47 protein-coding genes and 2 pseudogenes (2 of these 49 only partly in view) are annotated in these 57,300 nt (G+C 72.0%); 29 read left to right on the forward strand and 20 right to left on the reverse strand.

Annotated features, from left to right (window positions below):
• The 3 genes from fxsBH to fxsT all read left to right on the forward strand — a co-directional run.
• Window positions 1-1,244 carry the 3' portion of a radical SAM/SPASM protein FxsBH, inactivated beta-hydroxylase extension form gene (fxsBH, locus tag IE107_RS10870; protein WP_189543515.1) on the forward strand. 991 nt of this gene lie to the left of the window's left edge, so the window shows 1,244 of its 2,235 coding nt (coding positions 992-2,235); the start codon falls outside the window, past its left edge; the stop codon is at window positions 1,242-1,244.
• A gap of 210 nt (window positions 1,245-1,454) precedes the next feature.
• A complete protein-coding gene (gene fsxC, locus IE107_RS10875) occupies window positions 1,455-2,810 on the forward strand; it encodes an FxsC protein (RefSeq protein ID WP_373302429.1) in 1,356 nt (451 codons plus the stop codon).
• The gene (gene fxsT / locus IE107_RS10880; protein ID WP_189543517.1) at window positions 2,794-6,732 is read left to right on the forward strand and encodes an FxSxx-COOH system tetratricopeptide repeat protein; all 3,939 of its coding nucleotides are present in this window, start codon (window positions 2,794-2,796) and stop codon (window positions 6,730-6,732) included. Before fsxC ends, fxsT begins: the two co-directional genes overlap by 17 nt.
• A gap of 54 nt (window positions 6,733-6,786) precedes the next feature.
• Here the strand turns inward: fxsT and IE107_RS10885 are convergent, their stop codons facing one another.
• From IE107_RS10885 to IE107_RS10900, 4 genes and pseudogenes are all read right to left on the reverse strand, one after another.
• The gene (locus IE107_RS10885) at window positions 6,787-7,698 is read right to left on the reverse strand and encodes an alpha/beta fold hydrolase (RefSeq protein WP_189543518.1); all 912 of its coding nucleotides are present in this window, start codon (window positions 7,696-7,698) and stop codon (window positions 6,787-6,789) included.
• A 157-nt stretch (window positions 7,699-7,855) separates the two neighbouring features.
• Window positions 7,856-8,281 (reverse strand): annotated as a pseudogene (locus IE107_RS10890) (VWA-like domain-containing protein); the annotation flags it as partial.
• 56 nt (window positions 8,282-8,337) lie between these two features.
• Window positions 8,338-8,481 (reverse strand): hypothetical protein, encoded by a 144-nt coding sequence (locus tag IE107_RS10895; protein ID WP_373302423.1) that lies wholly within the window; start codon window positions 8,479-8,481, stop codon window positions 8,338-8,340.
• A gap of 62 nt (window positions 8,482-8,543) precedes the next feature.
• Entirely contained in the window at window positions 8,544-9,581 is a 1,038-nt protein-coding gene (locus IE107_RS10900; RefSeq protein WP_189543520.1) for a DUF3533 domain-containing protein, read from the reverse strand.
• Window positions 9,582-9,722: 141 nt separating this feature from the next.
• On the opposite strand from IE107_RS10900, the gene IE107_RS10905 reads away from it, so the two are divergent.
• The 4 genes and pseudogenes from IE107_RS10905 (at window position 9,723) to IE107_RS10915 (ending at window position 16,013) form a co-directional block, all read left to right on the forward strand.
• The gene (locus IE107_RS10905) at window positions 9,723-13,259 is read left to right on the forward strand and encodes a DNA polymerase III subunit alpha (protein ID WP_189543521.1); all 3,537 of its coding nucleotides are present in this window, start codon (window positions 9,723-9,725) and stop codon (window positions 13,257-13,259) included.
• Complete coding sequence (locus IE107_RS10910) at window positions 13,256-14,263, forward strand: DNA polymerase Y family protein (RefSeq protein WP_189543522.1); 1,008 nt, start codon at window positions 13,256-13,258, stop codon at window positions 14,261-14,263. The genes IE107_RS10905 and IE107_RS10910 overlap by 4 nt, the downstream gene beginning before the upstream one ends.
• A 9-nt stretch (window positions 14,264-14,272) precedes the next feature.
• A pseudogene (locus IE107_RS34800) lies at window positions 14,273-14,407 on the forward strand (GNAT family N-acetyltransferase); the annotation flags it as partial.
• Between the two features lie 58 nt (window positions 14,408-14,465).
• Complete coding sequence (locus tag IE107_RS10915; protein WP_189543523.1) at window positions 14,466-16,013, forward strand: trifunctional class I SAM-dependent methyltransferase/NUDIX hydrolase/VOC family protein; 1,548 nt, start codon at window positions 14,466-14,468, stop codon at window positions 16,011-16,013.
• Window positions 16,014-16,045: 32 nt separating this feature from the next.
• Here IE107_RS10915 and IE107_RS10920 read toward each other — a convergent pair whose 3' ends face one another.
• From IE107_RS10920 to IE107_RS10930, 3 genes are all read right to left on the reverse strand, one after another.
• Window positions 16,046-17,473 carry an amidase gene (locus IE107_RS10920; RefSeq protein ID WP_189543524.1) on the reverse strand — a complete coding sequence of 476 codons (1,428 nt, stop codon included), beginning with the start codon at window positions 17,471-17,473 and terminating at the stop codon, window positions 16,046-16,048.
• A gap of 76 nt (window positions 17,474-17,549) precedes the next feature.
• Window positions 17,550-19,187 carry an amidohydrolase gene (locus IE107_RS10925; RefSeq protein WP_189543525.1) on the reverse strand — a complete coding sequence of 546 codons (1,638 nt, stop codon included), beginning with the start codon at window positions 19,185-19,187 and terminating at the stop codon, window positions 17,550-17,552.
• Between the two features lie 92 nt (window positions 19,188-19,279).
• Window positions 19,280-20,731 carry an APC family permease gene (locus IE107_RS10930; RefSeq protein ID WP_189543773.1) on the reverse strand — a complete coding sequence of 484 codons (1,452 nt, stop codon included), beginning with the start codon at window positions 20,729-20,731 and terminating at the stop codon, window positions 19,280-19,282.
• Window positions 20,732-20,904: 173 nt separating this feature from the next.
• On the opposite strand from IE107_RS10930, the gene IE107_RS10935 reads away from it, so the two are divergent.
• The gene (locus tag IE107_RS10935) at window positions 20,905-21,621 is read left to right on the forward strand and encodes a TetR/AcrR family transcriptional regulator (RefSeq protein ID WP_189543526.1); all 717 of its coding nucleotides are present in this window, start codon (window positions 20,905-20,907) and stop codon (window positions 21,619-21,621) included.
• Between the two features lie 114 nt (window positions 21,622-21,735).
• Here the strand turns inward: IE107_RS10935 and IE107_RS10940 are convergent, their stop codons facing one another.
• Window positions 21,736-22,230: a ribonuclease FAU-1 family protein gene (locus tag IE107_RS10940; RefSeq protein ID WP_189543527.1), complete on the reverse strand. Its 495-nt coding sequence runs from the start codon at window positions 22,228-22,230 to the stop codon at window positions 21,736-21,738.
• Complete coding sequence (locus tag IE107_RS10945) at window positions 22,211-23,131, reverse strand: GNAT family N-acetyltransferase (protein ID WP_189543528.1); 921 nt, start codon at window positions 23,129-23,131, stop codon at window positions 22,211-22,213. Before IE107_RS10945 ends, IE107_RS10940 begins: the two co-directional genes overlap by 20 nt.
• A gap of 80 nt (window positions 23,132-23,211) precedes the next feature.
• On the opposite strand from IE107_RS10945, the gene IE107_RS10950 reads away from it, so the two are divergent.
• Window positions 23,212-23,589 (forward strand): GntR family transcriptional regulator, encoded by a 378-nt coding sequence (locus IE107_RS10950; RefSeq protein ID WP_189543529.1) that lies wholly within the window; start codon window positions 23,212-23,214, stop codon window positions 23,587-23,589.
• A 26-nt stretch (window positions 23,590-23,615) separates the two neighbouring features.
• Here the strand turns inward: IE107_RS10950 and IE107_RS10955 are convergent, their stop codons facing one another.
• Entirely contained in the window at window positions 23,616-24,710 is a 1,095-nt protein-coding gene (locus tag IE107_RS10955) for a DUF5925 domain-containing protein (protein WP_373302424.1), read from the reverse strand.
• Window positions 24,711-24,938: 228 nt separating this feature from the next.
• Between IE107_RS10955 and IE107_RS10960 the strand changes: the two genes are divergently transcribed.
• The 3 genes from IE107_RS10960 to IE107_RS10970 all read left to right on the forward strand — a co-directional run bounded on the left by IE107_RS10960 (window position 24,939) and on the right by IE107_RS10970 (window position 27,136).
• The gene (locus IE107_RS10960; RefSeq protein WP_189543531.1) at window positions 24,939-25,748 is read left to right on the forward strand and encodes an SGNH/GDSL hydrolase family protein; all 810 of its coding nucleotides are present in this window, start codon (window positions 24,939-24,941) and stop codon (window positions 25,746-25,748) included.
• A 248-nt stretch (window positions 25,749-25,996) separates the two neighbouring features.
• Window positions 25,997-26,260 (forward strand): hypothetical protein, encoded by a 264-nt coding sequence (locus IE107_RS10965; RefSeq protein ID WP_189543532.1) that lies wholly within the window; start codon window positions 25,997-25,999, stop codon window positions 26,258-26,260.
• A gap of 267 nt (window positions 26,261-26,527) precedes the next feature.
• The gene (locus IE107_RS10970) at window positions 26,528-27,136 is read left to right on the forward strand and encodes a TetR/AcrR family transcriptional regulator (protein WP_189543533.1); all 609 of its coding nucleotides are present in this window, start codon (window positions 26,528-26,530) and stop codon (window positions 27,134-27,136) included.
• A 15-nt stretch (window positions 27,137-27,151) separates the two neighbouring features.
• Here the strand turns inward: IE107_RS10970 and IE107_RS10975 are convergent, their stop codons facing one another.
• Entirely contained in the window at window positions 27,152-27,979 is an 828-nt protein-coding gene (locus IE107_RS10975) for an ABC transporter permease (RefSeq protein ID WP_189543534.1), read from the reverse strand.
• Complete coding sequence (locus tag IE107_RS10980; RefSeq protein WP_189543535.1) at window positions 27,976-28,953, reverse strand: ATP-binding cassette domain-containing protein; 978 nt, start codon at window positions 28,951-28,953, stop codon at window positions 27,976-27,978. The genes IE107_RS10975 and IE107_RS10980 overlap by 4 nt, the downstream gene beginning before the upstream one ends.
• Window positions 28,954-29,016: 63 nt before the next feature.
• Between IE107_RS10980 and IE107_RS10985 the strand changes: the two genes are divergently transcribed.
• Complete coding sequence (locus IE107_RS10985) at window positions 29,017-29,724, forward strand: TetR/AcrR family transcriptional regulator (RefSeq protein ID WP_189543536.1); 708 nt, start codon at window positions 29,017-29,019, stop codon at window positions 29,722-29,724.
• Window positions 29,725-29,741: 17 nt separating this feature from the next.
• Here IE107_RS10985 and IE107_RS10990 read toward each other — a convergent pair whose 3' ends face one another.
• From IE107_RS10990 to hmgA, 3 genes are all read right to left on the reverse strand, one after another.
• Window positions 29,742-30,971 carry a type ISP restriction/modification enzyme gene (locus IE107_RS10990; protein ID WP_373302425.1) on the reverse strand — a complete coding sequence of 410 codons (1,230 nt, stop codon included), beginning with the start codon at window positions 30,969-30,971 and terminating at the stop codon, window positions 29,742-29,744.
• A 156-nt stretch (window positions 30,972-31,127) separates the two neighbouring features.
• Entirely contained in the window at window positions 31,128-31,904 is a 777-nt protein-coding gene (locus IE107_RS10995; protein WP_189543537.1) for a GntR family transcriptional regulator, read from the reverse strand.
• Window positions 31,905-31,952: 48 nt separating this feature from the next.
• Window positions 31,953-33,281 (reverse strand): homogentisate 1,2-dioxygenase, encoded by a 1,329-nt coding sequence (gene hmgA / locus IE107_RS11000; protein ID WP_189543538.1) that lies wholly within the window; start codon window positions 33,279-33,281, stop codon window positions 31,953-31,955.
• Window positions 33,282-33,402: 121 nt separating this feature from the next.
• Here hmgA and IE107_RS11005 point away from each other — a divergent pair, with 121 nt between their 5' ends.
• From IE107_RS11005 to IE107_RS11035, 7 genes are all read left to right on the forward strand, one after another.
• Window positions 33,403-35,532: a right-handed parallel beta-helix repeat-containing protein gene (locus tag IE107_RS11005; RefSeq protein WP_189543539.1), complete on the forward strand. Its 2,130-nt coding sequence runs from the start codon at window positions 33,403-33,405 to the stop codon at window positions 35,530-35,532.
• Between the two features lie 32 nt (window positions 35,533-35,564).
• Complete coding sequence (locus IE107_RS11010) at window positions 35,565-36,380, forward strand: cupredoxin domain-containing protein (protein ID WP_373302430.1); 816 nt, start codon at window positions 35,565-35,567, stop codon at window positions 36,378-36,380.
• Window positions 36,377-37,660 (forward strand): hypothetical protein, encoded by a 1,284-nt coding sequence (locus tag IE107_RS11015; protein WP_189543540.1) that lies wholly within the window; start codon window positions 36,377-36,379, stop codon window positions 37,658-37,660. The genes IE107_RS11010 and IE107_RS11015 overlap by 4 nt, the downstream gene beginning before the upstream one ends.
• Before the next feature lie 122 nt (window positions 37,661-37,782).
• Complete coding sequence (locus IE107_RS11020; RefSeq protein ID WP_189543541.1) at window positions 37,783-38,403, forward strand: TetR/AcrR family transcriptional regulator; 621 nt, start codon at window positions 37,783-37,785, stop codon at window positions 38,401-38,403.
• Between the two features lie 239 nt (window positions 38,404-38,642).
• Window positions 38,643-40,544, forward strand: a complete 1,902-nt coding sequence (locus IE107_RS11025; RefSeq protein ID WP_189543542.1) for an ABC transporter ATP-binding protein — start codon at window positions 38,643-38,645, stop codon at window positions 40,542-40,544.
• Window positions 40,545-40,629: 85 nt separating this feature from the next.
• Window positions 40,630-42,018 carry an aldehyde dehydrogenase family protein gene (locus IE107_RS11030; RefSeq protein ID WP_189543543.1) on the forward strand — a complete coding sequence of 463 codons (1,389 nt, stop codon included), beginning with the start codon at window positions 40,630-40,632 and terminating at the stop codon, window positions 42,016-42,018.
• Window positions 42,019-42,069: 51 nt separating this feature from the next.
• Window positions 42,070-43,152 carry a Zn-dependent alcohol dehydrogenase gene (locus tag IE107_RS11035; protein ID WP_189543544.1) on the forward strand — a complete coding sequence of 361 codons (1,083 nt, stop codon included), beginning with the start codon at window positions 42,070-42,072 and terminating at the stop codon, window positions 43,150-43,152.
• 19 nt (window positions 43,153-43,171) lie between these two features.
• On the opposite strand, the gene IE107_RS11040 is transcribed toward IE107_RS11035, so the two are convergent.
• Entirely contained in the window at window positions 43,172-43,891 is a 720-nt protein-coding gene (locus IE107_RS11040) for an ArsR/SmtB family transcription factor (RefSeq protein ID WP_373302426.1), read from the reverse strand.
• Between the two features lie 15 nt (window positions 43,892-43,906).
• Window positions 43,907-44,581: a TetR/AcrR family transcriptional regulator gene (locus tag IE107_RS11045; protein WP_189543545.1), complete on the reverse strand. Its 675-nt coding sequence runs from the start codon at window positions 44,579-44,581 to the stop codon at window positions 43,907-43,909.
• 65 nt (window positions 44,582-44,646) lie between these two features.
• Between IE107_RS11045 and IE107_RS11050 the strand changes: the two genes are divergently transcribed.
• The 3 genes from IE107_RS11050 to IE107_RS11060 all read left to right on the forward strand — a co-directional run bounded on the left by IE107_RS11050 (window position 44,647) and on the right by IE107_RS11060 (window position 46,888).
• Complete coding sequence (locus IE107_RS11050; RefSeq protein ID WP_189543546.1) at window positions 44,647-45,798, forward strand: acyl-CoA dehydrogenase family protein; 1,152 nt, start codon at window positions 44,647-44,649, stop codon at window positions 45,796-45,798.
• Window positions 45,799-45,886: 88 nt separating this feature from the next.
• Window positions 45,887-46,177: a YiaA/YiaB family inner membrane protein gene (locus IE107_RS11055; protein WP_189543547.1), complete on the forward strand. Its 291-nt coding sequence runs from the start codon at window positions 45,887-45,889 to the stop codon at window positions 46,175-46,177.
• An 81-nt stretch (window positions 46,178-46,258) separates the two neighbouring features.
• Entirely contained in the window at window positions 46,259-46,888 is a 630-nt protein-coding gene (locus IE107_RS11060) for a TetR/AcrR family transcriptional regulator (protein ID WP_189543548.1), read from the forward strand.
• 34 nt (window positions 46,889-46,922) lie between these two features.
• Here the strand turns inward: IE107_RS11060 and IE107_RS11065 are convergent, their stop codons facing one another.
• Window positions 46,923-47,384, reverse strand: coding sequence for a MaoC family dehydratase (locus IE107_RS11065; RefSeq protein WP_189543549.1), 462 nt, complete (start codon window positions 47,382-47,384; stop codon window positions 46,923-46,925).
• A gap of 131 nt (window positions 47,385-47,515) precedes the next feature.
• On the opposite strand from IE107_RS11065, the gene soxR reads away from it, so the two are divergent.
• Window positions 47,516-47,989: a redox-sensitive transcriptional activator SoxR gene (soxR, locus tag IE107_RS11070; protein WP_189543550.1), complete on the forward strand. Its 474-nt coding sequence runs from the start codon at window positions 47,516-47,518 to the stop codon at window positions 47,987-47,989.
• A gap of 63 nt (window positions 47,990-48,052) precedes the next feature.
• Here soxR and IE107_RS11075 read toward each other — a convergent pair whose 3' ends face one another.
• On the reverse strand, window positions 48,053-48,664 hold the full coding sequence (locus IE107_RS11075; RefSeq protein WP_189543551.1) for a hypothetical protein: 612 nt from the start codon (window positions 48,662-48,664) through the stop codon (window positions 48,053-48,055).
• Window positions 48,665-48,892: 228 nt separating this feature from the next.
• Between IE107_RS11075 and IE107_RS11080 the strand changes: the two genes are divergently transcribed.
• On the forward strand, window positions 48,893-51,715 hold the full coding sequence (locus IE107_RS11080) for a penicillin acylase family protein (protein WP_189543552.1): 2,823 nt from the start codon (window positions 48,893-48,895) through the stop codon (window positions 51,713-51,715).
• Window positions 51,716-51,769: 54 nt separating this feature from the next.
• On the opposite strand, the gene IE107_RS11085 is transcribed toward IE107_RS11080, so the two are convergent.
• Entirely contained in the window at window positions 51,770-53,035 is a 1,266-nt protein-coding gene (locus IE107_RS11085; protein ID WP_189543553.1) for an exo-beta-N-acetylmuramidase NamZ family protein, read from the reverse strand.
• A gap of 184 nt (window positions 53,036-53,219) precedes the next feature.
• Between IE107_RS11085 and IE107_RS11090 the strand changes: the two genes are divergently transcribed.
• The 4 genes from IE107_RS11090 to IE107_RS11105 all read left to right on the forward strand — a co-directional run.
• Window positions 53,220-53,984, forward strand: a complete 765-nt coding sequence (locus IE107_RS11090; protein WP_189543554.1) for an SDR family oxidoreductase — start codon at window positions 53,220-53,222, stop codon at window positions 53,982-53,984.
• 265 nt (window positions 53,985-54,249) lie between these two features.
• The gene (locus IE107_RS11095) at window positions 54,250-54,843 is read left to right on the forward strand and encodes a TetR/AcrR family transcriptional regulator (RefSeq protein ID WP_189543555.1); all 594 of its coding nucleotides are present in this window, start codon (window positions 54,250-54,252) and stop codon (window positions 54,841-54,843) included.
• A 174-nt stretch (window positions 54,844-55,017) separates the two neighbouring features.
• A complete protein-coding gene (locus IE107_RS11100) occupies window positions 55,018-55,182 on the forward strand; it encodes a hypothetical protein (RefSeq protein ID WP_189543556.1) in 165 nt (54 codons plus the stop codon).
• Between the two features lie 72 nt (window positions 55,183-55,254).
• Window positions 55,255-57,300 carry the 5' portion of a HEAT repeat domain-containing protein gene (locus IE107_RS11105; protein ID WP_189543557.1) on the forward strand. Its footprint extends 2,562 nt past the window's final position, so only the first 2,046 of its 4,608 coding nucleotides appear in the window; the start codon lies at window positions 55,255-55,257; the stop codon falls past the right edge of the window.

Genomic DNA, 57,300 nt, shown 5'->3' on the forward strand with positions numbered 1-57,300 from the left:
TGCGTTCGTGCGGAGGCGGCCTGTACACGCACCGGTACCGCTCCACGGGGCCGTCCGACGCATTCGACAATCCGTCCGTGTACTGCGCCGATCTGGCCGCTCTGGTGCGCGGCATCGAGGCTCGCACGGCCACGGCCCTCGCCGCTCCCGCGGTGACCGGTCCCGTCGAACTGGTCGCCGCCCAACAGGACCTCACCCGCACGCTGCTCGCCCTGCTCAACGCCGACATCGGACAGCGCGGCGGCGAACAGTGGGAGGCCGCCTGGGAACTGGCCGCCGGCATCGAGGCGTCCGAGGAAGGAGCCCGCGGCCTGAACGAGGTGCTGGCGCACCCGTACACGCGCACCTGGCTGCTGGATGCGATGGAGCCGGTCCGCGAGCGGTCCGGGGCCGTGGACGTGGTGCACCGGATGTCGGCGTGCCTCGCGTCCGCCGTCGTACGGGCCGGCCTGGATCTGTTCGTACGGGTGCCCTTCTCGGGTGGCCGGATCTTCCTCCCCGGCCTCGGAGAGTTGCGGATGGCGGACGAGGGGGAGAGCGGTGCGGCGCTCCTGATCGCCACCGAGGACGGCTTTCTCGTCCGGCGGGAAGGCGGCGACGCGGCCGAGCGCCGCATCGTGCGGCCGGATGCGGCCGGTCCCGGCTGGCGGCCGCTGCGCCGGATCCCGACACCCGGTTCGGCAGCAGGCTTCGTGCTCGACGACCTCGACCCGTACCGCGACTGCTTCTCCCTGCCCGCCGCGGGCGCGCTCGACGAGCGGGCCGCCGCCGGCCTGGCAGCCAGGATCGGCGAGGCATGGACGCTCATCGGGACGAAGGCTCCCGGGCGCACCGAGGAGATGGCGGGCCGTCTCACCACCCTCACCCCGCTGACCGGTCTGCCCCCGGCGGAGCCCGCCGTGGGCCGGCACGGATACGGCGCGCTGGGGATCGCCCCGGACGCCAGTTCCGAGCAACTGGCGTCCGCTCTGCTGCGCGGTTTCCGGCGGGCCGAATTGCAGGCGCTTCGGGATGTCACGGATCTTTACGCGGCGGACGGCTCCTGGGAACATCGGATGCCCTGGCAGGAAGAAACAGTTCCGTTTTCCCGGTTGCTGACCGACACCTATGAGCGGATGGCGCTGGGGGTTTTCGACCGGCGCTACCTGGAGGGCGTACCGCAGGCCCTCGACGCCCTGGAAGGTGCCGCCGAACTGACCATCGACGGGAAACAGCTGCTGCACCGGATGCGAAAGGAGATCTGAGGATCGCATTCCGGTTGGGCCCGGCCGTCCGCGCGTACAGGACAACTGGGAGAAACAGAGGCAGACCCGGTTCGATCAAGAAATGATCGAGGAAACCTGGGAACGTATGACTGAAAAATGACGTTGAATGACTGAACGTCATGGGGGTGGAGCAACGTCCGCTCCGGAATGATGAATTCGCTCGCATTCACTATCACTCCTCGGGTGCGGGTGCTCACACAGGACGGGGGTCGTGTGCACGCAACAACGCAGCAGCGAGCGGCGGACCATCGGCCGTACTTCTTCTTGAGCTACGCGCATACACCGGGGTACGGCGGCGGAACGGACCCCGACATGTGGGTCGAGCGGCTCTTCCAGGATCTCTGCGGCCATGTGATGGCCCTGACCGATCTCCCCGCGGGTGCGGCCGCGGGGTTCATCGACCGGGAGATACGCTCCGGCGAAGGCTGGTCGGAACGGCTCGGCGAGGCACTGGCCACCTGCCGGGTGTTCGTTCCGTTGTTCTCGCCGCGTTACTTCGCGAGCGAGATGTGCGGCAAGGAGTGGTACGCCTTCGCCCAGCGCGCCATTCATCACCGGGCCCGTTCCAACCAGAACGCCGAGGCGATCGTCCCGGCGCTCTGGGTGCCCGTACCACCCAGCCAGCTTCCGGGGCCGGCCGAGCGATTACAGTTCAACCACCGTGATTTCGGAGACCGTTATGTCAGTGACGGTCTCTACGGGCTGATCAAACTCAAGCTCTTCGAGGAAGAGTACGAGCGTGCGGTGTACGAACTCGCCAAGCGCATCGTCACGGTCGCCGACACCCTGAGGCTCGGCACCGGCCGACCCGTCGACTACCGGCTGGCCCCCAGCGCCTTCGGCCCGCCGGACAGCGCAGTGGGCGGACCGCGTCCCATGCAGGTGACCATCGCCGCTCCCACCCGGCACGACCTGCCCGAGGGGCGCAACGCCGAGTACTATGGCGACAATCCACAGGACTGGAACCCCTACCACCCGGCCGCCGCCCGACCCCTGGCCTATGTCGCCCAGGACCTGGTGCGCTCCCTCAACTACCAGGTCACCATCGCCTCCTTCGACGAGGAGTCCGGGCACTCGGAGGGCAAACAGCCCCCCAACAGACCGGAGATCCTGCTCGTCGACCGCTGGGCCCTGCAGGACGAGGAGCGTCGGAGACGGCTCGCCGCCTTCGACGCCGAGAACCGCCCCTGGGTGACGATGGTCGTGCCGTGGAATCGCGATGACCCCGAAAGCAGAGCCTTCGAGGCCGAGTTGACGGAGAAACTCGAACAGACCATGCCGACCAAGATGCGTCAGGGGCGGGCCTACTGCCGCGTCGCGGCCAAGGGCATACCCAGCATGGACGCCTTCGGACGGATCCTGCCGCAGGTGGTCGAAGTGGCGGCCCAGCAGTACCTGAGACATGCGGCGGTCTACCCGCCCGCCACCGGCGGCGGACACACCGAACGGACACGGTTGATGGGGCCGATGGCGCTGATGAACGACATCCCCGAAACACACGACCCTGCGACGGATGCGGAGGACACGGATGACGGCCGGTCGTGACGGGCGCATCGTCACCTTCTACTCGTACAAGGGCGGCACCGGGCGCACCATGGCCCTGGCCAACACCGCCTGGATACTCGCCGCCAACGGAAAGCGGGTACTGGCCGTCGACTGGGACCTGGAGGCACCGGGGCTCCACCGGTTCTTCCACCCGTTCCTGGACCCCTCGACCCTCGGCGCCACCACCGGCGTCATAGATCTGATCACCGAGTACGCGTGGGCCGCGACCAGTCCCGTCCAGCGCGCCGACGACTGGCACCGCGACTACGCCCGCATCCAGCCGCACGCCGTCTCCCTCACCCCCGAGGCACTCGGCTGGGAATTCCCGCAGGGCGGCACGCTCGACTTCGTCTCCGCCGGACGGCAGAACCGCGAGTACTCCGCGACCGTCTCCACCTTCGACTGGGACAACTTCTACGACCGGCTCGGCGGCGGCCACTTCTTCGACGCCCTGCGCGACGACATGAAGGCCAACTACGACTACGTCCTCATCGACAGCCGGACCGGACTCAGCGACATCGCCGACATCTGCACCGTCCACCTGCCCGACATCCTCGTCGACTGCTTCACGCTCAGCGACCAGTCGATCGACGGCGCCGCCTCCGTGGCCCGGCAGATCTCCGAGCGCTACACCGGCCGTCCCATCTCCATCTTCCCCGTCCCGATGCGCATCGACGAGGGCGAGAAGGAGAAGGCCGACGCCGGCCGGGCACTGGCCCGGCTGAAGTTCGACCGCCTGCCGCGCGATCTTTCCGGCGACGAACTCACCGCGTACTGGGGCGCGGTGGAGATTCCGTACCGCCCCTACTACGCCTACGAGGAGACCCTCGCGACCTTCGGCGACGAGACGGGACTGACCAACTCCCTGCTCTCCGCCTTCGAGCGGCTCACCTCCGTCATCACCGACCAGCAGATCACCTCGATGCCGCCGGTCGGCGAAGAGGTGCGGCTGCGCATCCGCGACGCGTTCACCAGGCGCAGGCCCGCACTCCCCGCCGATCTCTTCCTCAGCTACGTGGCGGAGAACCGGATGTGGGCCGACTGGATCGAATCCGTGCTCACCCGGGCCGGGTTCCGTGTGGTCCCGCGCGACGTGTCCGCCGAGCGGGACAGCGGGGAACCGGCGGAATTCGCCACCGAGAACGCGACCCGCACCGTGGTGCTGCTCTCCAGCGCCTACCTCAAGTCCCAGCGCGCGGTGAACCTCTGGGACCGGGCCGTCGCGGACGACCCCGGTGGTGGCCGGCGCCATCTGCTGCCGCTCAGGGTCGGTGACGTACGGCTCTCCGCGCCCTACATCGACCGCAATCCCGTCGACCTCTTCCGGCTCGACGAGGTGCACGCCACCGCCGCTCTGTTGCGCGCCCTGGACCGGCCCGTGCAGCTCACCGACGCGGTGTCGCCCGGGCCGCGCTTCCCGGGCACCGTCCCCAGGATCTGGAACGCCCCGCCGCGCAACCCCGGTTTCACCGGCCGTTCCCTGGTCCTGGAGCGGATGCGCGACCAGCTCGGCGGCGGCATGGCGGTCGTGCTGCCGCAGCCGCAGACCCTGTACGGACTCGGCGGTGTCGGCAAGACCCAGGTGGCCCTGGAGTACGTGCACCGCTTCATGGCGGACTACGACCTGGTCTGGTGGATATCCTCCGAGCAGACCGACGACGTGGTGGCCGCGCTCGCCGAGCTCGCGGTCCGGCTGGGCGCCCAGGGCGGCGACGACATGTCGGCAGCCTCCCAGGAGGCCGTCGACCTGCTGCGGCGCGGTGTGCCCTCGGACCGCTGGCTGCTGGTCTTCGACAACGCCGACGACCCCGAACGGCTCCGGCGCTACTTCCCGCAGGGGGGCTCCGGCCACATCCTGGTCACCTCGCGGAACCAGGCCTGGTCCCAGCACGGCGACGCGCTGCCCGTCGACGTCTTCCTGCGCGAGGAGTCCATCGAGCACCTCCAGCGCAGGGCCCCGGGGCTGAGCGACGAGGACGCCGCCCAGGTGGCCACCGCGGTCGGTGACCTGCCGCTGGCCGTCGAGCAGGCGGCGGCCTGGATCGCGGAGACCGCCACTCCCATCGACACCTATCTGGAACAGCTGGCCCAGCAGGCCCCCGAGGTCCTGGCGCTCAACCAGCCGGCCGGATACCCGGAGCCGGTCGCCGCGACCTGGAACATCTCCATCCAGCGGCTCAAGGAGCGCTCACCCGCCGCGGTGCGGCTGCTCCAGCTCTGCGCCTTCTTCGCCCCCGAGCCGATCTCCGGGAACCTCCTGTACAGCAAGGAGATGATCGAGGCGCTGAAGCCGTACGACGCCTCGCTCCAGGAGAAGCTGGTGCTGGGCCGGGTCATCCGGGAGATCGGCCGGTTCGCCCTCGCCAAGGTCGACCAGGTCTCCAACTCCATCCAGGTGCACCGGCTCGTCCAGGCCGTCATCAGGGCGCAGCTCACCGAGGAGGAGCAGCGGGACGCCCGGCACGCCGTCCACCGCATCCTGGCCGGTGCCCGGCCCGACGACGAGAACGAGCCGATCGACAACCCCGCGAGCTGGCCGCAGTTCGCCACGATCTGGCCGCACCTCGGCCCGTCCGACGCCCGCAACTGCAAGGAGCCCGAGGCCCGCAGGCTGCTGATCGACCGGATTCGCTATCTCTGGAAGCGAGGTGACTTCAGGACCGCCGCCGCTCTCGGCGAGGAACTGCGTGTCCTGTGGAGGGAGACGCTGGGAGAGCGGGACATCCAGTACCTCTACCTCTGTTTCCACCTTGCCAACGTCTACCGTTCGCGAGGCCGTTATGTGGAGGCGAGGGAGCTCGACGAGATCACCCTGGCGATGCAGCAGGAGGTCCTGGGCCCGGAGCACCCGCACGTGTACATGAGCACCAGCAGCCTGGCGACCGACCTCGGTGTGCTCGGCGAGTACACCAGGGCGATCGAGCTGGCGACCGAAGCCACCGACGGGTTCAACCAGATATTCCACGAGTCGCATCCCAGGACCCTGGCGGCGGCCAACAACCTGGCGTTCACCCTGCGGTCCATCGGGCAGTACGCCAAGGCCAGGGAGATCGACCAGGACGTCTTCGACAAGCGGGTCGAGGTACTCGGCGCGGAGCATCCGTACAGCCTCTCCTCGGCCATGAACCTGGCCCGCGACCTGCGTGACGTCGGACGGTACGAGGACGCGGTCGGCATCCTCAGCCGTACGTACGACAGCTACAAGGCAACGCTAGGCCGGGCCTTCCCCGGCACGCTGAGCGCGGCGAAGAGCCTGGCGGTTTCGCTGCGCCGGGCGGGCAGACTGGAGGACGCCCGCAGGCTCACGGTGGCCACCCGGGCCAGGTACCGGGCCAAGTACACCGCCGCCAACCCGGAGTCGCTGGCCTGTGACCTCAACATGGCGGCCGACCTGTACGCGGCGGGCGAGGCCACCGAGGCCAGGGACACCGCGCAGGATGTCGTCGACCAGTACATGAAGGTGCCGGGGGAGAAACACCCGTACACCCTGGCCGCCCTGAACAACCTCGGCGTCTACCAGTTGGGGGCCGGCGAGGTGGAGGAGTCGGAGCGGGTGCTGACCCGGGTGGTCGCTTCGATGCGGGAGGTGTACGGGCCGGAGCATCCCAACACCCTGTTCTGTGTGATGAATCTGGCCAATGCGACGGCCGAGACGGGCAATCTCGACATCGTGCTGGAGACCGAACAGAAGGTGGCCGGGCAGCTCAGACGTGTCCTCGGGGCGCATCACCCCGAGACGCTGGCCATGATGTCGAACATGGCGGTCACCTTCGACGCGATGGGGCGCAAGGACGAGGCGATGCGGCTGCGGGCGGAAACGGTCGAGGAGCTGTCCCGGCAGCTCGGCGAGGACCACCCGATGAGCCGGATCGCCCGGAACGAGCGCCGGTTCGAGCGTGAACTGGAACCGATGGCGGTATGAGCCCGAGGAGCGTCCGGCGACCGCCGGACGCTCCTCGGCCTGCCCACCCGTCGCTCAGGGCCTGTCCGGGGGATCAGGCTCGGACAGGCCCTGGCAGGCGGGCGGATCCAGCAGCCAGTTCAGGATCCTGGGCAGCGCGTGCAGGGCGTCGAAGTGCGCTGCCGCCGGTTCCACCACGACGGTGGAGTTCGGGATGCGTTCGGCCAGCCAGCGGGAGTGGCCCACCGGCGAGAACACGTCCTTCTCGCCGTGCCACAGCATCACCGGACCCGTGATGTCCGCGGGGTCGAACCCCCACGGATTGCTGAACGCGATCGCGTCGTCGATCCAGCCCCAGGCGGAAGTGCGCAGCCCCTCACGGTAGTTGCGCAGCAGCATGGTGCGGACCCCGGCGTCGTTGACCACCATCCGGTCGGACTCGGTCAGTTCCTGACGCAGTTCGTCGATGAGCCGGACCGGGTTCTTCCTGATCACCGCGGACCGTGAGATGAACGACTCCGCGAGCCCGTCCGGATCGGCCGCGGCGGTGGAGTACGCCAGCACATTGGAGGCGGCCATCCCGTCGAACCAGTCGAGACCGTCGGCCCCCCACGGGGCCAGGCCGACCAGCGCGGCGGTACGGGTCACCCGCTCGGGCATCAGCGCCGCGCAGGCCAGGGCGTGCGGGGCGCCACCGGACCGGCCCACCACGGCGAACCGCTCGAGACCGAGGTGGTCCGCGATGGCCCGCACGTCCTGCACGGCATCGGCGACACATCGGCCCGGCAGCCGGTCGGACTCGCCGTAGCCCGGCCGGTCGTAGGTGATCAGCTGGGTCTTGCGCTGGTACAGGACCATGCCGCGCGGAGCCGGACCGAGCCTGCTGCCCGGCATCCCGTGCAGCAGGAACACCGGTCTGCCACGGGGATCCCCGAGACGCTCCACCACCAGATGCCGCCCGTCCGCCGCGCGCACCCGACTACGCACTTGGCGCCTCCTCCGTATGGTGCGGGCACCGCGTGCCCGACTTCTCCCCACCCAATGTGATGATGGCTCATCAGAGCTCTTACCGTGTACGGGAGTTGGAAACCAGCAAGATGCCATGAGCGGCCTTGTGACGACCTCAGCACCCGTACTGATGTCCTCACGCCACCGTTCCCCCGGCGCCGATGACGACCGTCCGTGCCCACTTGGGCGGGGCGCCCGGGTGGTAGCGGGGATCGTCCTCGTCCCACACCCGGGGGAACAGGCTCACCACCGTCCGGCACGACGGCTGTGCGCTCGGCCAGGGGGTCTGGCCGTCGGTCAGGACCACGACGACGTCGGGTCGCGGCTGCAGCCGAAGGGCCCGGGCGAAGCCCGAGCGCAGGTTCGTTCCGCCGCCGCCCACCAGGGGGATTCCCTCGGCGCGGCACAGCGGGCGCGCGACCCGGGCCGCCGCGTCGCACGGGAGGACGGTGACCAGGTCGCGGCGGCCGCCGACGGCGCGGGAGATCGCGGCGACCTCCAGGAGCGCGCTGCCCAGTTCGGTGTCACTGACCGAGGCGGATGTGTCGATGACCACGGCGATCTTGTCCAGGTCCGGTGCCCCCGGTGCGGCGGTCGGGACCGTCGGCGCGTCCGCGGTCATCGGCGGGCCCTCGCGGCGGCCGCCTCCCGGTCCGCCCGCCGGGACAGGGACACCGCCCCGGCGAGCTGTTCGATCGACGCCGGTACGTCCCAGTCCTCCTGGCGCAGCGAGGCGAGCGTGGTCGCGGGGACGACCACCACGTCCGGGGCCCCGGTCTCCAGCGCCCGGACCAGGAGCGCCCACCGGGGATCGTGAGGCCCGGTCAGGCGGGGTTCGAGCCGAACGGCGGCCGCTCGCCGGTGAGTTCCTCCGGTTTGCGGCGCATGGCGACCAGGAGTGTGACGGCCGTGCCCGCCACCGCCCACGCGGACAGCACCAGCAGGGAGCCGGTGACCGCGTTGCCCTTGAAGTAGGCGATCGAGCGCGCGACCCAGGTGCCCGCCCCGGGCGGCAGTGCGGGACCGATCGCCCGCCAGAAGTCCGGGATCATCGGCAGCGGGTAGGCGCCGCCGGCGCTCGGGTTGCCCGCGATCACCACGATCAGGACGGCCAGGCCGATGCCGACGATGCCGGTGAGGGCCTGGAGGGCGAGGGTGATCATGCCGACCGCGAAGACGGTCAGCGCGCCCAGGCCGGACAGACCCCAGAAGCTGCCGGGCAGGGCGCCGAGGACCGGGCCGATGATGATCGCGCCGCCGATTCCGCCCACGATCGAGTACAGCGCCATGACGCCGGTCCGGATCACCGCGCGCTGACGGTTGGCGGGCTTGGCGCCCGCGCTGATCGCCAGGATCGAGGCGCAGAGGTATCCGCCGACGCACCATCCCACGACCAGGTAGAACGACGAGATCCCGTTGAAGTCCTGGTCGGAGGCGGGGGCCACGTCCACGGTCCGTACGGTGCGCTGCTGGGTCCGGTCCACCTCCGTGATGATCTTCGTCAGAGCGGTGGCCAGCGAGGCGCCGCCGCCGGAGGCGACGAGAACGGTGTCGGTCGTGCCGGTGGGATTGACGATCAGGGCGCCGTCGATCTCGCGATCGAGGATCTGCTCGCGGGCCGTGGCCGCGTCGGCGACCGTGCGGGGGTCCAGCGGGCCGCCGGGGAGATTCTTCAGCTCGGTGAGGAGCTGCGCGGAAACCTGCTGGGGCGCGACGAGGCCGAAGGGCACGTCCGTCGGCTTCGGTTTGTGCAGCGCCCCGACGTAGGACGCGATGAACAGCAGCTGCAGCCCGAGCACACCGATGACGAGCAGTGCGGCCCGTGGAGTGACGGCGTTCTTCACCTCGTCAGCGAAAGTCATGTCCCCACGCTCCGGGGCGTCGGCCGTTCGTGCAGTCGGGGCTGGGCCGAATGGCTGACCGCCGCCCTTGCGGTCACCGGTCCGGGGGCCGGGCAGCCCTTCCGCGCTCCAGGTATCGTACGAATGTTCGAAACTTGGTCTATGGTGGAGAGCGGGGGTGGTGAGTACGGATCGGTTCAGGAGGTGCGGGTGCCCGGGTTCACGCATCTGCATACCGTTTCCGGGTTCTCCCTGCGGTACGGGGCATCGCACCCGGAGCGGCTGGCGGAGCGCGCCGCCCAGCGGGGGATGGGCGCTCTGGCGCTGACCGACCGGGACACGCTCGCGGGCGCGGTCCGCTTCGCCAAAGCCTGCGAGAGCGCCGGGGTGCGACCGCTCTTCGGGGTGGAGCTCGCGGTGGACCCCGCGGCGGCGGAGCGTACGAGAGAGGGCGGGCGTACGCATCGGCTGCGGACCCCGGTCCGCGGCGGCGCCTTCGTCGACGAATCCGCACCCCGGGCCACCTTCCTCGCCCGGGACGGCGCCCGGGGCTGGGCGGAGCTGTGCCGTCTCGTCACCGCCGCCCACGGTCCCGTGCCCGACGGAGCGGGACAGCCCCTGGTCGGCCGGTCCGCACTGCCCGCCGAAGGGCTCATCGTGCTGCTCGGCCCTTCCTCCGACATCGGCAGGGCGCTGGCCGCCGGCCGCCCGGACCGGGCCGCCGCGCTGCTCGCCGGCTGGCGGGAGGTCTACGGCGACGACCTGCGCCTCGAAGCCGTCCATCACGGCCGCGAGGGCACCGGGCCCGGATCGCTGCGGCTCGCCGCCCGTACCGTCGGCTTCGCCGCCGAGCAGGGAGTGCGGGCCGTGCTGACCAACGCCGTCCGGTACGCCGACGCCGGGCAGGGCCCGGTCGCCGATGTGCTCGACGCGGCCCGCGGACTGGTGCCCGTCGACCCCCGCCGCGCCCCGCTCGACAGCGGGGAGCGCTGGCTGAAGGACGCCCGCGCGATGGCGGAGACCGCCGGGCGGATCGCCTCGGCCGCAGGTCTCGGCCGGGACGCCGGGGAGCGGCTGCTCGCGGAGACCCGGCGCACCGCCGACGCCTGTGTCGTCGACCCCGCGGGCGACCTCGGCCTCGGCTCCGTCCACTTCCCCGAACCGGAGCTCGTCGGCGCCGGACGGCGCACCGCCCAGCGGGTGCTGGCCTCCCGGGCCGCCGCCGGCATGGTGCTGCGCGGCTACGACCGCAGGCGCGACTACTGGGAGCGGATGCATCAGGAGCTGGACATCATCGCGTACCACGGTTTCGCCTCCTACTTCCTGACGGTCGCTCAGGTCGTGGATGACGTGAAAGCGATGAAGGTGCGGGTCGCCGCCCGGGGCTCCGGCGCGGGCTCCCTGGTCAACCACCTCCTCGGGATCGCGCACGCCGACCCGGTCGAGCACGGGCTGCTGATGGAGCGCTTCCTGTCCAAACGCCGCTTCGTGCTGCCCGACATCGACATCGACGTGGAGTCCGCCCGCAGGCTCGACGTCTACCGCGCGATCATCGGGCGCTTCGGCACCGAACGGGTCGCGACCGTCGCCATGCCCGAGACCTACCGGGTGCGCCACGCCATCCGGGACGTGGGCGCCGCGCTCTCCATGAACCCGGCCGAGACCGACCGGCTCGCCAAGGCCTTCCCGCACATCCGGGCCCGTGACGCCCGTGCGGCCATGGAGGAACTGCCCGAACTGCGTGAAGTGGCACGGGAGAAGGACCACTACGGGCGGCTCTGGGAGCTGGTGGAGGCGCTGGACGGACTGCCGCGCGGCATCGCCATGCACCCGTGCGGGGTCCTCCTCTCGGACGCCACACTGCTGCGCCGCGCCCCCACCGTGCCCACCAGCGGCGACGGCTTCCCGATGGTGCAGTTCGACAAGGAGGACGTGGAGGACCTGGGGCTGCTCAAGCTCGATGTGCTGGGTGTGCGGATGCAGTCGGCGATGGCGCACGCGGTCGCGGAGATCGGGCGGGCATCGGGGCAGGACGTGGACCTGGACGCGGTGGAGCCGGACGACCCGGAGACGTACCGGATGATCAGGAGCGCCGAGACGCTGGGCTGCTTCCAGATCGAGTCCCCGGGCCAGCGCGATCTGGTCGGCAGGCTCCAGCCGGCCGGCTTCCACGATCTGGTGGTCGACATCTCGCTGTTCCGCCCCGGGCCGGTCGCCGCCGACATGGTGCGGCCGTTCATCGAGGCCCGGCACGGCCGGGTCCCCGCGCGCTATCCGCACCCCGATCTGGAAGGACCGCTGCGCGAGACGTACGGAGTGGTCGTCTTCCACGAGCAGATCATCGAGATGGTCGACATCATGACCGGCTGCGGCCGGGGCGAGGCCGACCGGGTGCGGCGCGGGCTCTCCGACCCCGAATCGCAGGGCCGGATCAAGGTGTGGTTCGCGCGGCGGGCGGCGGAGAGGAAGTACGGCGCCGAAGTGATCGCCCGGACCTGGGAGATCATCGAGGCGTTCGGCAGCTACGGCTTCTGCAAGGCGCACGCGGTCGCCTTCGCCGTGCCGACGTACCAGTCGGCCTGGCTCAAGGCGCACCACCCGGCGGCCTTCTACGCCGGGCTGCTCACCCATGACCCCGGGATGTACCCGAAGCGGCTGCTGCTCGCGGACGCGCGGCGGCGCGGGGTGCCGGTGCTGGGACTGGACGTGAACCGTTCGTCGGCCGCCCATCGAATCGAACTGGTGTCCGATGGTGGGGGAGGGAAGGGCGTCTGGGGGGTGCGGCTCGCGCTCTCGGACGTCCATGGCATCAGCAAGGCCGAGGTCGCCCGGATCGAGGCCGGGCAGCCCTATACCTCGCTGCTGGACTTCTGGCAGCGGGCCAGGCCGGGCAGGCCGACCGCCGAACGGCTGGCCCGGGTGGGCGCGTTGGACGCGTTCGGCGCCAACCGGCGCGATCTGCTGCTGCACCTGTCCGAACTGCACCGCGCCCAGCGGGGCGCGGGCTCCGGCGGCTCCGGCGAGCAGCTCCCCCTCGGCGGCGGGCACCGGACCGGCTCCATCGGCCTGCCCGACCTCAGCGACGCGGAACGGCTCAGCGCCGAGCTGGGCGTGCTGAGCATGGATGTCTCCCACCACCTGATGGACGATCACCACGCCTTCCTGAAGGAGCTGGGCGTGGTCTCCGCCAAGCGGCTGCGCGAGGCACGGCACGGCGAGACCGTGCTGGTCGCGGGTGCCAAGGCGGCCACCCAGACCCCGCCGGTCCGCTCCGGCCGCCGGGTCGTCTTCACCACCCTGGACGACGGCACGGGCCTGGTCGACCTGGCCTTCTTCGACGACAGCCACGCCGCCTGCGCGCACACCGTCTTCCACTCCTGGCTGCTGCTGGTGCGCGGAGTGGTGCAGCGGCGCGGACCGCGAAGCCTGAGCGTGGTCGGCTCGGCCGCCTGGAACCTGGCGGAGCTGGCCGAACTGCGGCGTACCGGCGGACTCGACGCGGTCGCGGACCGGCTGGCGGCAAAACCCCCGTCCGGGGAGACCCAGCCCGAGGACGCGAACGGGGCCGGTGACAACGGCCGCCGCATCCAGCTGCCGACGGGGTACGAGATGAACCCCTGGTCCGACCTCCAGCCGCCCGGCGAAGGCGTCGCCACCGGCAGGAAGCTGTGGCACCGGAGCCCGGGGAGCGCGGGATGAGCACCGCACCCGGCGCACCGGGAATCCTCTGCCTGCGGTTCTGCAAGGTCGGCGGCGGCCTTCCGGACAGCGCCGGCTACGAGGGGCTGCTCGCCCTGCTCGGCGCGTTCACCCCGGTGGTCCAGGCGGTCCCGCCCGACGGGGCGCTCGCCGATGTGCGCGGCGCGCTGCGCTGCTTCGGGCAGGACGCGAAGGGGCTGGCCTCGGTGATCCGGATCCGCGCGCTCGCCCTGCACGGCGTGGACTGCGCCATCGGGGCGGCGGAGAACCCGATGCTGGCCCGGATGGCGGCACGGCAGGCCGCGCCCGGGACGACCTTCGTGGTGCCCGGCGGCGGGGGAGCGGAGTTCCTCGCGGACCGGCCGGCCGCGGCGCTGGACGGCGTCGGTGCGGCGACGGCCCGCGCCCTGTGCGGATACGGGCTCGACTCCGTCGGCCGGATCGCGGCGGCCCCGCTCGGCACGTTGCAGCGGATCACCGGCGTACGGACCGGGCGCGAACTGTGGGAGCGGGCGCGCGGCATCGACCGTACGGCCGTCGTGCCGGGGGCCGCGGCCCGGTCGATCACCGCCGAACGGTCCTTCCCTAACGACGAGCTGGACCGGGAACGGCAGCGCCGCGCGCTCATGTCGCTCACCGAGGAGCTGGGGGCCAGGATGCGCGGGGACGGGCAGGTCTGCCGCGGCCTCGCGGTCTTTGTGCGCTACGCCGACCGCACCGGATACGCGACGCTGACCCGCAGCCGTACTCTCCGGGAACCCACCGCCCACTCCGCGGAGCTCACCGCACTCGCGTACCGGATCCATGACTCGTTCGCCCTGCAACGGGCCCGGGTGCGGGGGATCGGGCTGCGCGCCGAGGGGCTGACGGAAGGCGAGCGGGCCACGCACCAGCTCTCCTTCGACCCGGCTGACGAACGGGCGCGCCGGATCGAGGCGGTGGCGGACCGGCTGCGGGCCAGGTACGGCCCCCGGGCCGTGATGCCGGGGCGTCTCGCTTCCTGAGCCCCCTCGGCACTCGACCTCCCCGGGATCCGGCTCTGCACGAACGCCCTGATGTGGGAGAACCGGCGGATCTGTCCGCGCTACGGCTACGAGCTGGTGGAGCGGCGCACGGGCGGCCCGTACGACCGGCTCCACTACCGCAAGCCGTTCACGATCCGACCGGCGGGGCGCCACTGTCGGTGGCGGCTGGCACGATCTACCCATGACGACGATCGACTGGGACTCCGCAGCCGACTCCTTCGACGAGGAGCCCGACCACGGGCTGCTCGACCCGGCCGTCCGGCACGCCTGGGCACGGCGGTTGGAGAGCTGGCTGCCCGGCGAGCGCTCCGCGGTGCTCGACCTGGGGTGCGGCACCGGGAGCCTGGCCCTGCTCGTCGCCGGCCAGGGGCACCGGGTCACCGCCGTCGACCGCTCCCCGCGCATGGTGGAGCAGGCGCGGGCCAAGCTCGCCGGCACGGGCACCGAGGTGCTCACCGGCGACGCGGCGCGGCCGCCGGTCGGCAAGCAGCAGTTCGACGTGATCATGGTCAGACACGTGGTGTGGCTGCTGCCCGACCCGGCCGCGGCCCTGCGCCACTGGTTCACCCTGCTGCGGCCGGGCGGCCGGCTGATCCTGATCGAGGGTGTCTGGGGCGGCGTAGGCCTCAGTGCCGAGCAACTGACCGTACTGCTCTCGGAGTTCACTGAACGGATCCACCACGAACGGCTCTCCGGCGATCCGGCGCTGTGGGGCAGGCGGGTCGACGACGAGCGCTACGCCCTGGTGGCCCGCGCCCAGCCTCCGCACCGGCACACCGAGGTCGTCGATGTGCATCTGATCCTCCGTCGCGGCCCCGAGGTCCTGCTCGCCCGCCGGGCCGATACGGGGTACGCGGACGGGCTGTTCAACGGCCCGTCCGGGCACGTCGAGGACGGCGAGGACGTCCGCGAGGCGATGATCCGCGAGGCCGCCGAGGAGATCGGGGTCGAACTCGGCCCGGACGAGCTGCGGGTCGCCCTGGTCATGCAGCACCGCGGCCCCGGCGGCAGACCGAGGACCGGCTGGTTCTTCGAGGCGGAGTACGACCCCGGGCGCGAGCCGTACAACCGCGAGCCGGACAAGTGCTCCGGGCTGGCGTGGTTCCCGCTGGACGCCCTGCCGGACGACATGGTCGCCTACTGCCGGGCGGCGCTCGACGGCTACCGCGCGGGCGAGCACTTCCTGATCCACTGGCACGAGGACGGCGACACCGTGGCGTACCAGCCGCACGGCACCCGCCGCGCCGTTCCGCTGCCGGCCGGCGGGGCGGGCACCGGCGGGGTGCACCACATCGAGCTGTGGGTGCCCGACCTCGCGGCGGCCGAGCGGGGGTGGGGCTGGCTCCTCGGCGAGCTGGGCCATCTTCCGTACCAGCGCTGGGAACACGGGCGGAGCTGGCGGCGCGGCGACAGCTATGTGGTGGTCGAGCAGTCGCCCGACCTGGTTCCGGGCCCGTACGACCGGCGCCGTCCCGGGCTCAACCACCTCGCGTTCCACGTCAGTGACCGGGCCACCCTCGACGCCCTGGTGGCACGGGCCCCGGAGCACGGCTGGCGGCCGCTCTTCGAGGACCGCTACCCGCACGCGGGCGGTGACGGCCACATCGCCGCCTATCTGGAGGACGCCGCGGGGTACGAGGTGGAGCTGGTCGCCGGAGCCCGGCAGGTGCGTACGGCACCGGAGGAACCGGCGCCGTACACCGATGCGTGGGCCCGGCGCCGGGACTGAAGGACGTCCGGGCCCGGCCGGCCGGGCCCGCTTCAGAGGACCGGGATGCGGCTCCAGGGACGGGCGGACTCGATGGCCTGCGCGACGCGGAACACCGTGGTGTCGTCATAGGTCCGTCCGACGACCTGCACCCCCGTCGGTACGCCGGTCGAGGCGAATCCGGACGGCACGCTCAGCACCGGGCAGCGACTGGCTATGTTGAACGGTGTGGTCATCGCGGATTCCAGATAGAAGTCCAGCTCGACGCCGTTGATCACGACCTTGGCAGAGAGGTGGTCGTCGTCCGCCCCGAGTGCCGGGACGGCGCTCGTCGGGCACAGCAGGACGTCGTAGCGGTCCAGCAGCACACCGAGCGTCGTCTGCACCCCGGCTTCGAGTTCGAGGCCCTGGAGGAAGCTGCCGGGCTCGCGGACGGCCTCGGCGGCCCGCCGGGCGAAGTCGAGCGCATAGGTGGTGAGCAGGTCGCCGTGCTCGGCGGCGACCGAAGAGATGTACGGGCCGAAGATCGAGCCGAAGTGAATCATCGCGGCCCGCATCACGTCCGCCCGCATGATGGGGACCTCCACCTCCTCGACGACGGCCCCGGCCGCGCGCAACGCCTCCGCGACCGCACGGGTGTTGGCCTCGACCTCGGGATCGACCGGCCAGTCCCCGAGGGTGACCGAGAGGGCCACTCGCAGGCCCTCGGCGCTCTCGAACCGCTCGGGCAGGACGAGTTCGGACCGCAGCGAGACGGCGTCCAGCGGGTGGGGCCCCGCGATGACGTTCTCCAGCAGGGCGCAGTCGGCGACGGTGCGCGCCATCGGGCCGTCGTGGCAGTACGTGTCGAGGTTGAAGGGCGCCATCGCCGGCACGCGCCCGTAGGGCGGCTTGAAGCCGACCGTGCCCGTGTACGAAGCGGGGATGCGGATCGAGCCGCCGATGTCGGAGCCGGTCGCGAGCGTCGTCTCGCCCGCCGCGAGTGCGGCGCCCGCACCGCCCGAGGAGCCGCCCGGAGTGAACTCCGTGTTCCACGGGTTCCGGGTGACGCCCCACAGACGTGACTGGGTGTAACCCGCGCAGCTGAACTCCGGCGTCGTGGTCCGGGCGTGCACGATGCCGCCGGCGGCCTGGACCCGCTCGATCACCGGGTGCGTGCGCTCGGCGATCTCCTCCCGGAACGCCAGCGAGCCGTCCGTGCTGAGGCGTCCCGCGATCGGCTGCTCCTCCTTCGTCGCGACGGCGAGGCCCTCCAGCGCGCGGGGTGCTTCGCCCTTGCCCCCGTAGCGGGCCTCGGCCTCGCGGGCGGCGGCGAGCGCCTCCTCGAAGGTCTGCTCGGCCAGGGCGTTGATCTTCGGCTCGACGGCTTCCGCACGCGCGATGATCGCGGTCATCAGCTCGACCGGTGAGAGGGAGCGGTCACGGAAGCGGCGCAGGGCCTCGGTGGCGGGCAGATGGGCGAGGTCGGTGAGGTCGGTCATGTGAGGGTCCTTTTCGATGAACCGGAGGGACGTGGGAGTCGTCCGCTGGGGTGGCCGGGGTCCGGCGGCGCGCCCGTCAGGAGGCGGAGTACACCCGCGCTCCCCCCACGTAGGTCTGCAGGACCCGGGCCGTGTGGATCTCCTCGGCCGGCCCGGTGAAGATGTCCCGGTCGAGGACCACCAGGTCGGCGAGGTGACCCGGCCGCAGCGTTCCGGCGTCGTCCGTGCCGTTGACGTGGGCCGAGCCCGCCGTGTACGCGGCGACGGCGGTGGCGAGGTCGAGCCGCTGCTCGGGCAGGAAGACCCGGCCGTCGGTCGCTCCGGGCTGCATCCGGTTGACGGCGACATGGATTCCGGCGAGCGGGTCGGGGCTGCTCACGGACCAGTCGCTGCCTGCCGCGAGCGTGGCACCGGCCCGCAGCAGGGAACCGAAGGGGTACTGCCAGGCGGCGCGCTCGGCGCCCAGGTAGGGGATGGTCAGCTCGTCCATCTGCGGCTCGTGCGAAGCCCAGAGCGGCTGGATGTTGGCGATCGCCCCGAGCGCGGCGAATCGCGGGATGTCGTCGGGGTGGACCACTTGCAGGTGGGCGAGGTGGTGCCGGGTCGCACGGCGGCCGTTGGCGGTGCGGGCCGCCTCGACCGCGTCCAGCGCCTCGCGCACCGCGCGGTCGCCGAGAGCGTGGAAGTGCACCTGGAAGTCGAGGGCGTCGAGCTCGGTGACGTACGCGCGCAGCGCGACCGGGTCGACGAAGCTCAGGCCGCTGTTGGCGGTGGCGCAGCCGCAGCCGTCCAGGTAGGGGGTGGTCATCGCGGCGGTGAAGTTCTCCGCGATGCCGTCCTGCATGATCTTCACCGACCCGGCCCGGAACCTGCCGTGGGCCAGCTTCTCGCGGCGGGAGGCCAGCTCCGGGATCTGGTCGGCGCCCCGGGCGCGGTCCCACCAGAGCGCACCGTTGACCCGGGCGGTGAGAGTTCCCTCGCGGGCGGCGGTGAGATACGCGTCGGAGGGGTCGGGCTGGCCGTTGAACACGCCGAGCAAAGCGTCCTGCCAGCCGGTGATCCCGAGCGAGTGGAGCAGCCGCTGTGCGCGCAGCAGGCCGTCGAGGCGGTCGGCGGCGGTCTTCTCGGGCACCAGCCGGGCCACCAGACCGGTGGCGCCTTCCTGGAGGACGCCGCTCGGTGTGCCGTCGGCCTCGCGTTCGATCCGGCCGTCGTCGGGGTCCGGGGTGTCCCGGCCGACGCCCGCGAGTTCGAGCGCGCGGGTGTTGGCCCAGGCGCCGTGGTGGTCGCGGTTGACCAGATACACCGGCCGGTCCGGCACCACCGAGTCGAGCAGCTGCCGGGTCGGAAGGCCGCCCTCGAAGCTCTCCAGGGACCAGCCGCCGCCGGTGATCCAGGTGCTGTCGGGGTGGGCCTGGGCGAACTCGCGGAGGCGGCGCAGGTATTCGTCGACTCCCACGGTGCCGCTGAGGTCGCACTCGGCGAGCTCCAGGCCGCCGTAGACGGCGTGGATGTGGGAATCCTGGAAGCCGGGGAGCAGCAGCTTGCCCCTGAGATCGACCACTTCGGTCTTCGGGCCGATCAGTTCCCGTACCTCGTCATGGCCGACGGCCGAGATCCGTTCCCCGGTGACGGCCAGGCTGCTCGCCCGGGTGCGGGCGGCGTCGCCGGTGTGCACAGGGCCTTGGGTGAAGACCAGATCGGCCTTGGTCATGGGAGGAACTCCTGGTGGTTCGGTGGTCCGAGGGGGGACTGCTGGAGGGAACAAGGTGTCACGGTCCGCACTGCGCGTCAGCGGTGCGCCGGTCACACGGCGGTGCTGGGCTCGCCGCCCACGGAGGGGCAGCGGGCAGGGAGGAAGTAGGGCGACCGGTGGTGCCAGCGGGCCCAAGCGGCGGCCAGCAGCCCGGAGCCGATCATCAGGACCGGGACGAGCAGCGCGAACCATCCGTTGTCGGCGGAGACTTCGAAGTGGTCGGTGGAGCGGTAGAAGGTCCAGGCGAGGTAACCGCCGGTGGCGAGCAGCGTGAGCGCGCCCAGCACCGGACCGACGACGGCGCGCAGGGCCTCCAGCGGTGAGGTGCGCAGCAGGTGGCGGAAGTGCACCGCGGCGGCCGCGGCGGTGAGGGCGTAGTAGAGGGCGACGACGATGCCGATCGCGTTGACGGCGGCGAAGATCAGATCGTTGACGGTGGGGATGACCAGCGCCAGCGCGGCGAGGGCCAGGGCGATCGCGGTGATCAGCAGGGTGCCGACGGCGGGGGTTTTGTGCTTGGGGTGCAGCCGCGTCCAGACGGGGCCGAGAACGCCGTCGCGGCCCATCGCGTACATCCCGCGGGCGGTGGGGATGACCGAGGCCTGGAGCGACGCCACCGCGGAGAACATGAGGGCGATGAGCGGCAGGGCGGCCAGCGGCTGCTCGGCGAGCTTGGTGCCGAAGTAGGCGAGTCCCTGGGCGCCGTTGTCGGCCAGTTCGTCCAGGGGCAGGACCCGCTGGAAGGCGGTGCCGGCGAGCAGGAACAGGAGCAGCATGACGGTCAGCGCGATGAACCCGCCGCGGGAGGCGTCCCGCGGGTCGCCGACCTCTTCGCCGACGCTGAAGACCGATTCGAAGCCCCAGTAGCAGAAGACCGCGAGCATCATGCCCTGGGCGAGGGCGGCGGCCGAGGGGATGTCGAAGGGGTTGAACCACTGGAGCGAGAAGGGCTGGTCACCGGCGAACAGACCGTAGCCGCAGAACGCGAGCAGCACGCCGTACTCGAAGATCAGCAGGTACTTCTGGAGACGCGCCGCGAGGTCGAGTCCGCGTACCGCGACCAGCGCGGCGGCGACCAGGACGGCCATGCCGAGCAGGGTGGACTGGAAGGTGGAGTCCGGATCGAGGGTCAGGCCCCCGATGCTGTGGAGGGTGGCCTGGCCCAGCAGCTGGATGATCGCCGAGCCGGTGACCGTGGTGGTGTAGGCCATGAACACGATGGTGCCGACGACGTTGACCCATCCGGTCAGGAAGCCCAGCCAGGGACTGAAGATGCGGCCGACCCACTGGTAGCTGCTGCCCGCGTTCGGTTCGACGCGGTTGAGCCGGCCGTATCCGCCGGCTATGCCGAGCACCGGCAGGAAGGCAAGCAGCATGATCGCCGGCAGGTGCAGGCCGACGATGGCTGCCATCAGGCCGAGTCCGATGCCGATACTGCTGGTGGCCGCGGTGCTCGACGCGGCGAGGACGATGCCGTCGACGACACCTATGGACTTGCGCATCGCGGCCTGCGGGGCCTGGTCGCCGTTGTCCGGCGTGGTGCTTTCGTTCTTCACTGGTACCACCAACAGTCGTCGCCTGGCTCAGGGGGGGAGGTGACCGGAGGGCCCGGATGGCAGGCCATGAAACCGGCACCCTCTTCACACGTCAATGGTGTTGTCATAAGCTCCGCGCCATGAACGAGCGCGTGGTTCCGGAGCCGAAGCGGCGGCGCAGAAGGCCGACGAAGCAGGGCACGGTGCTGTCCGAACAGGTCATCGTGGAGACAGCCCTGAGGCTGGTCGGCCGGCACGGTGCGGATGCTCTGACGGTCCGGCGGCTGGGCGCCGCACTGGGTGCCGACCCCAGTGCGCTCTACCGGTACTTCCACAACACCGACGATCTGCTGCTGGCGGTCGCGGACGAGCTCATCGGCCGTGCCCAGCAGGGGTGGCGGCCCACCGGTGAATGGCGCAGCGACCTGTGCGAAATGGGGCTGCGCGTCCATGCCTCGTACCAGGCGCACCCGCAGGCCGCTCTGCTGGCGGCGCACCGGACGACCGGGCGGAACAACGAGATGCGGGCCGTGGAGGCGATTCTCGGCATACTCCGGTCGGCGGGCTTCCCCGACCCGGAAGCGGTACGGATCTACCACGCCTTCGTGGACCAGGCGCTCGCCTTCGCGGCCCTGGACGCGGCCGCCCTCGCCCTGCCGGCTCCCGCGCAGGCGGCCGATCTCCAGGTGTGGAAGCACCGCTACGGGCGCCTGGACGCCAACGACTACCCCCATATCGCCGGCACCGTGCGGCTGCTGGCCGCCGAAATGACGCTCAGCGGCTATCCGTTCGCGCTGGAACTGCTCCTCGACGCCGCCGAGGCGAGGCTGCCCGAGGCCGCGGGCGAGGGCGGCTGAGCCCGGACCGGGGGCGGGGGAGCGGGCCGGGCGGGTTTATGTCAACGGCGTTGGCGTCCGCCGGCCGGGGTTCCGGTGGCCGGAGCCCCGGCGGACGGGCGGTGGCTGCGGGCGTCAGACCAGCAGCGACGCCAGGCCCTCCGTGCGGGCCAGCCGCTCCAGCTCGTCCAGTGCCCGGCGCGCCGCACCGGCCGCCGCCGGATCGCGTTCGGCGAGACCGCTCTGCTCGAACTCGTCCTCGTCCAGCCGCAGTACGGACGAGCCGTCCGCCGACACCCACAGATCGAGGTCCAGGTCCTCCACCAGGAGCTGCCCGTCCCGCAGCACCGCGGGGCGGGTGATGTCGCAGTACCAGCCCTTGAGTCCGCCCCCGCCGGTACGGACCTCCTTCACGGCGAACCAGCGGTCGCGCCAGTAGTGCTCGGTGAAGACATCGCCCGGCTCGAACCGGACGAAGCCGAAGTCACGGACCCCCGGCGCCGCCCACGGCGCACGCACCGTCACCCGGACCCCGTCGTCGCGGACCACGTCCGCCGGATACCGGATCTTGGTCCGTCCGGCCTTCACCAGGGCGACCAGCAGCGCGGTGTCAGCCGAGCCTGCGGACATGGCGTACCTCCGTGGCACAGATCTCGTAACCGAACCACCGGTTGACCGCCAGCATCGGGCCGTTGTCCGCGTCATTGCCGGTGTACGCGTCCGTGTACCCGGCGGCGCGCGCCCGGTGCAGCGAGTCGTTCTTGGCGAGCTTGGCCAGGCCCCGGTTGCGGTACGCCCGGCGGGTGCCGGTCATCCCGGACATGTACCGGGTCAGGCCGTCGGTCCGGGCGGCGCTGAACGCCGCCACCTCCCCGTCCACCACCGCGACCGAGGTGAGCTCGTGGTCGAGCGCGGGGTTGCGCCAGGTGTGGTTGAGCCAGTCCTCGTAGTCGGACAGCTCCATCGGGGTGTCGCTCGGCTCGTCGGCCGTGGTCTCGGCGTCCGCCTCGAAGAGCGGGCGCGGATCGTCCGCGAAGTCCGCGGCGGTACGCAGTTCGACGCCCGACGGCAGCTCCTGACGGGGCGGCAGCGACCCGCCCGCCAGATCGAGATGGAGGAAGTGCGCCGGACGGCTCGGCGCATAGCCGCGCTTCTCGGCGAAGGACAGGTTCGACGAGGTGTCGAGCACCCAGGTGTAGACCGAGGTCGCGCCCTCCCGCGCCAGGTGCTCCTCGGCCGTGCGCAGCAGCAGCGCACCTGCGCCGCGCCCGGTGCGGTCCGGATGCGTGTACGTGTTGCAGAACCCCTGACCGGGTTCCGGGCTGTCGTGGACGAGGCCGACCTGCGCGGTCCCGATGAGCTCCCCGTCCTCCTCGGCGACCAGCAGCCGGGAGCGCTTGTCCGGGTGGGCCGAGGCCAGTTCGAAGGTGACGCACTCGGGCGTCGTCACCATGAAGGGCAGGGCGGCGCGCCGGACCCGCACCCAGTCCTCCGCATCTGCGGTGAGGAAGTCGCGAACGATGACAGTCATGCGCCGGACGTTACGCGTCGGCCGCCGACGGCCGCCCCTGAATTTCCGGCGGCGGGACGGACGTGGGGGAGAATCGGGGCGTGACCCTGAAGATCGTTCTTGATCCCGATGCCGGGACCGCCCCGTACGAGCAACTGCGCACGCAGATCTCCGAACTGGCCCGCTCCGGCGCGCTGCCCGTCGGCTTCAGACTTCCGACGGTACGCGGCTTCGCCGAGGAGCTCGGCCTCGCCGCGAACACCGTCGCGAAGGCGTACCGCGCGCTGGAGGCCGACGGGGTGATCGAGACCCGTGGGCGCAACGGCACCTTCGTCGCCGCCGCCGGTGACGCGGCGGACCGTCATGCGGCGGCCGCGGCGCAGGAGTACGCGGAGCAGGCGCGGCGGCTGGGCCTGTCCCGGGACGAAGCACTCTCCCTGGTGCAGGACGCGGTACGGGCGGCGTACGGGGCGGGGTGAGCCCGGAGTGGGGCGGGCCCGCCGGGTCAGAGGTACAGGCCCGCGTCCGCCCCGGAGTCCTGCTTCGGCACCGACGCGGGGCCGCTTCCGCGCCGCAGCGCGTACAGCTCGGCGAGCGTCGCGCCCTCGCGGCCGAGCCCTTCCTCCGTGCCCAGCCAGGCCACCGCCTCCTTGCGGGTCAGTGAACCCACCTCGATCCTGGCGAGGCAGCGGCCGGGCCTGACCACGGCCGGATGGAGCCGCTCCAGGTCCTCGTTGGTGGTGACGCCCACCAGCACATTGCGGCCCTGTCCGAGCAGCCCGTCGGTGAGGTTCAGCAGTCGGGACAGCGCCTGGCCCGCGGTGTGCCTGGCCTCGCCGCGGATCAACTCGTCGCAGTCCTCCAGGAGCAGCAGCCGCCACCGGCCCTTGGACGTGCCCTCGTCCTCGCCGATCGCGATGTCCATCAGATAGCCGACGTCGTTGAAGAGCCGCTCGGGATCGAGCACGCAGTCGACCTGGCACCAGTCCCGCCAGGAGCGCGCGAGCGTGCGCAGCGCGGAGGTCTTGCCGGTGCCCGGCGGGCCGTGCAGCAGGAGCAGCCGGCCCGCGATGTCGTCCGGCGTGACCTTCATCAGCCGGTCCATGGCATCGGCCACCGGCGCCGTGTAGTTGCTCCGGACCTCGTCCCAGGTGCCGGCGGCGATCTGCCGGGTGGTGCGGTGCGGGCCGCGGCGCGGGGAGACGTACCAGAAGCCCATCGTCACGTTCTCGGGCTGGGGTTCGGGCTCGTCCAGCGCTCCGTCCGTCGCCTGGCCGAGGATCTGCTGGGCCAGTTCGGGACTGGTCGCGGTGACCGTGACATCGGCGCCGCGGTTCCACCGCGAGACGAGCAGCGTCCAGCCGTCGCCCTCGGCGAGCGTGGCACTGCGGTCGTCGTCGCGGGCGGCGCGCAGCACTTCGGCGGCCGGGGGCAGCAGGGTCGCCCCGGCCTTGACACGGTCCAGGGACGAGCTGTGCGAGTACGGCTGCTCGCCCGTCGCGAAACGGCCGAGGAACAGCGCGTCGACGACATCCGACGGGGAATCGCTGTCGTCGACGTTGAGCCGGATCGGCAGCGCGGACTCGGGGTTGGCGGACATGGCGCCCATGATCCGGCACGGGGGTACCCGGCGCACCCGGGTTTCACTGCCTTCCTCCCCTTTTTCGGCAGCGGCCGCGGACATGACGGGGGCTCAAGGGTGCGCGTAGAGAATCTCAAGACGGTGCGGGCAAGTTGGCATGCACACTTCCGGTGGGGGTGCCGGTACTGCTAACACGGACTCGGCAGACCGCGCGGAGATCCCACCGGTCGGCCCAAGGGAGGTTCCATGAAGATGTCCAGACTCGCGGCGCTCTCGTCCTCGCTCCTGCTCGGCGCCGTGCTCGCTCTGACCGGGGCGGCCACCGCCGACGCCGCAACGTCTGTTCAGGCCGTCGACTACGTCGCCCTCGGCGACTCGTACTCCTCGGGTGTCGGATCCGGCAGTTACGACAGTGCCAGTGGTGGCTGCAAGCGAAGCACCAAGGCGTATCCGGCCCTCTGGGCCGCCGCCAACTCACCCGCCTCGTTCGCCTTCGCCGCTTGCTCGGGCGCTCGTACGGGTGATGTGAAGGCCAATCAGCTCGGCCCTCTCAACTCCTCGACGGACCTCGTCTCGATCTCCATCGGCGGCAACGACGCGGGCTTCGCCGACGTCATGACGACCTGCGTCCTCCAGTCCGAGGCCACCTGCCTCAACCGGATCGCCACGGCCCGCAGCTATGTCGAGTCCACCCTGCCCGGCAACCTCGACTCGGTGTACACCGCGATCCACGCCAAGGCGCCGTCCGCCCGTGTCGTCGTCATCGGCTACCCGCACTTCTACAAGATCGGTGGCAGCTGCGCCGTCGGTCTGAGCGACAAGGTGCGCACCGCGATCAACGGGGCGGCCGACCTTCTCAACACGACGACCGCCAAGCGCGCGGCCGACCACGGCTTCGCCTTCGCCGATGTCGCGGGAAGGTTCACCGGTCACGAGATCTGCTCCGGAAGTGCCTGGCTGCACAGCGTGAACTGGCTCAACATCGGTGAGTCCTACCACCCCACCGCCGCCGGACAGTCGGGCGGCTACCTGCCCGCCCTCAGCTCGGCGGCCTGACCCCAGCAGCGCGTGTGCCGGGCCCGTCCAGCCGTCCGACGGGCAGGAGGCCCCTGTTCGCCGGGGTCTCCGTCCGGCGGGGCGCAAGGGCGGACCGGGGCCCGTGGCGGGACTGCGGACGGAGTGCCTCCGTCCGCTTCCGTTCTGTCCAAGTCGCCCTGAAATCAGGTGGATTAATGGATGGGCTGTCAACCTCTGTATGCGTGTGTGCACCCGGGCCGGGTGCCCTCGTACGGGTGGGGAGTGACATGGAACAGATAGCGATGCGGAGCAGGCCGCGTGTGCCTGCCATCACCTGCGGGAGCGGTGCGACGAGTTCGCGCCTCGACCGCCATCTCGCGGTGCTAGGCGGTCCTGCCGTGCCGCAGCGGGAAGTCGCGGAGGCGACCCTGCTGATGCGCGAGCTCACCTCGCGCGACGCCGCCCACCACCACCGGAGCAAGAGTGCGCGGGTCTCGCTCTTCGCGCCGCTGCGGCGGCTGAGGCGCTCACTCCTCGGCAGCCGCCGCTGACCCGACGGCCCGTCACGACGGCCCACCGGTCCTGTGCCCGGCTCCCCGGCCAGAGTCCGTCGCCCGCCCTCCCGCTCGGGGCCGTGCGCGATCACACCGTCCCGGCGCTGCGCTGCTGTCCGCCCTCCCGTCATCCCCAGGGCCCACGGCAGCGCTTCGGTGTGTCCGCCGGGCGCCGGAGGGTGATGGCGCGGATCTCCGAAGACGCTCCGGTGTCGGATGCTTCGGCGTCGAAGTACTTCTGGGCGGCACTTCTAGACTGTGTGTATGTCCGAAAAGCGAGCTGCACGCCTGAGCCCCGACGAACGAAGGGCCCAGTTGGTCGCCATCGGCCTGGACATGCTCGCCGACCGGTCGCTGGACGAACTCTCCACGGACGAAGTGGCGCGGCGGGCCGGTATCTCACGGGGGCTGCTCTTCCACTATTTCGACTCCAAGCGCGACTTCTACCGCGCCGTGGTGCAGCAGGAGTGCGACGACTTCGTCGCAGCCACGGAACCGGACCCCTCGCTGGGACCCGTCCCCTGGCTGCGGTCGTTCATCGCCGGCTTCGTGCGGTACGTACTGGAGCACCGCAAGGTCTATCTCGCCCTGGTCCGCGGCGCCGCGGGCAGTCACCCCGCGGTGGAGGACATCGTCGACGGAACCAGGGCCACCCTCGCCCGGCGGGTGGCGGAGGGGCAGCGGCGGCTCGGGATGCCGGACTCGCCGCGGCTGGCCGTCGCCGCCAGGGCCTGGACGGCGTTCGCCGAGGAGGCCGTGACCAGCTGGCCGCGCGGTGGGCCGCAGGCGCCGGTGGAGCTCGGGGCCTTCCTGGAGTCGAGCTTCATCAGCCTGCTCGGTGCCCTGGACCGGCCCTGCGCGCTGCCCCGGTGAGCGGAGCGCGTGGCGTCACTCGCCGCCGCGTGCGTAGAGCCGTACGGACAGTGGCACGAACACCGCGAGGAGCAGCGCCGACCAGGCGAGCGTCCCGGCCACCGGGTGGGCGACCGGCCAGGCGGCGTCGGCCGCCGGGGACGCGTTGCCGAACAGCTCGCGGGTGGCCGAGGCCATGGCGCTGATCGGGTTCCACTCCGCGACCGTCCGCAGCCAGCCCGGGAGATCGTCGGTCGGGATGTACGCGCTCGACAGCAGCGGCAGGACGAAGGTGGCGCTGCCCAGCTGACCGGCGATCTCCTCGTTGCGGATCAGCAGGCCCAGCCAGCAGCCCAGCCACGACGTGGCGAACCGCAGGAGCAGCAGCAGCCCGAAGGCGCCGAGCGCGGCGAGCGGCCCGCCCTCGATCCGCCAGCCGACCGCGAGTCCGACGAGGATCAGCGGGACCATGCCGACGGCCGTGGTCAGCAGATCGGCGGCGGTCTGGCCGAACGGCACCGCGGGCCGGCTCATCGGCAGCGTACGGAACCGGTCCATCACCCCGCGGTGACAGTCCTGCGATGCCTGGAACATCCCGGTCATGATGCCGCCCGCCGCCGTCGCCGCCAGCAGGCCCGGCACCAGGAACGCGCGGTACTCCTGGCCGGGCACGGCCAGCGCGCTGCCGAACACGTACCCGAAGAACAGCAGCATCGTGATCGGCATGGTCTGGGTCAGGATCACCACGCCCGGCGCCGCCTTGATCCGCTGGAGATGGCGGCCCAGCACGGCCAGGGAGTCGGCGACGGGAGTACTCGTGGCGGTCGTGGCGGGCCGCTCGCGGACCAGTGTCGTGCTGCTCATGCTGCCGTCTCCTTCAGTGGCGGGGAGGTGCGGCCGTCGCCGCGGCCGGTCAGGCGGAGGAAGACCTCGTCGAGCGTCGGCGGGCGCAGGCTCGCATCGATCACCGGGACGCCCGCCGCGTCGAGTTCGCGGACGATGCGGGGGAGGGTGAGCGTGCTGTCGGACGCGACGGCGCCCACGGTGCGGCGTTCGTGGTCGAGCACCGGTTCGGCGCCGGTGAGCTGGTCGAGCACGCCGGCCGCCGGGAGCAGTGCCGACTCATGGGCGACGACCACCTCGGCGTAACTGCCGATCCGGGACTTCAGCTCGGCGGGGGTGCCGCGGTGGGCGGCCCGGCCCCGGTCGATCAGCACGATGTCGTCGGCCAGCTGATCGGCCTCCTCCAGATACTGCGTGGTGAGCAGGACGGTGGTGCCCCGGTCGGCCAGCTCCCTCACCGCTGCCCAGATCTGGTTGCGGCTGTGCGGGTCGAGGCCGGTGGTGGGCTCGTCCAGGAAGAGCACCCGCGGGCGGGTCAGCAGGCTGGCGGCGAGGTCGAGGCGGCGGCGCATGCCGCCCGAGTAGGTGCGGGCCGGGCGGTCGGCCGCCCCGGTCAGCTCGAAGCGTTCGAGGAGCTCGTCGGCGCGGGTGCGTGCCGCCTCGCCGCGCAACCGTTGCAGCTTGGCGAAGAGCCGCAGATTCTGCCGACCGGACAGCTCGCCGTCGACCGAGGTGTCCTGCCCGGTGACGCCGATCGCGGCGCGGACCGAGGCCGCCTCGCGCACCACGTCGTGGCCCGCGACCAGGGCGCTGCCGCCGTCCGGCGCCGTCAGCGTCGTGAGCACCCGGACGGCGGTGGTCTTGCCCGCACCGTTCGGCCCCAGCACTCCGCAGACGGTGCCCTCGGAGACCGCGAGATCGAGCCCGCGCAGCGCGCGGACGTCGCCGTAGCGCTTCTCCAGACCTTCACTAAGTACAGCGTACGTAGTTGTCATGCTGCCACCGTAGCGCACTACGTACGGTGTACGTAACTAGGATGGTGGGCGAGGTGATGATCGATGGTGGGGCGACCCGCTGTACCCGAAGTGATCTGGGCGCGCCCCGAGCGTGCGGGCCGGGGCCCCAGGCCCGCGTTCAGCCGAGCGGACATCGCGGCGGCCGCCGTCCGCATCGCCGACACGGAGGGTCTCGACGCGGTCTCCATGCGCAAGGTCGCGGCGGAGCTCGGCTGCGGCACCATGTCGCTCTACAACTACGTGCCGCGCAAGGAGGACCTGCACGAGCTGATGCTCGACGCGGTCAGCGGGGGGTACGAATTTCCCGAGCCGTCCGGCGACTGGCGCGCCGACCTCGTCGCCCTCGCCCACCAGGCCCGCGCGATGATGCACCGCCACACCTGGGTGCCCCGGCTGATGTCACCCGTGTACGGCTTCAGTCCGAATGCCCTGCGGTACCTGGAGTACGCGCTCAGCTGCCTGGACGGAGTCGACGCGCGGTTCGGCGAGAAGATGGAACTCATCGCGATGGTCAACGGCGTGGTCACCACCTATGTGGCCAACGAGATCGCCACGGCGGAGCGCAGCCGGTCCCTGCCCTGGTCCGAGGAGCAGGAGAACGCCGTGCGCACCGACTATCTGATCAGCCAGATCGTGACCGGGAAGTATCCGCGGATGGCGGCGGGGTTCGCCGAGGACCCCGGGCCGATCGATCTGGACGGGGTCTTCGACCGGGCGCTGAGTCGGGTGCTGGAATCCTTCGACCGGTAGCCCTGCCGCGCGCCTGTTCACAGCAGCGCGAACTGCCCTTCCGGGCCCTCCTCCTGATGGCCGAGCACCGATGCGGGCCGCCTGGCCGCGGCCGGGACGGGCAGGACGCCCGCCGCGCGGAGATCGGCGGCCGTGAGCTGCGGGCCGTCGGCAAGTCCCGCCGACTGGGGCCGGAGTCCGTCCAGCAGGGCGAGCAGGGTGATCAGCTCCAGCAGCTCCGAGGTCCACTGCTGGGGCCAGGCCCGGGGCCGGACCGCCTCCAGGCCTTCCGCACCCGCCGCCCCGGCCGCCGAGCGCCGCTCGAACCAGAGCTCCAGCATCCGTACCCCGCCCACGCGGAACTCCCACGCCCCGGCCGGCACCGGCGAGATCCGGCCGGTGCCCAGCGTGAGCGTCTCGGCGTCCCCGTCGTACGCCAGGCCGGCCGGCACGGGCGGAATCGCGGCCCGCACATAGGGCCGCCGCCCGCCGGGCAGCCGGGGGCGTTCCCCGCCGTGGGCGCCCCGCAGCTGCAACCGCAGCAACTCCTGCCCCAGCTCCACCCCGGTCGACCAGCGCGCCGTGTCGGCGGGCAGCGGGACCACGCATCCGGCGGCGGAGGGACGGGCCGCCGCGAGCACCCACGCCAGCACCGAACGGGCCGTCACCGACTCCCCGTGGCGGGCGCGCAGCAGGGCGAGCAGCCCGGGGGCCAGATTGGGTTCGCGGCCGCCGGGGCGCCGGTACAGCGGCCGGATCCGGCCGGGCCGGCCGGCCGGGGAGTGGCCGTCCGGCAGCAGCGCCGTCACGGACAGGGCGGGGCCGGTGTCCCGGGGCACGTACCCGTGCTCCACCGCGAAGAGCTGGTGTCCGTCGGCGACCCGCCACAGTTCGGGGCGGGCGGCGTCGATCAGCCGGTGGTCGGGGAGCAGCCACTGCTCGTCGAACGGGCCGTGCGCGATCCGTACCGGCTCGGGGCAGGGTCCCTCCTCGCGGGCGAACCGGCCGGTACCGGTGGCCTGTCCGGGCAGTGCGGCCACCGGGGTCTGCGGGGTACGGGCGCGGGTCGCCCGGAACAGCCGCTCGCGTTCACCGGCGGGGGCCCGCACCAGCCGCTCCCAGCGTGCTCTGAGGGAGGCGGCATCGGGGGCGATCACCCAGGGACGGCCGGTGCGCAGCGGTCGTACGGACCAGGGCATGAGGTCGTCGAGGAGCGGGGCGCCCGCCTCCTGGCCGGCACCGGAGCCGCCCGCCGCCCGTACTGCCACCGTGTCGCCCTCCCCGTCGCCACGTCCGCCCGCCTCCGGGGCATCGTAGCCGCGCCGCCGCGGCACGAGGCAGTGCGTCAGCGCCTCCCGCGGCGGCCGGTGCCCCTCCGCGGTGGTCAGCGGGCTTCCGCCGCGGTCAGTGCCCTTCCGCGGTGGTCAGTGCGCTTCCACGGTGACCGAGAAGGAGAACCGGTCGCCCCGGTAACGGATCTGCGCCACGTCGACCACCTGGCCGCTCTCGTCGTACGTCACGCCCGTGTAGAACAGGATGGGGCTCAGCAGCGGGACCTGGAGGAGCTCGGCGGTGGACGGATCGGCCAGGCGTGCCTCGACCGTGTCGGTGATGCGCGCGATACGGACACCGACCCGGTCGCGCAGCACCTTGGTCATCGGCCAGCGTTCGAGATCGGCGACGTCGAGGCGGGCCGCGATCTCGGGACGCACCGCGTTCTCCGCCCAGTTGGTGGGCTCGTCGCTGTCCCCGTCGCGGCGCAGCCGGCGGTAGCTGACCAGTTCCGCGCAGTCGGGGAAGTACTCGGTGAGATCCCCCGGCACGGCGACCGGGCCGTGGCCGAGCACCGAGGTCCGCTCGCCCGATTGCTGGGCCACGATAGCGTCGATCGAACCCAGCAGCCGGACCGGTGACACCCGGCGGGCGCGCGGCTCGATGAAGGTGCCGCGCCGCCGGTGTCTGCTGATCAGCCCTTCCGTCTCCAGCTCCTTGAGCGCCTGGCGCATCGTCAGCACGCTGACGCCGTAGTGCGCGGCGAGCTGCTCCTCGGTCGGCAGCCGCGCCGAGGCGTCCTTGGCCCGGCCCAGTATCGAGGCGCGCAAGGACTGCGAGACCTGGTACCACAGCGGCAGCTTGCGGTTCAGGACCAGCGAGTCGGGGGCGAAGGCCGGCCCCGTGGAGATCTTGGGCGTCTGAGGCACCTGGGGCCTTTCGTTCGGATCGGGCCGGGTCGGGTGCGGCGGTGCCGCCTACGGCCTGAAGTTGCGGCTCAGACCCTGCCACACGTCGTCGTAGCCGTGCTGCAGATGGCCGGCGGTCGCCGCCTGCTCCGTCGCCGTCACCGGCCAGCGGGTTTCGAACATGAAGGCGAGGCCATCGTCGATCTTCTGCGGCTTCAGCTCCGCCTCGCTCGCCCGGTCGAAGGTCTCGCGGTCCGGGCCGTGCGCCGACATCATGTTGTGGAGCGAGCCGCCGCCCGGGACGAAACCGCCCTTGCCGGCCGTCTTCGCGTCGTACGCGCCCTCGATCAGGCCCATGTACTCGCTCATCACATTGCGGTGGAAGTACGGCGGCCGGAAGGTGTCCTCGCCGACCAGCCAGCGCGGTGCGAAGACGACGAAGTCGACACCGGCCAGACCGGGGGTGTCGGACGGCGAGGTCAGCACCGTGAAGATCGACGGGTCGGGGTGGTCGTAGCTGATCGAGCCGATGACATTGAAGCGGTGCAGGTCGTAGACGTACGGGGTGTGGTTTCCGTGCCAGGCGACCACATCGAGCGGGGAGTGGCCGTAGGTCGCCGACCAGAGGTTCCCGCAGAACTTGTTGATCACCTCCACCGGGCGGTCGTCGTCCTCGTACGCGGCGACGGGGGCGAGGAAGTCCCGGGCGTTGGCGAGGCCGTTGGCGCCGATCGGACCGAGGTCGGGGAGGGTGAAGGGCTGTCCGTAGTTCTCGCAGACGTAGCCGCGGGCGGTGGCGTCGAGCAGCTCCACGCGGAACCGGATGCCGCGCGGGATCAGCGCGACATGCCCCGGTTCGGCGCGCAGCAGGCCCAGTTCGGTACGGAGCAGCAGACCGCCGCGCTCCGGGACGATCAGCAGCTCGCCGTCCGAATCGCTGAACACCCGGTCCGTCATGGAGGTGTCGGCGTGGTAGAGATGCACGGCCATGCCGGTGCGCTGCGCAGCGTCGCCGTTGCCGCCGAGGGTCCACAGGCCCGCCAGGAAGTCCGTCCCGGGCGCGGGGTCGGGGAGCGGATCCCAGCGCAGCCGGTTGGGGTCGGGCACGGATTCGGTGAACGGGGCGGTCCGGATCGCCCCGTTGCCGATCCGGGTGAACGGGGGATGGGCGGCCGACGGACGGATCCGGTAGAGCCAGGAACGGCGGTTGTGGGCCCGCGGTTCGGTGAAGGCCGAGCCGCTCAGCTGCTCCGCGTAGAGCCCGAGGGGTGCGCGCTGGGGGGAGTTGCGGCCGTGCGGCAGTGCCCCCGCAACCGCCTGAGAGCTGTGCTGATTGCCGAAACCGGCGGAATGCTCCAGCGCTTGTGCCGTTTTCCTCGCCTGCTCGTTGCCGCTCATGTGCGCTCCCGGTGCCGAAGGAATCCTATAGGCAACCGTAGGAATCGGATCGAGGTGAGTCAACGGCATTCATGGCGCACGAGGGGTTCAAAAAGATGAACAATGCTCTACTCTCCCGCACATGTCGTGGACACGAAGACTTTTGGTGGTCCTGGCGGCGCTCGCTGCCGCCCTCCTCGCGGCTCCGGTCGCCCAGGCGCACGAGGAACGTCCGGTCACCCTGCCCGACGGAACCGGCCGTGTCCCCGTGTACCGCGGCGCGGAACCCGATCTGCTGGTCTGCAAGAGCGACCGGGCGGACTTCGAGCGCCGGGTGTCCCGCTTCCCGGACGCGCTGCGGACCCGGAACCTGAAGCTCTTCGACCGGTGCCAGAAGTCCGGCTACCGCCATCTGCAACAGGCGGTCGACGCGGTCGACCGGCCCGGCATGAACATCGCCGTGCTGCCCGGCCTGTACGAGGAGGAGCCCTCGCTGCCCAAGCCGACGGGGGAGTGCGCCCGGCTGAAGGCGCCCAGATCCCAGCTCGGCTACCAGATCCTTTCGTACGCCCAGCAGACGCGGTGCCCGCACAACCAGAACCTGGTGGCCGTCCTCGGCAAGAAGGACCTCCAGATCGAGGGCACGGGCGCCGAGCGCACGGACGTGGTCGTCGACGCCAAGTACCAGAAGCTCAACGCGATCCGCGCGGACGGCTCCGACGGCATCTACTTCCGGAACTTCACCGCCCAGCGCACCACCTTCAACTCCCTGTACGTCCTGGCCCAGGACGGCTTCGTCATCGACTCCGTCCTCACCCGGTGGAACGACGAGTACGGCTTCCTGACCTTCGCCAGCGACCACGGGCTGTACAAGAACTGCGAGTCGTACGGGAACGGCGACTCCGGTATCTACCCCGGCAGCGCTTCGAACATCAACGACGCCCACGGCTACGACGTGCCGCGCTACTCCATCGAGATCACCGGCTGCCGCAGCCACCACAACATGGTCGGCTACTCCGGCACCGCGGGCGACTCCGTCTACGTCCACGACAACGAGTTCGACCACAACATGGGCGGCGCCTCGATGGACAGCGCCTTTCCCGGCCACCCCGGACTGCCGCAGAACCACGCCCGCTTCGAACGCAACCTGATCCACGACAACAACGCCGACTACTACCCCTACGTCGCCGACGGCACCTGCGCCAAGCCGCCGGTGGACCGGGGTTACGAGGAAGGCGTCGTCTGCCCGCAGATATCCATGCCGCCCGGCTCCGGCATCATCACCGCGGGCGGCAACTGGAATCTGTACGAGAACAACTGGATCTACGGGCAGCAGCGCGCCGCCTTCGTGCTGACCGCCGTGCCCGCCTTCATCCGCGGTGAGGGCGCACTGGCCAAGCAGGCCGACACCTCGCACCACAACCGCTACGCGGGCAACCACCTCGGCAAGGACAAGGCGGGCAACTCCCGGCCCAACCGCACCGATGTGTGGTGGGACGGCCAGGGCGAGGGCAACTGCTGGCAGGCGGACGCCGGGCCGTCCTCCCCGCGTGCCCTGCCGGCCTGCGGTTCCGCGCGCGGTGACGTGTCCGTGCGCACCGACCGGCTCGTCGGCGAACCGGTCAAACTCGCCCAGCTGCTGGTCTGCGCCGACTACAACGTGCAGGCACGCCGGCTGCCGGCCGGCTGCGACTGGTACGGGGCGCGGGGCATCGAGCGCATCGAGGTGCAGATCGCGCTGGTGGTCGCGGTGGTGCTCACGCTGGTCGGCGGGGTGCTGTGGTGGCGCAGGCTGCGCGGCAGCCGGCTCGCCGCGGTGGCCACGGGGCTCGGCGTGATCGGCCTCGGGCTCGATGTGGCCGGAGCGACGACGGGGCTGGCCGCCTCCTATGTGCCCGCGCTGGCGCTGCTGCTGACCGGGATGTGGTGGACGGGCATCGGTCTCGTGCTCCGGGGGCGGCGGCCCTGGCTGGGCCGGACCACGGTGGTGCTGGGGGCGCTCACGCTGCTGGACGCCGTGGACAAGGCCGTGTTCATGATCCCGTGGATTCCGCTCGGCCCGGCCTGGGTGCGGGGACTGCTCGGCGTGGTCTGGGTGGTGTGGGCCGTGATCGCCGCCGCCCGCCACGGTGACCGTACCCCGCCGGAAGCGTCCGGGACACCGGCCCCGGACCTCACCCCGACTCCGGGTCCGGCCACCACTCCGGGCCCCGCCCCGACTCCGGGTCCGGCCACCACTCCGGGCCCCGCCCCGGAAGGAGACGCATCGTGAAGCGTTCCAGCGCGCCGTCGCGACCCACCCGGCTGCTTCGGAACCCCCGCCCGGTCGCCGCCGCCGTCACCGTGCTCACCGCGGTCGCCCTCGTGTTCGGTGCGAGCGCCTGCGGCGGGCGGGCCACCACCCACCACAAACCCGGCACCAGCCATGAGCAGGCCGGCGGCAGCGTCGGCCGGCTGCTCGCCGCCGACGACGGCTCCGGCAGCCGGCTGCGCCAGGTCGACGCCGAGGGCGCCCCCGGCGTGACGGTCGCCGTACGACCCGACTCCAAGGACGGATGGAACGTCCGTCTCTCCGTACGGAACTTCAGGTTCACCCCGGACAGCGTGGGCGGCGCGGCGCTTCCCGGGCGCGGCCACGCCCGGCTGTTCCTCGACGGCCGCCCGCTCGCCCGCGTCTACGGTGCGTGGTTCCACCTGCCCGCCTCCCTCGTCCGCGCCGCAGGCGGCGGCTCCGGCCTCACCGCACGGCTCTACGCCGACGACCACACCGCCTGGGCCGTGCACTCCACCCCCGTCCAGGCCACCGCTTCCCTCACCACTGCCGCCCCCGAGGCGAGCCGGTCGGCAACGCCCGGCCCCGACACCACCATTGAGATCACCGTCTCCCACGGCAGGGTCAGCCCGGCCCCCGGCCGCACCGAGATCAAGAAGGGCCGAACCGTCGAACTCCGCGTCCGCAGCGACCGCGCCGACGCCCTCCATGTCCACGGCTACGACAAGGAGGCCAGGCTGCCCGCGGGCAGGACGGTCACCCTGACGTTCACCGCCGACCGCAGCGGGCTCTTCGAGGTCGAGACCCATGAGTCCGGCCTGCTCCTGACCCAACTCGTCGTCCGGTGAGCGTCCTCGCCCACGGCATCGGCGCCCAGCACGACCTCCCGCTCTCCCCCTTCTACGCCTTCGCCGGTGCCTTCACCGCGCTCTTCGTCTCCTTCCTCGTGCTGGGCCTGCTCTGGTCCGCCTCCCGGTTCTGCGGCGACCGGGCGGGCCGGCCGCTCCCGTCCGCCCTCCAGCGCCTCGCCGATGCCCGCCCCACCCGTATCGCGCTGCGCGCGCTCGGCATCGCCGCCGCCCTGTACGTCACGCTCAACCTCCTCCTCGGCCCGGACGACCCGGACCGCAACCCGGGCCCCGGGGCCGTATACGTACTTCTCTGGGTCGGCCTGGTGCCCGCATCGCTCCTCCTCGGTCCGGTCTGGCGGCTGATCAACCCGCTGCGCACCGCCCACCTCCTCGGCTGCCGCGCACTGGGCCGCGACCCCGCCGCGGGCCGGCCCCTTCCCGTACGGCTCGGTCTGTGGCCCGCCGCCGCCGGGCTCCTCGCCTTCACCTGGCTCGAACTCGTCGCCCCCGACCCCGCGTCGACCACCGCCCTCCTGCTCTTCCTCTCGCTCCACACCGCCGCCCACCTCGCGGGAGCCGCCCGCCACGGCGCCGGGTGGTTCGACCGGGCGGACGCCTTCGAGGTCTACTCGGGGCTGCTCGCCCGGCTCTCCCCGCTCGGCCGCCGCCCCGCCGACCGCCGCCTCGTGCTCCGCTCCCCGTTCAACGGACTCGACGCCACCGGGCAGAACCCCGGGCTCGTCGCCACCGTCTGCGTCATGCTGGGCTCCACCGCCTATGACGGCTTCTCCGACTCCCCGTCCTGGATCACCACCGTCCAGACCTCACCCCTGGGCCGCACCACCGCGGCCACACTCGGATTTCTGGGCGCCGTGGCCCTCGTCGCCACCCTCTACGCCCTCTGCGCCGGCGCCGTCCGGCTGATCTCCGGTCAACTGCGCCACCCGCTCACCGCCTTCGCCCACTCGCTCGTCCCGATCGCGCTCGGCTATCTCGTCGCCCACTACTTCACGCTCTTCGTCACTGAAGGACCACGCACCGTCATGGTGGCATCCGGTGCCGACAATCCGGTCCCGCCCGAGCCGCCCCTGGGCCCCGGCGGGGTCGCCACGCTCCAGGTCTCCGCGATCGTCCTCGGCCACGTACTCGGCGTCGTCGCCGCCCATGACCGGTCCGTACGCCTCTTCCCGCCGGGCCGGGCCGTCGCGGGGCAACTCCCGCTGCTGGTCCTGATGGTCACGTACACCATCGGCGGGCTGTCGCTGCTCATCGCGTGAGAACCGCGCCGGAGACCGGTGGTCACCGCATCGCGTGGGGACCGCGCCGGCACCAGTGGTCACCCGTGGGCGACCGCACCGGAACCCACCGGCCAGCCGCAGCAGAGGAGACCCACGGCATCATGGAGCCCGTGCCCCACGCGAACACGAACCTCCGCCGCGCCCCCGTCCAGCAGCGCAGCGCCGAGCGCCTCGCCCGGATACTCGACGCCTGCGCCGAACTCCTCGACGAGACCGGCTACGAGCAGTTGTCCACCCGGGCCGTGGCCATCCGCGCCGGGGTCCCCATCGGTTCCGTCTACCGTTTCTTCTCCAACAAGCGCGCGCTGACCGACGCGCTGGCCCGGCGCAATCTGGACAGCTACGCCGAACGCATCACCGCCCGCCTCGCGGTCATCCCGACCACCGACTGGCACGACGCCATCGATGCCGTGCTGGACGAATACCTGGCGATGAAGCGCTCCGTGGCCGGATTCGCCCTCGTCGACTTCGGAACGCCCGCCCCCGAGGACGACCCCGCCAAAGACGCCAACCAGCGGGTCGCCGGCCGGCTCACCGAACTGCTCTCCGGGCACCTGGGCCGCGCCGCCGACGAGGATCTGCTGCGCACCGTCCTGGTCTGCGTCGAGGCCGCCGACGCCCTCCTCCGGCTCGCCTTCCGCACCGACCCGTCCGGCGACCGGGCCCTCGTCGCCGAGACCCGCATCCTGATCCGGGCCTACCTGGCACGCGTCCTGGGCTGACCGGGCGGCACCCGCCTCGGTGAGCACCGGGACGATGCCGAGCACCGGGACGACGCCGAAGTGGGAGCCGTCGTCGGACATGAAGTACGTCAGCGGGATGCTGAGGAAGGCCGGCGGCCCCCGGCCGTACCGGCGCCCCGGCCCGGCCGGGCCGCGCCCGACACCCGCCGAGGGGCAGTTCACCGGCGCCGTGATCCGGCCGTTGACCTCAAGTCCACTGGAGGTCGTACGTTCCTTCCATGAGCATGGAAACCACGGCGTGGACACAGCTCCACAACGTCATGAACGCGCAAGCGGACCGACGCCCCTTCGACCGGAACACCCTGCGGCGCATCGCCGCCTTCGCCCGCCCGCACCGTCGCCGGGTCGCCCTCTTCCTGGTCCTGAGCATGGCGACGGCGCTGCTCGCGGTCGCCACCCCCGTCCTCGCCGGCCGGGTCGTGAACGCGATCGTGACCGGAAGGGAATCGGGGACCGTCACCCGGCTGTCCCTCCTCATCGCCGTGATCGCCGTCGCGGAGGCCGCGCTGGGCCTGGTCAGCCGCTGGCTCTCGGCCAACCTCGGCGAGGGCCTGATCCTCGATCTGCGCACCGCCGTCTTCGACCATGTGCAGCGCATGCCGGTCGCCTTCTTCACCCGGACCCGCACCGGCGCGCTCGTCAGCCGCCTCAACAACGATGTCATCGGGGCCCAACGCGCCTTCAGCAACACGCTGTCCGGCGTCGTCAGCAACCTCGTGACGCTGTTGCTCACCCTCGGCGTCATGCTCTCCATCTCCTGGCAGATCACCGTGCTCGCGCTGGTGCTGCTCCCGGTGTTCGTGCTTCCGGCCCGGCGGATGGGCAGCCGGATGGCGAGGCTCCAGCGGGAGGCCGCGGCCCACAACGCCGCGATGGGCACCCGGATGACCGAGCGCTTCTCCGCCCCCGGCGCCACCTTGATCAAGCTCTTCGGCCGCCCCGCCGACGAGTCCGCGGAATTCGCCGTCCGAGCCGGCCGGGTGCGCGACATCGGCGTACGCACGGCCATGGCCCAGTCCGCGTTCATCACGGCCCTCACCCTCGTGTCCGCGCTGGCACTCGCCCTGGTCTACGGGCTCGGCGGGTTCTACGCACTGCGCGGGCAGCTCGACGCGGGCGCCGTCGTGGCCCTCGCCCTCCTGCTGACCCGGCTGTACGCACCACTCACCGCACTCGCCGGGGCGCGTGTCGAGGTGATGAGCGCGCTCGTCAGCTTCGAGCGGGTCTTCGAGGTCCTCGACCTCGAGCCGCTCATCGACCAGAAGCCGGACGCACGGACGGTCCCGGACGGCCCGGTCTCCGTCGAGTTCGACCAGGTGCGGTTCGGCTACCCGTCCGCCGACAAGGTCTCGCTCGCCTCGCTGGAGGACGTCGCGAGCCTCGACACCCGCGGCGGCTCAGAAGTGCTGCGCGGGGTCTCCTTCCGTGCCGAGCCCGGCCAGACGGTGGCACTCGTCGGCTCCTCCGGCGCGGGCAAGTCGACCATCGCCCAACTGCTGCCGCGGCTGTACGACACGGACGAGGGCGCGGTACGCATCGGCGGCGTCGACGTACGCGACCTGACCGCCGACACCCTGCGCGACACCCTCGGCATGGTCACCCAGGACGGCCACCTCTTCCACGAGTCGGTGCGCGCCAACCTGCTGCTCGCCCGTCCCGACGCCGCCGAGGAGGACCTCTGGGACGCGCTGCGCCGCGCACGCCTGGACGGTCTCGTCGCCTCGCTGCCCGACGGGCTCGACACCGTCGTCGGCGAACGCGGCTACCGGCTCTCCGGCGGCGAACGCCAGCGGCTGACCATCGCCCGGCTGCTGCTGGCCCGCCAGCGCGTCGTCATCCTCGACGAGGCCACCGCCCACCTCGACAACACCTCCGAGGCGGCCGTCCAGGAGGCACTCACCGAGGCGCTCGCCGGCCGCACCGCCGTCGTGATCGCCCACCGGCTCTCCACGGTACGGACGGCCGACCTCATCCTGGTCGTGGAGGACGGGCGGATCGTGCAGCGGGGCACGCACGACGAACTCCTCGCGGCGGGCGGCCGGTACGAGGAGCTGTACCGCACCCAGTTCGCGAGCCCCGGGGCGGAGCAGGGGGAATTCGACCACCAGTCCCTGGCGTGACGGGCGTCTCTGGCGCCAGAAAACTAACAGCGCTAGTTTGGGTTGCGGACGACCCCGTCCGCAACGGTCACCGGGAGGAACAGCGATGAAGGCCCACGACGGCATGTACATCGACGGGGCCTGGCGGCCAGCCGCGGGATCGGACACGATCGCCGTCGTGAACCCGGCGGACGAGCAGGTCATCGCCGAGGTCCCGGCCGGCGGGGCCGAGGACGTCGACGCCGCGGTACGGGCCGCCCGCGCCGCGCTCCCCGCCTGGGCCGCCACCGCGCCCGCCGAGCGGGCCGAGCGGATCGCCGCCCTGCGTGACGTGCTCGTCGCCCGCAAGGACGAGATCGCCGAGACCGTCACCGCCGAACTCGGCGCTCCGCTGCCCTTCTCGCAGGCGGTGCACGCCGGCGTGCCGATCCTGGTGGCCGGCTCGTACGCCGAGCTCGCCGCCTCGTACGCCTTCGAGGAGAAGGTCGGCAACTCCACCGTGTATGCCGAGCCGGTCGGCGTCGTCGGCGCGATCACCCCGTGGAACTACCCGCTGCACCAGATCGTCGCGAAGGTCGCCCCCGCGCTCGCGGCGGGCTGCACGGTCGTTCTCAAGCCCGCCGAGGACACCCCGCTGACCGCCCAGCTCTTCGCCGAGGCGGTCCATGAAGCGGGCGTCCCCGCAGGCGTGTTCAACCTGGTCACCGGTCTCGGCCCGGTCGCCGGGCAGGCCCTGGCCGAGCACGACGGTGTCGACCTGGTCTCGTTCACCGGCTCCACCGCCGTCGGCAGGCGGATCGGCGCCACGGCCGGCGGGGCCGTCAAGCGCGTCGCGCTCGAACTGGGCGGCAAGTCCGCCAATGTCATCCTGCCGAGCGCGGACCTGGCCAAGGCCGTCGGCGTCGGCGTCGCGAACGTCATGGGCAACTCCGGCCAGACGTGCAGCGCCTGGACCCGGATGCTGGTGCACACCTCGCAGTACGACGAGGCGGTCGCGCTCGCCGCGGAGGCGGCCGCCAAGTACGGCGACCGCATCGGCCCGCTCGTCAACGCCAAGCAGCACGCGCGGGTGCGCGGCTACATCGAGAAGGGTGTGGCGGAGGGCGCCCGCCTCGTCGCGGGCGGCCCCGAAGCTCCGCGCGAACAGGGCTACTTCGTCAGCCCCACCGTGTTCGCCGATGTCACCCCGGAGATGACCGTCGCCCAGGAGGAGATCTTCGGCCCCGTCGTCTCGCTCATCCGCTACGAGGACGAGGACGACGCCCTGCGCATCGCCAACGGCACCGTGTACGGGCTCGCGGGCGCGGTCTGGGCGGGCGACGAAGCGGAGGCGGTGGCCTTCGCGCGGAGGATGGACACCGGGCAGGTCGACATCAACGGCGGCCGGTTCAACCCGCTCGCCCCGTTCGGCGGTTACAAGCAGTCCGGCGTCGGCCGCGAACTCGGCTCCCACGGGCTCGCGGAGTACCTCCAGACCAAGTCCCTCCAGTTCTGACCGTTCCGAACCGCCCCGTCCCCCCGTTGCCGACCGTCAAGGAGCCTGTTCGTGGTCCGCGCCGCCGTACTGCCCGCCGTCAAAGCTCCCCTGGAGGTCACCGAGATCGAACTCCCGGAGCCCGGCCCCGGCCGGGTCAGGGTCGCCCTCGCCGCCGCCGGCGTCTGCCACTCCGACCTCTCGCTGTCCGACGGCACCATGCGGGTGCCCGTCCCCGCCGTACTCGGCCATGAGGGCGCGGGTACCGTCGTCGCAGTCGGCGAGGGCGTCACCCATGTCGCGCCGGGCGACGGCGTCGTGCTCAACTGGGCTCCTTCCTGCGGTAGTTGTCATGCCTGTGCGCTGGGTGAGGTCTGGCTGTGCGCCAATGCCCTGAACGGCGCGGGCGCCGTGCACGCCCGGCGTGCCGACGGCGGAGGCGAGCTGCACCCCGGGCTCAACGTCGCCGCGTTCGCCGAGGAGACGGTGGTCCCGGCGGGCTGCGTCCTGCCCGTCCCGGGCGGCATCCCGCTCACCGACGCGGCCCTGCTGGGCTGCGCGGTCCTCACCGGATACGGCGCCGTGCACCACTCGGCGCGGCTGCGCGAGGGCGAGACGGTGGCCGTGTTCGGCGCCGGGGGAGTGGGCCTGGCCGCGCTCCAGGCCGCCCGGATCGCCGGTGCCTCGCGCATCGTCGCGGTAGACGTCTCCCCGCAGAAGGAGGAACTGGCCCGCCGGGCCGGCGCCACCGACTACGTGGTCGCCTCGGAGAACACCGCCCGGGAGATCCGGGCCCTCACGGACAAGCAGGGGGTGGACGCCGCCATCGAGTGCGTGGGCCGCGCCGCCACCATCCGCACCGCCTGGGAGTCGACCCGCCGCGGCGGCCGGACCACGGTCGTCGGCATCGGCGGCAAGGACCAGCAGGTCACCTTCAACGCCCTGGAGATCTTCCACTGGGGACGCACCCTCTCCGGCTGCGTCTACGGCAACTCCGACCCCGCGCGGGACCTGCCCGTGCTGGCCGCCCACGTCCGGGCGGGGCGGCTCGACCTCGGCGCCCTGGTGACCGAGCGCATCACCCTCGACGGCATCCCGGCCGCGTTCGACAACATGGTCAGGGGCAGGGGAGGGCGGGCCCTGGTGGTCTTCTAGGGCCGCGACCGTCCGGCCCCTACCGAATGGTCGCCGGTTCGATGCCGAGGTGCTCGTACAGCGCCCGCTCCCCGTCCGGGGTGGCCTTCACCGCACGCCCGGACCCGATCCGTACGCACCACCCGGTGTCCAGCGCGTGGCGGCACAGCGCGGCGCCCGCGACCCCGGCCAGGTGCGGCCTGCGCTCCGTCCAGTCCAGGCAGCTCCGTACGAGGGGGCGCCGCGAGCCGGTCTCCAGGCCGATGCCCAGCCCGTCGAACCAGCGCAGGCCCCCGGCGGTGAGCGCGAAGCCGGTGTCCTGCTCCAGCAGCCCCCGTGCGGTCATCGCGTCGGTGATCGCGATGCCGATCCGCCCCGCGAGATGGTCGTAGCAGGTGCGGCCGCGGGCCATCGCGCTGCCCGCGTTCACCGCGCTCAGGGTGCGCGGCCGCTCGGGCGCCGAGTCGAGGACCCGGGCCGCCAGGTCCTCGACGAGGTGTGCGACCCGCTCGTCGGCCAGCCGCAGATAGCGGTGGCGGCCCTGCCGCTCCTCGGCCAGCAGCCCGCCCGCGACGAGCTTGCCGAGGTGTTCGCTGGCGGTCGACGGTGCCACGGAGGCGTACCGGGCCAGTTCCCCGGCGGTCCAGGCGCGGCCGTCGAGCAGGGCCAGACAGAAGGCGGCGCGGGTCTCGTCGGCGAGGAGCGCGGCCAGGGCGGCGAGCCGGGGCGCGGCCGGGTCGGGGTGTGCCATGCGTGCCATGGGAACCAGGATGCGTCAGGAACGTTTCGGTGCCGGCCGAACCGTTCCGCCCGGCGCCAGCAGTTCGTACTGGACGGACAGGCCGTCTACCAGGGCCCGCAGCCCGGTCTCGAAGGCCCCCTCGTCGACCTGCCGGCGGCGCTCGGCCAGCAGATGGGCCTGGCCGAGGTGCGGATAGTCGGCGGGGTCGTAGGCCGTCTCGTCGTCGACGAAGCCGCGGGCGAAGGAGCCCAGCGCCGAACCGGTGATGAAGTACCGCATCAGGGCCCCGATGTACGTCGCCTGGGCCGGCGGCCAGCCGGCCCCGACCATCGCGCCGAACACCGCGTCGGCGACCCGCAGGCCGGCCGGCCTGCGGCCCGGCCCCCGGGCGAGCACCGGAACGATGTGCGGGTGCTCGGTGAGCGCCGCACGGTAGGAGACGGCCCAGTCGTGCAGGGCGGCGCGCCAGTCGCGGGGGTCCGACTCGTCGAACATCGACAGATCGATCTGCGCGGACACGGCGTCCGCGACCGCGTCCAGGATCTCGTCCTTGTTGCGGAAGTGGTTGTAGAGCGAGGGTCCGCTGACCCCGAGTTCGGCCGCGAGCCGGCGGGTGGACACGGCGTCGAGCCCCTCGGAGTCCACGAGTGCGCTCGCCGCTTCGACGATGCGGTCTCTGCTGAGGAGGGGCTTGCGCGGTCGGGCCATGCGGCACATAGTAGGGCCTGCGAACGAAAAACTAGCAGTGCTAATTAAAAGTGGAGGGCCGAAGGATGAACCTGGAGCTCGGCGAGGAGCAGGAAGCCGTCCGGCAGCTCGCCAAGGACTTCGTCGCCCGGGAGATCGCCCCGCACGTCGCGGAGTGGGACCGGGCCGAGAGCGTCGACAGGTCGATCGTGAAGAAGCTGGGCTCCGTCGGCTTCCTCGGGCTGACCGTGCCCGAGGAGTACGGCGGCTCGGGCGGTGACCACCTCGCGTACTGCCTGGTCACCGAGGAGCTCGGGCGCGGCGACTCCTCGGTCCGCGGCATCGTCTCCGTCTCCCTCGGCCTCGTCGCCAAGACCATCGCCGCCTGGGGCGACGAGAAGCAGAAGCGGCACTGGCTGCCCGGGCTCACCGCGGGCGAGGCGATCGGCTGCTTCGGACTCACCGAGCCCGGCACCGGCTCGGACGCCGGGAACCTGACGACGAGGGCCGTCCGGGACGGTGACGCGTACGTCATCAACGGCAGCAAGATGTTCATCACCAACGGCACCTGGGCCGATGTGGTGCTGCTCTTCGCCCGCACCAACGACACCCCCGGCCACAAGGGCATATCCGCCTTCCTGGTCCCCACCGGCACCCCCGGTCTCAGCCGTCGCACCATCCACGGCAAGCTCGGGCTGCGCGGCCAGGCAACCGCCGAGGTGGTCCTGGAGGGCGTCCGGGTGCCCGCGTCCGCGCTCCTGGGCCCGGAGGGCAAGGGCTTCTCCATCGCCATGTCCGCCCTGGCCAAGGGAAGGATGTCGGTCGCGGCCGGCTGTGTCGGCATCGCGCAGGCCGCCCTTGACGCCGCCGTGGGCTACGCGGGCGAGCGCGAGCAGTTCGGCAGGTCCATCGCGAGCCACCAGCTCGTCCAGGAGCTCATCAGCGACATCTCCGTGGACGTCGACGCCGCCCGGCTGCTGACCTGGCGGGTGGCGGACCTCGTGGACCGCGGTGAGGAGTTCGCCACCGCCGCCTCCAAGGCGAAGCTCTTCGCCTCCGAGGCCGCCGTCCGCGCCGCCAGTAACGCGCTCCAGGTCTTCGGCGGCTACGGCTGCATCGACGAGTACCCGGTCGGCAAGCTGCTGCGCGACGCCCGGGTGATGACGCTGTACGAGGGCACCAGCCAGATCCAGAAGCTGATCATCGGCCGCGCGCTGACGGGGGTCTCCGCCTTCTGAGCCGCACCGGCGCTCGAACGGGCGTCTGAGTACCGGCTGAGTACGGGAGCGGATGTGGTGCACGCCACGTCGGCCGATGCTGGGCGCCATGAGTGAGACAGCATCGGTCAAGCAGCAGAGCACCGCGGCCTTCTACGGCCAGGCCGTCGCCTCCTTCGGGGTGGCGATCGGCGCGGTGGCCCTCGGTATCTACTTCCTCGACGCCAACGCCTGGGTCCGCGGATTCCTCGCGATCGGCGTCCTCTACCTCGTCACCTCCTGCTTCACCCTGGCCAAGGTCATCCGGGACCGTCAGGAGGCGGGGCAGATCGTCAGCCGGGTCGACCAGGCCCGGCTGGAGAAGATCCTCGCCGAGCACGACCCCTTCCAGAAGCTCTGACGGTCCCGCCCCACGGGCCCTAAGCGCTTGCTCAGGTTCAGGGTATGGTGTTCGTCCTGCTGACGAGAGGGGCGAGTGACGATGAGCACGGCGGAGGAGACCGACGGCGACAGCGCGCCGTGGGCCGAGGTGACGCCCGAGGCGGCCCGGCGGCTTCTCGTCGCCGCCGTCGACGCCTTCGCCGAGCGCGGGTACCACGCCACCACCACCCGCGACATCGCGGGCCGGGCGGGGATGAGTCCCGCCGCGCTCTACATCCACTACAAGACGAAGGAAGAGCTGCTCCACCGGATCAGCAGGATCGGCCACGACCGCGCCCTGTCCGTCCTGGAGGCCGCCGCCGAGGGCGGGGGCACGGCCGCGGAGCGGCTGGCCGAGGCCGTACGGTCCTTCGTCCGCTGGCACGCCGAACGGCACACCACCGCCCGCGTGGTCCAGTACGAGCTCGACGCCCTCGGCGAGGAGCACCGCGCCGAGATCGTCGAGCTGCGCCGCAGGAGCGACGCGGTGGTGCGCCGGATCATCAGCGAGGGCGTGCGGGCGGGGGAGTTCGACGTCCCCGACATCCCCGGCACCACGCTCGCGGTGCTCTCGCTCTGCATCGACGTGGCGCGCTGGTTCAACGCGCAGGGCAGCCGGACGCCGGACGAGGTCGGCGAACTCTATGCCGGCCTCGTGCTGCGCATGGTCGCGGCGGAACGCCGGAAGTAGCGGAACTCCGGCACGGGTCAGTGGTGGCGGGGCGTCAGAAGTAGTAGCGGGACACCGACTCGGCCACGCACACCGGCTTGTCGCCGCCCTCGCGCTCGACCGTGACGACGGCGGTGACCTGCACCCCGCCCCCGGCCTCCTCGACGCTCTTCAGGACGGCCGAGGCGCGCAGCCGTGAGCCGACGGGCACGGTGGACGGGAAACGGACCTTGTTCGTCCCGTAGTTGATGCCCATCTTCATGCCCTCGACCCGCATGATCTGCGGCACGAGCGCCGGCAGCAGCGAGAGCGTGAGATAGCCGTGCGCGATGGTCCTGCCGAACGGCCCGGCGGCGGCCCGCTCCGGGTCCACATGGATCCACTGGTGGTCACCGGTGGCCTCGGCGAAGAGGTCGATCCTCTTCTGGTCGACCTCCAGCCAGTCGCTGCGCCCCAGCTGCTCGCCCACCCCGTCGCTCAGCTCCTGCGCGGACGTGAAGATCCTCGGCTCTGCCATGTCCCTGGTCCCTGCCCTTCCGGCTCCGGTCCGTTCTTCGTCGCGCTGTCTAAGCGCTTGCTCAGCATGGTTGGCGGGTGCGTTCCTGTCAACGACGGACCAGCCGGGAGGCAGCCCTTAGGGTTGGAGGGGTGCCCCAGATCCCACAGACACTCCATGAACTCACGGTCGGACAGCTCTCCGCGCGCAGCGGCGCCGCGGTGTCCGCCCTGCACTTCTACGAGGCCAAGGGCCTGATAAGCAGCCGCCGTACCACCGGCAACCAGCGCCGCTACAGCAGGGACGCGCTGCGCAGGGTCGCTTTCGTCCGTGCGGCGCAGCGGGTCGGCATCCCGCTCGCCACGATCCGGGACGCCCTCGCCGAACTGCCCGAGGAGCGCACCCCGAACCGCGAGGACTGGGCGCGGCTCTCCGCGGCCTGGCGCTCCGAACTGGACGATCGCATCGAGCAGTTGGGGCGGTTGCGGGACCATCTCACCGACTGCATCGGCTGCGGCTGCCTGTCGCTGGAGAACTGTGTGCTCTCCAACCCGAACGACGTCTCGGGCCGGCGGATCAGCGGCTCGCGCCTGATGCCGGAGCGCCCGCCGGCGGAGCGCGCGTAGCTCCGGGCGCCGCCTGTCCGGGTGCCGGGCGGACGCGGCCGGGGTGGATGCCCCCGTCGTGCCTCATGCCACCGTGGCCAGATCCTGTCGCGGTGCGCTCCGGGCCTTCGCCAGTGCCCGCGGGGTGAGCACCGGCTGCGGCACCACGATCCCGCATCCCGTGCAGACCGGCCCGGACCACGGGGCGCACCGCAGATCCTGCCGCCAGTGGATCCCGGTGCCCGCGCACACCGGGCAGGCCGTGCCGGGATCCGACTCCAGCGCCGTGATCAGCCGGCTCAGCACCTCGGCGAGCGGCGCCGACGGATGCACCGCCGGGTCCTCGCAGCGGGCGACCCCGTGGCCGCCCCAGGTGCGCCGGTGCCAGTCGTCGAACGCGCCGGGGCGGCGCAGACCGTCGTGCTTCTCCCGCCTGCGGCGCTCGGCGAACCCCGCCTCGTAACCGAGCCAGACCGTCCGCGCCGCCTCCAGCTCGTCCAGCGCGCGCATCAGCCGCGCCGGATCGGGGGACCGGTCCTCGGGTCCGATTCCGTGCCGGGTGCACAGATGGTCCCAGGTCGCCCGATGTCCGTAAGGGGCGAACCTCTCCAGGCATTTGCGCAGCGAATACCGCCGCAGCGCCAGGTCGCTCCGCGGATCGCGCACCTGTCTCGCAAGACTCCGGAATCCCGCCACCGCACCGTCACCTCCGTCGCTCGTACTTCGGCGTCAAGGAATGGACGTACGGCTGCCCCGTCAGGATCCCGCCCGAGCTGATGTTGTCCGGAATTCGGCGCGGTCCGGCGCCGCGTGCCGCCGTGGAGAGCGGCATGTGACGATTCGGAAAAGGTGACGGGTGTTCATCCTGCTGGCGGGTCATACCGCCGGTAACCTCCGGCGCATCCGCCTCTCGGAGGAGCACGCATGCCCCCACGCACCATCAAGTTCAGGGCCGCCACCGTCGCGGCGGTTCTCGCGCTCGGCACCCCCCTGCTCGCGGCCTCGCCGCAGGCCGGCGCCGTGGAACCCGGCCCCGTCACCGACTACTGCCAGGGGCAGTGCGACGACATCCTGCCGCCCGGCGAGAACGGCAACGCCACGCTCGTCGACATCCTCGGCAACAAGGCGTTCGGTACGCACCCCGAGCACAGCGACGACCAACTCGACCGCTACAACGGCCTGGTGGCCGGACACACCGGTCTCACCGACCGGAAGCTGGCCGATTTCTTCAACGACGCTTCCTTCGGTGTGCCCCAGGACCAGGTCGAGTCCGTCACCTCACCGCGCGACGACGTCACCATCACCCGCGACAAGGCGTCCGGTGTCCCGCACATCAAGGGCACCACCCGCTACGGCACCGAGTTCGGCGCCGGATACGCCGCCGGGCAGGACCGGCTCTGGCTGATGGATCTCTTCCGGCACATCGGACGCGGCGAACTGACCTCGTTCGCCGGCGGCGCCCTCGCCAACCAGGGCCTGGAGCAGCAGTTCTGGCCGCAGGCCCCGTACACCGAGGCCGATCTCGAAGCCCAGGTCGAGTACATCCGGACCCACGAGGGCGCCCGCGGCGAACAGGCCATGGCGGATGCCCAGGCGTACGTCGACGGCATCAACGCCTACCGGGAGAAGTCCAAGAACGGCCGCTACTTCCCGGGCGAGTACGTCCTCACCGGCAAGATCGACGCCATCACCAACGTCGGTGAGATCCAGCCGTTCAAGCTGACGGACCTGATCTCCATAGCCTCGGTGGTCGGCGGCCAGTTCGGCGGCGGCGGTGGCGGCGAGGTCCAGGCGGCGCTCTCGCTGCTGGCCGCCCAGCAGAAGTACGGCGTCGCCGAGGGCACCAAGGTCTGGGAGTCGTTCCGCCAGCGCGAGGACCCCGAGGCCGTGCTGACGATCCATGACGGCACCTCGTTCCCGTACGCCGGCAAGCCCGGCAAGGCCCGCGGCACCGCGCTGCCCGACGCCGGGTCCGTCACCGCCGAACCCCTCATCCACGACCGCACCGGCTCCGCGGGCACCGACAGGAAGGCCCCGGTCCAGGCCCCGGCCCCGCTCAAGAAGGCCCAGGGGATCTACGACGACGGAGTTGTCCCCGAGGGCTCACTGCCCGGCTCCGGCTCCGGCGCCCACAAGCGCGGCATGTCCAACGCCCTGCTGGTCTCAGGGAAGCACACCGCGAGCGGGAACCCCATCGCCGTGTTCGGCCCGCAGACCGGCTACTTCGCCCCGCAGCTGATGATGCTCCAGGAGCTCCAGGGGCCGGGCATCAGCGCCCGGGGAGTCTCCTTCTCCGGTGTCGGCATGTACATCCAGATGGGGCGCGGCCAGGACTACGCCTGGAGCGCCACCTCGGCCGGCCAGGACATCACCGACACCTACGCCGTCGACCTGTGCGAGCCCGACGGCTCCACGCCCGCCAAGGACTCCACGCACTACCTCTACCGCGGCACCTGCACCGCCATGGAGACGCTGGAGCACACCAACTCCTGGAAGCCGACCGTCGCCGACTCCACGGCGAAGGGCTCCTACCGGATGCAGGTGAGGCGTACCAACTACGGCATCGTCACCCACCGCGCCACCGTGGGCGGCAAGCCCGTCGCGTACACCTCGCTGCGCACCACCTACCGCCACGAGGCCGACTCGATCATCGGCTTCCAGATGCTCAACGATCCCTCGTACGTCAAGGACGCCGCCTCCTTCAAGCGGGCGGCGAGCAATATCGACTACGCCTTCAACTGGTTCTACGCCGACTCCCGCACCGCCGCCTACTACAACAGCGGCATGAACCCGGTGCGCGCGGCGGGCGTCGACCCGGCGCTGCCGGTGCGGGCCGGGCGGGCCTACGAGTGGCAGGGGTACGAGCCGGCCGCCAACACCGCCGCGTACACCCCGTTCGCCGAGCACCCGCACTCCAGCGGGCAGGACTACTACGTCTCCTGGAACAACAAGCAGGCCAAGGGGTACGCCGCCGCGGGCTTCGGTCTCGGCGCCGTGCACCGGGGCGATCTGCTGGACGACCGGGTGGCGAAGCTGGTCGACGAGGGCGGTGTGACCCGCGCCTCCCTCACCCGGGTCATGGCCGAGGCCGCCGTCACCGATCTGCGCGGCGAGCAGCTGCTGCCCGAGCTGCTGAAGGTGATCCGCTCCGAGCCGGTGACCGATCCCGAACTCAATGCCGCGATCCAGCAGTTGGACTCCTGGCGGGCGGCGGGCTCGCAGCGCCGGGAGAGCAGCGCCGGCTCGCACGCGTTCACCCACGCCGACGCGGTGCGGATCATGGACGCGTGGTGGCCGAAGCTGGTCGAGGCCGAATTCCGGCCGGGGCTCGGCGACGGCCTGTACGAAGCGCTGACCGCCGACCTCGCCACCGACGAGTCCCCGTCGGCCGGCCACGGGGCGAGCGGGGCGCACAGCGGCTCCGCGTTCCAGTACGGCTGGTGGGGCTTCGTGGACAAGGACCTGCGTCAGGTCCTGGGGCAGCCGGTCAAGGGGCCGCTGGCCAGGACGTACTGCGGCGACGGCGACGCGGACAGCTGCCGTGACGCGCTGCTCGCCTCTCTGAAGCAGGCCGTGGCCCAGCCCGCGACGGAGGTCTACCCCGGGGACGACAACTGCAGGGCGGGCGAGCAGTGGTGCTCCGACTCGATCGTCCACCAGCCGCTCGGCGGGATCGCCCAGAAGGCGATCCACTGGCAGAACCGCCCGACGTACCAGCAGGTGGTGGAGTTCCCCGCCCACCGGTAGGGGACTGAACCGCTGTGCCGGGCGGGCCCCGACCCCGGGCCCGCCCGGCCCGTCTCACCGGTACTGGAGATACCGCTTGCGTACGGCCCGGAACGCGGCCAGATCCTCCGACCAGGCCCCCACCACCTCGTCCGTGTCCGCCCCCGCGTCGATCATGGTGCGGACCCGGGTGTTGCCGGTGAGCTTGTCGATCCAGTTGTCCGAGCGCCAGGCGAACCCGCTCCAGGTCCGCTTCGCCGTCACCAGCAACGCGATTCCGGTGCGTACCGGATCGAAGACCTCGCGGTCGTGGACGTGCAGTTGCACACCGCCGACCGTTTTGCCCTGGAACTTGGAGAACGTCGGCGCGAAGTACGCCTCGCGGAACGCGACCCCGGGCAGGCCGAGCGCGTTCGCGGCCGTCGCCCAGCGGTGGTCGATGCCCTCCGCGCCGAGCAGTTCGAAGGGCCGGGTCGTGCCGCGCCCCTCGGAGAGGTTCGTGCCCTCGAACAGGCAGGTCCCCGAGTAGACGAGTGCCGTGTCCGGCGTCGGCATGTTGGGGCTCGGCGGCACCCACGGCAGCCCGGTCGTGTCGAAGAAGTCCGAGCGCTTCCAGCCGGACATCGTCACGATGCGCAGATCCACCGGCCGGTCGGCCAGGAACCGGGCGTTGAAGAGCAGGGCCAGCTCGGTGACCGTCATGCCGTGCGCCTGCGCGATCTCCCGGCGGCCCACGAAGGTGCCGAACGCCGGGTCGAGCACCGGGCCGAGCGCCGCCCGCCCGCTCACCGGGTTCGGCCGGTCCAGGACGACGAACCGCTTCCCGGCGAGCGCCGCCGCCTCCATGCAGTCGTACAGCGTCCAGATGTACGTGTAGAAGCGGGCGCCCGCGTCCTGGATGTCGAAGACGACCGTGTCCACGCCGGACGCCGTGAAGACATCGGCGAGCGGCTGCCCGCTCTTCAGGTACGTGTCGTAGACCGGGAGTCCGGTCGCCGGGTCGTCGTACCGCCCCTCCGAACCGCCCGCCTGCGCGGTGCCCCGGAAGCCGTGCTCGGGTCCGAAGACGGCGATCAGGTCCACCCGCTCGTCCGGGTGCATCACATCGACGATGTGGCGCACGTCGGAGGTGATCCCGGTCGGGTTGGTGACGACCCCGACCTTCTGGCCCTTCAGCAGCGCGTAGCCGTCCGCCGCCAGCCGGTCGAAGCCGGTGCGGACCCGGCCGTGCTTTTTGCCCGCAGCGGGGGCGGCGCCCGCGGCCCCGGTCCCGGCGGCCGTCGCCGCGAGGGCCCCCACCGCACCACCGGCGGCCAGCAAACCACGTCTGGTCAGGCTCATTCGGCTACCTCCATGATCGCGACGTCTGTCATGGTCACGCACGCTAGCGCGGGTTCAGGCCATACGGAATGAGCCGGACGGGACGGGTGTGACAGGAGTGCTTCCCGAGCGGTGTCCGCCCCTTCCGCTCCGGCATACCGACTGGTTAGTCTGCCGGGCAGTCGGCTGAGAGAGGCGGGACCGGATGAGTGCGGTGCAGGGCGCGGGCGTGGTGGTCACAGGGGCCGGAGGCGGCATCGGCGCCGCGCTGGCCCGCCGGTTCGCCGCGGAAGGGGCGCGCGTCGTGGTCAACGACCTCGACGAGGCGAGGATCAAGACGCTGGCCGAGGAGATCGGCGCCGTCGCCGTCGCCGGTGACGCCTCGCGGATCGTGGACACGGCCCGGGAGGCGCTCGACGGTACCGTCGACATCTACTGCGCCAACGCCGGCCTCGCCTCACCCGGCGACGTCCTCGCGGACGAGGAGGTCTGGGCCGCGGCCTGGGACGTCAATGTGATGGCTCACGTCCGCGCGGCCAGGGCGCTGCTGCCCCACTGGCTGGAGCGCGGCAGCGGACGCTTCGTCTCGACCGCCTCCGCCGCCGGACTGCTGACGATGATCGGCGCCGCGCCGTACAGCGTCACCAAGCACGGCGTCGTCGCCTTCGCCGAATGGCTCTCCCTCACCTACCGCCACCGCGGCGTCAAGGTCCACGCGATCTGCCCGCAGGGCGTGCGCACGGACATGCTCACCGCCGCCGGATCGGCCGGGGAGCTCGTCCTCGCCCCCGGCGCCATCGAGCCCGAGGCGGTCGCCGACGCGCTCCTCGACGCCATGGCCGAGGACCGCTTCCTCGTCCTGCCGCACCCCGAGGTCGCCGGCTACTACCGGGCCCGCGCCAAGGACACCGACCACTGGCTCGGCGGCATGAACCGCCTTCAGCAGAAGTGGGAGGAGACCGGCGCATGACCGAGTCCGTCCACGCGGCCGAGCCGCAGGCGGTCTGCGGCCGCCGGCGGCTGCCCGAGGCCACCGCCGCCGCCTTTCCTGACAGCGGGCTGCGCACCGGCGACAGGAGCTGAGCGCCTACGGCAAGGAACGGCTCGCCGCGTACAAGTATCCGCGCCAGGTCGAGATCCTGGGCGCACTCCCGAAGACGGCGAGTGGGAAGATCCTCGGGCGGGAACTGCGTTCCCCTCGACAGACCGGTTCACGCGGAAGGCAGGTGGCGGCAATGGCCAAGGCGACGGACGGGGACACGGCTCCCGTCCCTCAGCGGCTGCTGGCCGCCGCCACCCGGCTCTTCGCGGAGCAGGGCTACGACCGCACCTCGGTCCAGGAGATCGTCGAGGCGGCGGGCGTCACCAAGGGCGCGCTCTACCACTACTTCGGCTCCAAGGAGGACCTCCTCCAGGAGGTCTACGCCCGGGTGCTCCGCCTCCAGCAGGAGCGCCTCGACGCCTTCGCCGACGCCGACGCCCCCGTGGACCAGCGGCTGCGCGACGCCGCGGCCGATGTGGTCGTCACGACCATCGAGAACCTCGACGACGCCTCGATCTTCTTCCGGTCCATGCACCACCTGAGCCCGGAGAAGAACAAGCAGGTCCGGGCGGAGCGGCGGCGCTACCACGAGCGCTTCCGGGCCCTGGTGGAGGAGGGCCAGCACAGCGGAGTGTTCTCCACGGCCACCCCGGCGGACCTGATCGTCGACTACCACTTCGGTTCGGTCCACCACCTGTCCACCTGGTACCGCCCCGACGGTCCGCTCGGTCCGCAGGAGGTCGCCGACCACCTGGCCGACCTGCTGCTGCGCGCGCTGCGTCCCTGAGGGCAGCCCTTGGGCCGTCACCCCGGCCACAGCTGGTGGTACGAGGCCGGCTCGGTTGCGTGACCACCGCCATGAAGTGGCGGAGTCGGCGCAGTTCCATCCATCCACGTCGTCGATCGCAGCCGGCTGAACCATCTGTTGGACCGATCGCGGATACGGGCCGAAGCTGGAGGTATGACTCACACCCGGGAGTCCGCGCACGTCCCCGCATTCTGGACCGCGGCGTACGGCACCCACCACGCGCCGACCGTACGCCTCGTCGCCCGGTGCCTGCTGCGGGTGAGGGCCTTCGTCCGCGAGCTGGCGCTGGCCGACCACGTGGGTTCCGGCGGCTACTGAGGCGGCTGCCGAGCGGAGCGCGGGCCCGGAACCCATTGGCGGGGCCGAACACCGCCCGGCTAGCATCCGACGATGCGGACACCGGCCGACGAACAGTTCCACGCCCTGGGACGGCTGATCGGGCACCAGGACCCCGGGCAGCGTCATCTCGGACTGGTTCTGCTGGCCGAGCGCCTCACTGAGTGCCCCCCGCCCGACGACGAGGAACGGGACGCACTCGCCGGGCTGCTGCCCGCATCGCTGACCGGACTGCCGGAGGCCGATCTCCTCCTGGCCGGGCTCCACGAGCGGCTCGGCCACCGCCTCAGGGACCGCCCCCGGCCGTCGTGGCGCACGGCCGGGCATCTGCCGGCGGCGGTACGGATCGCCTGGCTGCGCGCCGATGTGCTCCACGACCCCGAGGTGCTCCGCGACGAGCCCCGGGGCGAACTCCTGTACCAGGCAGTGCGGGGGGCGGACATCACCGGTACGCACCGGCCGACGCGGCTCGTGGACGAACTGGCGGGCAGCGGCGATCCGGTGCTTCAGGCCGAGGCGCTGCGGCTGGCCCGGGAGGGGCTGCACGCCGGTCTGCTGGCCCCGGCGCTGGTCCGGGAGGACCTGATCGGTCTGCTGGGGGCGGGGAGCGCCCCGGTCGTCGCCGCTGCGCTGGGCGAGCTCGCCGAGCCGTGGGCGGCGGCGGATCCGCTGCCGCCCGGCCTCCTCGCTCCGTTCCTCCGTGCCGAACCGGAGCGGGATCGCGCCGGGGAACCGGCTCGGGGGCCGGTGCGGGAGCAGGCCGCGGTGGCCGACGCAGCCATCGGGGCCGCCGCGCGCCACGGCCACCGCGACCTGCTGCGCCAAGCCGTCGAGGACCCCGGCCTTGCGCCGGGCCTCCGCCGGCGCGCGATGGAACTGCTGGGCGAGCTGGCGGACCGCGACGACATCGGCGAGCTGACGGCCGTGGCCGCGCGCGACCCCCTGCTGTTCGGCGGGCCGGCCGTGACCTGCCTGCGCGGACTCCACCGGCGCGGTCACTTCCCGGACGGGACGCACGTCCCCGCCGTCCTCGGTCTCGCCCTGTCCGATCACTCCGTTCCGGCCCGCGACGTGGCGACGATCCTGTTCACCGCGCGGAAGGAGACGCTGCGCGTACTGGCGGACGCACCGGCCGACGATCCGGGCTGGCCGCGACGGCTCGCCCTGCTGGTCGCCCTGGCCGGGCAGGGCGCCGGTGACCTCCCGGTCGGCGACGCCATCACGGACGTACTGCCCTTCGCCCCCGCACCGGGACCGTTCCTCGACGCGATCCGCGAACTGCGCCACGAGGACGCCGAGGAGGCCGTGATCGCCCTGCTGCCCGCGGCGCCCGCCGCGGCCCTGGACACGCTGGAGGCGATCGGTGGGGACCGGACGGTACGGGCCCTGCGCGAAGGACTGGGTCTCACCGCCGACGGGGGGACGGCGCCCCATCTGCGCGCCGTACGCGACCGCGCCCTCGAACTGCTGTGGCAGCTGAACCGCGATCCGGCACAGCGCCGCGCCCTTCTCGTACGGCTGGACCCCGTGGGCCTGCCGCCGGGCATCGCGGCCGACCTCGGCGGACCGGACGAGCGGGAACTGGCCCTGCTGCGCTCCCACCTGGACCCGGCCGAGCCGGTGGCGGCGCTGTGCCGGCTGGCGGCCCACGGCAACGCCGCCACGCTCCCGGTCATCGCCGACCTGCTGCTGCGCGTCGTGGCCGAGCAGGCCGCGTCGAGGAGTCCGGACGCGGCGCCCCGGACCGGGGAGCACGGGCAGCCGGCGGGTGAGCCCGCGGTGCCGCAGGAGGTCCTGGACGCCGTGGGCGCCCTGGGCCGCCGGCTCCACGCCCGCCGCGCGATCCGGCCGGTCTGCCTGCTCGACACCACGGACGCCCAGGAGGCCGGGCACGCACTCGTCGCGACGGTGGCGCTGGACCTGCTGGACCGCCCCGGGCTCTGTGACGACGAGCAGGTGGTCCTGCTCGAACTGCTGCTCCGGGCCCCGTGGAAGGGCACCCGTGCGCGGGTGCACCGGCTGCTGCGCCACCACGACCGGCATGTACGCAAGCACGTCATCGCCCTCCTCGCCCGCGACGCCACGGGCGAGGACGCCCAG

Source organism: Streptomyces gelaticus (genome assembly GCF_014649535.1).
GTDB lineage: Bacteria > Actinomycetota > Actinomycetes > Streptomycetales > Streptomycetaceae > Streptomyces > Streptomyces gelaticus.

Excerpts from the sequence above, each read along its gene's own strand:
- IE107_RS10915 (WP_189543523.1), top strand. The coding sequence starts at position 14,466 with ATGACGACGATCGACTGGGACTCCGCAGCCGACTCCTTCGACGAGGAG.
- IE107_RS10930 (WP_189543773.1), bottom strand. The coding sequence starts at position 20,731 with ATGCGCAAGTCCATAGGTGTCGTCGACGGCATCGTCCTCGCCGCGTCG.
- IE107_RS10940 (WP_189543527.1), bottom strand. The coding sequence starts at position 22,230 with ATGTCCGCAGGCTCGGCTGACACCGCGCTGCTGGTCGCCCTGGTGAAG.
- IE107_RS10985 (WP_189543536.1), top strand. The coding sequence starts at position 29,017 with ATGGTGGGGCGACCCGCTGTACCCGAAGTGATCTGGGCGCGCCCCGAG.
- IE107_RS10935 (WP_189543526.1), top strand. The coding sequence starts at position 20,905 with ATGAACGAGCGCGTGGTTCCGGAGCCGAAGCGGCGGCGCAGAAGGCCG.
- IE107_RS11050 (WP_189543546.1), top strand. The coding sequence starts at position 44,647 with ATGAACCTGGAGCTCGGCGAGGAGCAGGAAGCCGTCCGGCAGCTCGCC.
- IE107_RS11095 (WP_189543555.1), top strand. The coding sequence starts at position 54,250 with ATGGCCAAGGCGACGGACGGGGACACGGCTCCCGTCCCTCAGCGGCTG.
- IE107_RS10900 (WP_189543520.1), bottom strand. The coding sequence starts at position 9,581 with ATGACTTTCGCTGACGAGGTGAAGAACGCCGTCACTCCACGGGCCGCA.
- IE107_RS10920 (WP_189543524.1), bottom strand. The coding sequence starts at position 17,473 with ATGACCGACCTCACCGACCTCGCCCATCTGCCCGCCACCGAGGCCCTG.
- IE107_RS11060 (WP_189543548.1), top strand. The coding sequence starts at position 46,259 with ATGAGCACGGCGGAGGAGACCGACGGCGACAGCGCGCCGTGGGCCGAG.
- IE107_RS10980 (WP_189543535.1), bottom strand. The coding sequence starts at position 28,953 with ATGACAACTACGTACGCTGTACTTAGTGAAGGTCTGGAGAAGCGCTAC.
- IE107_RS10975 (WP_189543534.1), bottom strand. The coding sequence starts at position 27,979 with ATGAGCAGCACGACACTGGTCCGCGAGCGGCCCGCCACGACCGCCACG.
- fxsT (WP_189543517.1), top strand. The coding sequence starts at position 2,794 with ATGACGGCCGGTCGTGACGGGCGCATCGTCACCTTCTACTCGTACAAG.
- IE107_RS11085 (WP_189543553.1), bottom strand. The coding sequence starts at position 53,035 with ATGAGCCTGACCAGACGTGGTTTGCTGGCCGCCGGTGGTGCGGTGGGG.
- IE107_RS10925 (WP_189543525.1), bottom strand. The coding sequence starts at position 19,187 with ATGACCAAGGCCGATCTGGTCTTCACCCAAGGCCCTGTGCACACCGGC.
- IE107_RS11045 (WP_189543545.1), bottom strand. The coding sequence starts at position 44,581 with ATGGCCCGACCGCGCAAGCCCCTCCTCAGCAGAGACCGCATCGTCGAA.
- IE107_RS10960 (WP_189543531.1), top strand. The coding sequence starts at position 24,939 with ATGAAGATGTCCAGACTCGCGGCGCTCTCGTCCTCGCTCCTGCTCGGC.
- IE107_RS11030 (WP_189543543.1), top strand. The coding sequence starts at position 40,630 with ATGAAGGCCCACGACGGCATGTACATCGACGGGGCCTGGCGGCCAGCC.
- IE107_RS10905 (WP_189543521.1), top strand. The coding sequence starts at position 9,723 with ATGGTGGAGAGCGGGGGTGGTGAGTACGGATCGGTTCAGGAGGTGCGG.
- IE107_RS11025 (WP_189543542.1), top strand. The coding sequence starts at position 38,643 with ATGAGCATGGAAACCACGGCGTGGACACAGCTCCACAACGTCATGAAC.
- IE107_RS10965 (WP_189543532.1), top strand. The coding sequence starts at position 25,997 with ATGGAACAGATAGCGATGCGGAGCAGGCCGCGTGTGCCTGCCATCACC.
- IE107_RS10945 (WP_189543528.1), bottom strand. The coding sequence starts at position 23,131 with ATGACTGTCATCGTTCGCGACTTCCTCACCGCAGATGCGGAGGACTGG.
- IE107_RS11005 (WP_189543539.1), top strand. The coding sequence starts at position 33,403 with ATGTCGTGGACACGAAGACTTTTGGTGGTCCTGGCGGCGCTCGCTGCC.
- IE107_RS11065 (WP_189543549.1), bottom strand. The coding sequence starts at position 47,384 with ATGGCAGAGCCGAGGATCTTCACGTCCGCGCAGGAGCTGAGCGACGGG.
- IE107_RS11055 (WP_189543547.1), top strand. The coding sequence starts at position 45,887 with ATGAGTGAGACAGCATCGGTCAAGCAGCAGAGCACCGCGGCCTTCTAC.
- hmgA (WP_189543538.1), bottom strand. The coding sequence starts at position 33,281 with ATGAGCGGCAACGAGCAGGCGAGGAAAACGGCACAAGCGCTGGAGCAT.
- IE107_RS11080 (WP_189543552.1), top strand. The coding sequence starts at position 48,893 with ATGCCCCCACGCACCATCAAGTTCAGGGCCGCCACCGTCGCGGCGGTT.
- IE107_RS11020 (WP_189543541.1), top strand. The coding sequence starts at position 37,783 with ATGGAGCCCGTGCCCCACGCGAACACGAACCTCCGCCGCGCCCCCGTC.
- IE107_RS11040 (WP_373302426.1), bottom strand. The coding sequence starts at position 43,891 with ATGGCACGCATGGCACACCCCGACCCGGCCGCGCCCCGGCTCGCCGCC.
- IE107_RS11090 (WP_189543554.1), top strand. The coding sequence starts at position 53,220 with ATGAGTGCGGTGCAGGGCGCGGGCGTGGTGGTCACAGGGGCCGGAGGC.
- IE107_RS10970 (WP_189543533.1), top strand. The coding sequence starts at position 26,528 with ATGTCCGAAAAGCGAGCTGCACGCCTGAGCCCCGACGAACGAAGGGCC.
- IE107_RS11100 (WP_189543556.1), top strand. The coding sequence starts at position 55,018 with ATGACTCACACCCGGGAGTCCGCGCACGTCCCCGCATTCTGGACCGCG.
- IE107_RS10955 (WP_373302424.1), bottom strand. The coding sequence starts at position 24,710 with ATGTCCGCCAACCCCGAGTCCGCGCTGCCGATCCGGCTCAACGTCGAC.
- IE107_RS10910 (WP_189543522.1), top strand. The coding sequence starts at position 13,256 with ATGAGCACCGCACCCGGCGCACCGGGAATCCTCTGCCTGCGGTTCTGC.